A 57,671-nucleotide genomic window follows, 5' to 3' on the forward strand; every position below is an offset into this window, starting at 1 on the left:
TTCGGTCGCTGATGCGCTGTCTTGACCCAAACACATGCGGAGGGAACCTCCGCGTGATTTGGGTCGCTAAACCCTCGGCAAAGCCTACGTATCGCGCATCGCTACGCGGACTGAGATCTAGAGTGTCTTAACCGATGTGGCGACTGCCATACACCATCATCGTCTAGTCAGTTCAGGATTGCACCGTTAGTATTGCCTCAACGTCAGAGCATTGATGTTTTATGACCGATCTTGCCGCCAGTCAGTCGTCAATACCAGCCAAGAGCGATCTCCCGATCGCCGCTTTACACCGCGAGGGTCACACCCACGCAGGTAAAATTCTAGGCGATCGGTATTTGCTCCGATCGGTATTGGGTCGTGGTGGTTTTGGGATCGTCTTTTTGGCACGCAATATTGCTTTACCAGGACAGCCACTGTGTGTGATCAAACAGCTAGCACCGCCATCTACCGATCCACAACTGGTAGCGATCGCCCGTCACCAATTCGAGCTAGAAGCACTAAGCTTGAGTCGCTTGAGTAGTCACGCTCAAATCCCCTCACTCCTCGATTATTTGCAGATTGGCACAGATCTATATCTGGTCGAAGAATACATCCCCGGCATCGATCTGCGGCAGATTGTCAGCAACCAGCGCAGATTTACCGAACTGGAAGTCGAAAACTTTTTGACCCAGATGCTGCGGGTAGTAAAGTACATTCACAGTCACCACCTGATTCACCGCGATCTCAAGCCTCAAAATATTATCCTCTGTCGTACCGATCGCCGCTTTGTATTAGTGGATTTTGGAAGTGTGAAGGATATCGCTCCGACGACACAACCGTCGCAGCGGATGGAAACGATCGCGATCGGGACGCCAGGATTTACACCACCAGAGCAATTAGCCGATCGCACCGTCGATGCTAGTGATATTTATGCTTTGGGGATGACTTGTATTTACCTATTAACAGGAAAAGAACCAAGTCAATTTCCCACCGACGATCGCACTTGCGAATTGCTATGGGCAGATACAGTGGAAATAAGTACAGGCTTGAGTGACATCATCGCCAAAACGATCCAAATCCCGCTATCCGAACGCTATCACTCAGCAGCAGCAGTTCTAACCGCCTTGGAAAATCGTTCGATCCGCGCGAAATTACGTACGTATCTCGATCGCAAACACGCCATCGCCACTAGTGACAGCAGTGGCAAGCCCAGCAGCCATTACCCAGCAGTCGTAGAGTGGGCATTGGGGATCGATCGAGCATCAGAGTCAGCAACTGGCGATCGTGTCGAGCGCAAAATGTAGGAGTGGCTGCATCCGACTAACTCAACTAAATCCTCACAAAAATCGACAGCAGCGGGTGCGTTCGATGATAAACTAGGCAACAGCATTGCAAAATATTAAAAGTAGCTAACAATACTGAATCGAACTAGTAAACAGCCAACAGCGATCCTCTGGGGGAATCGATCTACTCGATCGAAGATTGTGGTCATTGCCAAGGGTCACAACCTAGCAATGAAGCCAATTGCTGCCAACTGAAAACTCACAACCGAGATCCGATCTGGTTGGTTGTCTCGATTCGCCACAGTCGTTGGTGTAGCTCCTGCTCAAATAGTAGGCACGACACCAACGCTATAGACAAAATCACACCATAATTAAGTAACGCGCACATGGCTACCACCGCAGAAAAAACAAACGTGGGGAAACTCACTCAAGTTATTGGTCCAGTTGTGGACGTAGAATTTACTGGCGGCAAGATGCCCCAGATTTATAGTGCCCTCAAAGTTGAAGGCAAAAACGAAGCCGGACAAGATGTCTCCGTAACTTGTGAAGTCCAACAACTACTCGGTGACAATCAAGTTCGGGCTGTTGCCATGAGTAGCACCGATGGTTTGGTGCGGGGAATGGATGTCATCGATTTGGGCGCACCGATTAGCGTACCCGTTGGGACAGCGACGCTCGGTCGGATTTTTAATGTCTTGGGTGAAACTGTAGATAACCGTGGTCCAGTCGATACGGAAGATCGATCGCCCATCCACCGCGATGCACCCAAGCTGACTGAATTAGAAACTAAGCCGTCCGTATTTGAAACCGGAATCAAGGTGATCGATCTCCTCACTCCCTATCGTCGGGGCGGTAAAATCGGTTTATTTGGTGGTGCTGGTGTCGGCAAAACCGTAATTATGATGGAACTGATTAACAACATTGCAACCAATCATGGTGGTGTGTCTGTTTTCGGTGGTGTGGGCGAACGTACCCGTGAAGGGAACGATCTCTACAACGAAATGATGGAGTCGGGAGTAATCGACAAAGATAACCTCAATAACTCCAAAATCGCCCTCGTCTATGGTCAAATGAACGAGCCACCCGGAGCAAGGATGCGTGTCGGGCTAGTAGCATTGACGATGGCGGAATACTTCCGCGATGTCAACAAGCAAGACGTATTGCTATTTATCGACAATATCTTCCGGTTCGTGCAAGCTGGTTCCGAAGTATCGGCACTCCTCGGTCGGATGCCTTCTGCGGTGGGTTATCAGCCTACTTTGGGTACCGATATGGGTGACTTACAAGAGCGGATTACTTCAACCAAGGAAGGTTCGATCACTTCCATCCAAGCGGTATACGTACCTGCGGATGACTTCACCGATCCTGCGCCAGCAACTACCTTCGCTCACTTGGATGGTACTACCTCCCTATCGCGGGGTCTGGCGTCCAAAGGGATTTATCCGGCAGTAGATCCACTGACATCGACCTCGACGATGTTGCAACCATCGATCGTCGGTGCCGAGCATTATGATACCGCTCGTGCCGTCCAATCCACGCTCCAACGCTATAAAGAGCTGCAAGATATCATTGCAATTCTCGGTCTAGACGAGCTGGCTGAAGACGATCGCCTCATCGTTTCCCGCGCCCGTAAAGTCGAACGCTTCCTATCTCAACCCTTCTTCGTTGCCGAAGTATTTACTGGTTCTCCTGGCAAATACGTCAAGCTCGAAGATACCATCAAAGGTTTCCAAGCGATCCTCAATGGCGAATTAGACGATCTGCCAGAGCAAGCTTTTTACCTCGTAGGTGATATCGCTGAAGCCAAAGCTAAGGGCGAGAAATTGCTCAAAGGCTAAGATTAGTGAATAGTGAATGGTGGATAGTGAATAGAAACATAGCTGGTGGGCGATGCCCAACAAACAATGTAACTAATAGATGGCTGGTAATACCAGCCAAAAAGCTATTCACCATCCACCATCCACCATCCACCATCCACTATAAAAATAACTATGACACTAACTGTAAGAGTAATTGCCCCAGATAAGACGGTATGGGACGGTACGGCAGATGAAGTCATCTTGCCGAGTATCACCGGACAATTGGGGATTTTGAGCGGTCACGCGTCGCTGTTGACGGCTCTGGATACTGCGGTGATGCGGATCAAAGCAGGTAAAGATAAGTGGACGCCAATTGCGTTAATGGGTGGCTTTGCAGAAGTCGATAATAATGAAATTACCGTCCTGGTAAATGGTGCGGAATTAGGTGAAAATATCGATCGCGAGCAAGCCCAAAAAGAGTTTACCGAAGCCGAACAAAAATTGGCGACAGCACCAGCAGGTAATCGTCAAGACCAAATCCAAGCCGATCGCGCTTTCAAGCGTGCCAGAGCTAGACTTCAAGCTGCTACTAGTTAGATTTTTAAAAGCTAGTACTTAATTAGATCCTCTTAATCAATGAATTAGGAGGATTTATTGTTGTAAAATCAGTAATAGCGAATCAATTAGATAGGCAAGCTTGATGATAGGGATACTCCGCAGATTGAAAGCGATATTTGTACAAGATACAAAGTTTTTAGAAGCGATCGGATCGATCGAAAATATCGTTGCTAAAATCTTATCAATTGGGATGATTTTTGTCACCTTCTTTGCGATCGCTCAGTTGAGTTACGCCATCATTGACAAGTTTCTGCTCACTATCAACCGACCGACCAATGATAGTTTCAACACGATTTTATTTGAATTGTTTGGGTTATTTTTAAATGTCTTAATTGCTCTGGAAATTCTTGAGAATATCACTGCCTACCTGCGAAAATATGTGATCCAAATCGAGCTAGTACTGGTTACGTCACTAACTGCGGTTGCTCGAAAAATCATCATTCTGGACTTGGAAAAGAAAAGTAGTAGCGATCTCATCGCCCTGGCAGTGGCAGTGTTTTCGCTCTCCGTTGGTTATGCGATCGTCCGCCAAGCTAATAAGAAATAGGTTCTAATCAGCTAATAGCCATGCTCATTTGGCGGTGCAGATTGGCGAGTACCGCCAGGAACTAGTCGTTGTGGACTACCCAAACCGGACGGAATGCGATAGACGCGCGGACGCCGGAAGACGGGACTACTTTCATCGTTGACATTGGGAGTAGCTGCGGGTGGATTCGGTTGCTGGCGGCTCGGATCGCGCTGATTTTCGGATGCGGGGTTTGGTGAGGTTGGCGATGATGGGTTAACTCCTCTCACCCCGCTGAGATTGGCATCGGTAAGCGAAGCACTCGTGAGATTGGCACCTGTAAAATCTGCCAGTGCCAGATTTGCACCCGCTAGATCGGTATTGGCAAGGATCGCACTGCGAAAATTGGTATTGACAAGATTGGCATAAGATAGATCTGTCCGTGTCAAATTGGTACTCGTAAAATTGATATTGACGAGACTAGCTGCCTGTAATACCGCGCCAGTAAAGTTGGTGCTGGTGAGATTGGCTCCAGTGAGATTAGCTCCGCCGAGTTTGGCATTGGTGAGATCGGCTCCACTCAAGTTTGCACCAATGAGATTGGCGGCTTGGAGATCGGCATTGACTAGCTGTTTGCGGCTGAGATTGGCACCACTGAGATCGCAGCCGACGCATTTATTGGTGGTAGTGAGGATTTGGAGATCTGCTGGGTTGTAAGCCACAGCTACAGGTGCGATCCCCACTAGGATCGCAGCACAGCAAGGATATAAGCGGTGATTCATATTAGCGATCGCGAGAGAACTACAATCAATTATTTACTAACTGAAGCTATAAATCACTTGAAGTTCCAATTGGGCACTTAGTGTCGAGGGTAAGTGTGATTTGGAATAAGTCTGTCTATCCAGGTGCATTTGCAGCCCCGTCAGCGGATCTTGCCCATTGGCGACTAGAAATTCGAGGCGATTGACTTGGGGGAGAGTGGCGATCTCGTCCAAGATGTTGACGATCGCTTGGACGTAAGGATGACTACGTTCCTGATACCAGCCCTCGATTGCCAGGTTGGCTTGATCGAACCCCAGATGAAAAGTTAATGAAGGATTGCCAAATAAGGCAGTCCCCAGCGGTCTAGCTTCTTCTTTGAGCAGGACATTGTGCCCCTGGGCGATGTGACGCAGCTTATCTAAGCGATCGTACCTGGCGGTGACTGCTAGTGGCTCCTCGTTCCAGGTAATCCCGACTGTGACTAGATAGGTTTGGAGGAGCATGTGCCCGAGTTTTTCGGCTTTGGTCACTAAGTATTCATTGTTGTAGTCATTGGCTTCGATCAGTAGTGGTACGCGATCGACCATTTCCAAACCATAGCCTTTGAGTCCAGCAATTTTACGCGGGTTGTTGGTGATCAGCCGAATTTTGCTAATCCCCAGATCGTTTAACACCTGTGCGCCGACTCCGTAATTTCGCAGATCGGCGGGAAATCCCAGCCGATTATTGGCTTCGACGGTATCTAGTCCCAGATCTTGAAGCGAATAAGCTTTGAGCTTGTTGATCAAGCCGATCCCCCGCCCTTCCTGACGCAAGTAGACTACGACCCCAGCTCCAGCATTCTCGATCATCTTGAGCGCGGCTTGGAGCTGCATCCGGCAGTCGCAGCGGAGCGAACCGAGGGCATCGCCAGTCAAGCATTCGGAGTGCATTCGCACCATCACGGGTTTGCCGACAAAATCAGCCGGATCGCCCTTGACAATGGCGACAGTCTCGGTGGCATCCAAAAGATTGCGATAACCATAGATCTGAAACTGCCCAAACTGGCTGGGCAGCTTGGTAATAGCTTCACGATGGACGAACCTGTCGTGTTTGAGTCGATAAGCGATCAGATCGGCAATGCTGATGATTTTGAGATCGTGGGTACGCGCGTAATCAACCAGATCTGCCAGTCTCGCCATCGAACCATCGGGATTCTGGATCTCGCAGATGACTCCAGCAGGATACAAACCTGCCAACCGAGCCAAGTCTACTGCTGCTTCTGTGTGTCCCGCGCGCTTGAGGACACCGCCCTCTTGAGCGCGGAGGGGAAAAATATGACCCGGACGGCGGAGATCTTCGGGTCTAGTCTGCGGATCGATCGCGCGATGAATCGTGCGGGTGCGATCGTCTGCGGAGATCCCCGTAGTGACACCGAGCTTCTGACTGGCATCGATACTGACAGTGAAAGCTGTTTGATTGGGATCGGTATTATTGGTCACCATCAAGGGTAGATCCAACCGATCCAACTGATCGCCCATCATCGCTAGGCAGATCAAGCCACGGGCATGGACAGCCATAAAGTTGATACTAGCGGCAGTTACTGACTCGGCAGCGCAGATCAGATCGCCCTCATTTTCCCGATTTTCATCATCTACCACCACGACCATTTTGCCCGCTGCGAAGTCAAATAGGGCGGTAGAGATCGGGTCAAACTCAAAATTGGACAGGTCAGTAGAAGAAGTTGCTATCACAGATCGGTAAAATGTTGCTAAACTATATAGTCCATCAAAGCAAGTCAAGACTCCAGCTCGATCGCCAATGCAGGGCAAAATCTACATTGTCAGATCTGCAAGTTCACAATTAGGTGTGAATTTGGAGTGGAACTAGTTGGTATTTCCCACCATGAATATGGTAATCACTTCTCATTATATAGGTCATAACATTCATGGGTGAGCAGAATAACCGTCTTCAAGTTGGGATCGTCGGTGCGTCGGGTTATGGCGGTGTCCAGTTGGTGCGCTTATTGCAAGATCACCCCGCGATCGAGATTGCCTATCTCGGTGGCGATAGTAGCGCGGGCAAAAAGTTTGGCGATCTCTATCCCCATCTGGCTCATGCTGTCCAGTTGACGATCGAACCGATCGATGTTGATATCATCGCTACCCGTTGTCAGGCGGTGTTTCTCGCTCTCCCCAATGGTTTGGCTTGCGAATTAGCACCGCAATTATTGGCTAAAGGTTGTAGTGTGCTGGATTTATCAGCAGATTATCGGTTTACCGATCTCGATATCTATACCCAATGGTATAAGATTCCCCGTGTCGATCGCGATACCGCCGCGACAGCCGTCTATGGCTTACCCGAACTCTATCGATCGAAACTTCGTACTGCCAAGCTCGTCGGCTGTCCTGGTTGCTATCCTACCGCCAGTCTCCTCGCGCTCTCGCCGTTACTCAAGCAAGGTTTGATCGATGCCGACACCGCGATTGTCGATGCCAAATCCGGCACCTCTGGCGGCGGGAGGCAAGCCAAAACTCACCTCCTGCTTGCGGAGGCTGACAACAATATTTCCGCCTATAGTGTTGCCGGACACCGCCATACACCTGAGATCGAGCAAGTATGCAGCGATCTTGCTAGTCATGAGGTCAAAGTGCAATTTACGCCCCATCTGATGCCGATGGTACGCGGGATTTTGGCGACTGTCTATGCCAATATTCGCGATCCAGGTCTAGTCACTGAGGACTTGATTACGATTTACAAGGCTTTTTATCGGTCTTCACCTTTTGTCAAAGTATTGGAGGGGGGAATGTACCCACAAACAAAATGGGCAGCAGGTACCAACCTTTGCTACATCGGGGTGGAAGTTGATGTCCGCACGGGGCGAGTAATTGTGATTTCAGCGATCGACAACCTGATCAAAGGTCAAGCCGGACAAGCGATCCAGTGTCTCAATGCGATGATGGGTTGGGATGAAACGCTCGGACTCCCCCAAATGAGTTTCTATCCTTAGAATCTTCACTGGTGCGTTACGCTGCGGTAACACATCCTACGGTAAGCGAACATGGCGGGGTATTTTAGAATAAATCTAATTGCACCGCTGAATCGGCGATGGGTGGTGGTAACGGATCGATCGCGATCCCTGCATTGGTAAAAATCTGATGCAGATACCGCGCATTGATGGGCGATCGCGCTTCGATCGGACAATGGACGAACATGTAAATATGAGCGTCCTGTGCCAGCCATGCCTGAATCTGGCTCGTCCAGCCTTCCAACCACACCTGATTTGCCGACTGGACGGGGTGCGACACGTATCGAATCAGACTAAAAGGTGCTCTCAGACTCAGCTCGGTGCTGCCAGTGGGGGAAGTTGCCAACGGTACGTGCGGTTTTTTGCACTCGACGATCGCGCCTAGCTCGGGATCTGCCTCGTAAATCGGGCGAGAATCAAGGATAACCCGCCCGATACCCAGATGTGTCAATAACTCCGTTAACTGCTCTTGGTGGGGAGATTTGAACCAATCTAGCTGCCGAACTTCTACCGCCAATGAGCTACCCTGACCTGCTAGTGCTGTCAGAAATGCAGTCAAATCCGCCAATCTGGTAGCATCGGGCGCGTAATGCGGCGGTAACTGGATAAACATCACGCCCAACCGATCTCCCAATGCCTGCATCTGAGTGATAAATGCCAGCGCGGGGACAATCTGCGGCGCAAGTAGTCCGCTGTGAGTAATAGCGCGCGGAAACTTGAGACAAAACTTAAATCCTGCTGGAGTTTGAGCGCTCCAGCGATCGATTGTCGCCCGATCGGGGATCGCATAAAAAGTCGTATTCCCCTCTACTGCTGGAAAATAATTACTATATATCCGCAAAAATTCCCGTGATGGTGTTTTGGGTGGATATATTTCGCCCACCCAACCTGGATAAGACCACACCGCACAACCGATCGACATAGGCATCCGATTAACCTCCCTTCACCATCCACTATCCACCATCCACCAACTGCAACCACAGCATAAACTCCGTCCCCCGAACGGCACCTGGGGGCGGGCTAGTGACTGATATTTTACCGTGCATGTGCGTGACGAGTTCTTTGGCGATCGCTAGTCCCAAGCCAGTACCAGCAATGCTGCCTTGAGCTTGGACGCCACGATAATGACGCGTAAATAAGCGATCCAAATCTTGGGGAGGTATTCCCATTCCGGTATCCCGAATACAGATCTGGAGCTGGAACTCACCCCTTTCGCCTGATGGCGGCATCGGAGTATCGATCGGTTCGACATCGATATCTATTTCCCCTGCTGCGGGTGTATATTTCAAGGCATTGTCGATCAGATTACTCAGGACTTCGCGCAAGGCGGCTGGATGTGCTTGCACTAATGGTAAATCGCGGGGAATATGAGTGTGCAACTTTAAATTTCGGTCCTGAGCGATCGCTTCAGCCGACATAATTAATGGATCGAGTACGTCTGTCAATTGACAAGACTCGCTCCGAAATGTGGCATCGGGAAGTAATAAGTTAGCACTATAAGTCTGCGCCGCATCCTGACTGGCTGGCAAGAATTTCGCCAGTGCAGATTTAGCTTCAGTCATGGCTGGTAGATCGATCGCGCTTTCGAGGTGTGTGAGTAGCTCCTGCAACCTGTCGCTTTCGCGGACGATACTGTTGGCAAAACCGCGATTGGGATCTGCTAAATTCAGACGTTTGATCAATAATTTGCCAAATGTCCGAATCGCTGTCAACGGATTGCGGAGTTGGTGCAAGAGATTGTGCAATAGATCTCGTTGCTGGAGTTGCAATTGCTGTTGCTGTCGATATTCGCGTGCTAGCCAATTGTGGCGGCGATCGACGATCCCCGCCAGCGCGATCGTTTGGGCGACTTGTTGAATTTGCATCTGTTCGGTTGCATTCCACGGCTGAGCCTCCCGTGTCGTCACCAGCAGTCCCAAGATCGTCCCGTCTGATACTAACGGGAGCAGGAGCTGATTGCGTTTGGACTGGGACTCCTCTGCACCCCGATCTGCTGATTTTGGTACTAGGGTTGTCACCTGACGCTCGTCGTTGCCAGCTAGTTGTCTCGCAAACCGTTCGGCAGCTAAACTCGACGATCGATCGATACTTTGGTTCATCACCTCTGACCAAGCGATGCCTGTTTCTGGATAGACTATCAGTGGCAATAATTTTGACTCTCCGCCGCCGGCGATGTCCTCAGTCAGATAGACAATACTCAAATTCGCACCTAAGCCATCCGCCAACAGTCGTAACTGTGCGCGACACAAAGCCATGAATTCAGAACTCGTAGCAGTAGACACGATCTTGGTTATTTGTTCTTGGTTGATGGTCAAGTTACCTCCGCTACTGACTTACCTGGATCGAATGAGGCATCTAGAGTAGTGCGTGGGAAGGGAGAATGTGCGCGTCGCCGCTATTCACCTATTTTGGCACGATTGCTGCCTGGAGATGGCGATCTGCTCGATCTAGATGGGCATCGTCACCAAATTTGTCAGACCGATCGCCTAGATTACTTATTAAGATTTATTACGAATCTTATAATTTATTATCGCTAAATCACCAGGATAACTTCGTTTTTTCTTTATATTAGTGGATTTGGGCGGATGAGGAGGTGATTTACATGGGGCTTGAGTTTTTAGACTGAAGCGGATAGAATAGCGACGGCTTTTGTAACAGACATTACATCTGTCTGCACCAAAGAGGAGGTAAGGCGGTTGGCTAGAAGACGCAAACGGAAAAGTCGGAGACGTCAAGAAGGGCGGAGAATTTTGGAGCAGGTGCCACAGTTCAGCATTGAAAGTGGCGAAGATAAACCTGTTACTGCTGCGCGCAAATACATCTTGTCAGAAGGGATCTCCCCGCCAGCTTTATTGCTGGTGAAACGCAACGAACATACAACAGATCGCTATTTTTGGGCAGAGAAGGGTCTATTCGGCGCACAATATGTCGAAGAAAACCATTTTCTATTTCCCAGTCTGCGATCGCTGGAGCCAGAAACAGAAAGTCAACAACTACTTACTGTTGGCAGCAGTACTTACTAGTTAAGCTGACTTTCTGGTACAAAATCTCTATTTTGATAGCAAGCACCCAAATGCGATTACATTTGAGTGCTTTTTTTATTCTATATCTTCACGGACACTTAATTGCAGCGCGGACTGAAATACTGCCAATTCATCCCGATGTCCGCTAATCTTGACGATGGTGGCGGATGCGTCATCTGGCACTTCTACTTTGAGTCGCACTTGTTCGGTTCGCGATGATCCTTCCCAATAAAACCAGCCAGCCAAGGGGGCGACCAATATGAGTAACCAAAATAAATCACCGAGATCGGGTAATAACATCCTGAGCACCAACGCCAGACACATCGCACCGATCGCCGCCAGACCAGTCAGCAGCACAGCCAAGAATACACTCGGACGCACTAAACCCTCAAAGGTAACAATATCGGTATCGCGATCGACCGCAGCAATCTTGTAAGCACGCTCTGTAAAATAAGCTTGCAGTCGCGGTAATAAGTCTACTTCTGATTCGCTAGTTTCTAGTACCATTTGCTCGATTCGCGGTTTTGTAGAAGCACGAATAAAGAAAAATAACCCGATGGCTAGCAGGATGGTAAGGATAAATGTGGATGTGAGGACGTTTGTGTTCATGGCTAATAGCAGTTGACAGTTGACAGTTGCGGCGCGCGCTCTTGGTTGGGTTGGCAACCCAACCAGGTTCCCTCCAGGTATAGCGCGACAAGACAGACAGCGATTGAGTATGGGTAATGTGTGCCTACTTACTGAGCCTAAAACCTACCCCCTAGACTCGATCCTCGATGGCAATGTAATCCTGTTGATGCAAGCCTGTATAGATCTGAGTAGGACGGAAGATCCGATTTTCTTGGAGTTGCTCATTCCAATGCGCCAACCAGCCAGCTACCCGCGCAATGGCAAACACTGGGGTAAATAAATCAGTGGGGATGCCCATTTTGCGATAGACCAAACCGGAATAGTAATCGACATTGGGATAGATGCCGCGCGGCCCCAAATACTCTTCGAGCACCCGCTCCAGCTCTAGCGCGATATCGTAGTAAGGATCGTCGCCGAATTTGTCAAAGAGTTGTTGGGCTAAATCTTGCAAAATAATCGCGCGCGGATCTTTGACGCCCTTATAAACACGATGTCCAAACCCCATAAATTTGTACTTGGGATCTAACTTGAGGCACTGCTCGACATAGGGACGGACATTGGCGACACTACCAATCTTCTCAAACATGGCGATCGCTTCTTCATTGGCACCACCGTGGAGGGGGCCAGCCAGGGTACCGACAGATGAAGCAATGACTGTATATGGATCTGCCAACGTCGAGGCGGTCACCCGTGCTGAGAAGGTAGAGGCATTCATCGTATGTTCGGCATGGAGGATCAGACAGATATCCATGACTTTTGCGACGATCGGATCTGGTTCTTTTTCGGTCAACATGTAAAGGAAGTTGGCAGCATAATCGAGATCGTCGCGCGGTAAAACAGCATCATTACCCTTTCGCATCAGTTGAAATGCGGCGACCATTGTCGGAATTTTGGCAAGCAACCTAATCACGGCTTGACGCACATAGTCGGGAGTGGGCAGAGTATGCCGTGAGTAAAATAGCCCCAACGCAGCTGCAGAAGCTTGGAGTGCATCCATCGGATGTCCGGTTTCGGGAAAACACTTCATCATGTCTTTGATCCGATATTTGATCCGCCGATGAGAGTAAATATCTGCCGAAAACTCTTGCAGTTCGGTATGTGTGGGTAATCTACCCCAAATTAGTAAGAATGCTGTTTCGAGAAAGTTACTATGCTGGGCGAGTAATTGGATCGGAATACTGCGGTATTCTAAAACACCTTCTCGATCGCCTAGATCCGTTGTTTGGATGCCTACATAGCTGATGCTGGATTTGGCAGCAGGCACTCCTTCTAATCCAGCTCTATATTCAGGTTTGCGATCGCTTTCAGTCATAACAATTATGATTTAGCTAGTATGACTAATAATACCTTGTTGAGGTAGAGGGTAATCAGGCTTTAGGCTTTAGCGGATGCGCGCTCCGTCTGTGCCTACGGCAGGCTTACGCCAACGACACGCCTCGCTTCGCTCGTCTACGGGTTCCCCGAGGGTTTAGCGACCCAAATCACGCGGAGGTTCCCTCCGCATGTGTTTGGGTCAAGACAGCGCACCAAGAAGGCTTTAGGCTTTAGGGGTAGAGGGTAATCAGGCTCTGGGCTTTGGGCTTTAGGGATAGAGGGGAGCCGATGTAATAGCAAAGTTCGCCTTCTCCCCTCTTTGCTCTCCTCAGATGTACTTCGTTGCGTGAAAATTGTGGTAAATAATTTAACCATCTTTAAGAATTTTACTACTCTCTACCCCTAAAGCCTAAAGCCTAATTGCCCTCTAATCGCAAATAAGCAGTTGCTAGTGCATCCGCATCCCCGACATTACCAGGAAATAAGACGACAGGGAGATTGGGAAATTGGGGATGTGTGGGTGAGGTGACGATCGCCGAGCAACCAGGGAGGATCTGACCGATCGATCTGGCTACAGATAGAGCTAGACCCTTACTGAGGGTGTCATTGGAGGTAATTCCACCTTTACTTATCAAAAAGCCGATATCGTCAGGTAGAGCGCGAACGATGTCCATCAATAAGGCGGAGACGGCTTCGCCAAATTTTAGTCGAGTTTGGACACTATTGAAGGTGAGTTCTTGGCGACTGGTATAGATGGCGGGGGTATCGCCAGCGGTGTGGATCGTCGCGATCCGATCGATCGTGGTGGCAAGTAATGCCGCTCTCATCTCTGGATTGTCATCGACTAGTTGCGAGACATCGATCTCGACGCCGACAATGCCTGGAGCTTGGAGTAACTGGTTTAATTGCTCGGTGGTTTTTTGGACATGGGAGCCGATAATGACTGCGCCTGGTTTGCCATCGCGGACGTATTTGGACATCTCTGTCGCGGGGATGGGTTGAGTGCCGAGATTGGCGAGAGAAGTCAGGATACTGGCACCACTGCGGAACAGGAACCGTTTGCCTTGACTGACTGCTACCAAAATATCAGCCGCAAATTTATCAAAATCTGATTGCTGTTCGCCATCGACGACACAACAGCGATTGCGCTCTAGCTGGAGCAGTCGTTCTAGACTACCACTGCGTACTTCTGCTAGCAAAAATTGCACCACGCGATCGGCAGGGATTTGACCTTGGGTTTTTTCGGCGACATAATCAGGTAAATAACTATGACTGTAGGCAAATACCGAATCACGGGCAAATTCTGTTTTGTGGACTGGGGTTTCGACACCATTGACGAGCAGATAATGAATGCTATCGCGAGTGATCCTACCACCTTCAAAGAACGCTGGCATCAAAAAATGAGCATCAAAACCACCTAGCTCGGCGGCAATGACATCAGTCTCGATCGGGTAATGTCCGCGCAAGGTAGAATCCGATCGACTTACTACCAAGAAGTCCTGAGTACCGACTTGAGCGATGGCTGTCTTCAAATTGCGACAAACTTCCCGCGTTACTGCTGCTGCGCGATCGGGTGTCAGGGCGCGAGTGTTGGTTAAGATAAAGAAGATGGGTACGGCATCTGTCAACCCTAGTTTCAAAGTCTCGATATCCCACTGAGTCAGTAGCAAGCAACTATGTACTGTCTGCGAACCAGTTGGATCGTCATCTAGCACAATAATTTTAGGTTGATTTGTCATAGTTATTTAGCGATCGCCGGAATTAAACCCAATTATATGTTGAAAAATCTGTGGTACGCCGTCGAGTTTAGTGATGCAGTTACGACCCACCCTACGTTACTAAAAATATTCGATCGCGAGTTGGTACTATATCGCACAAGCGACGGACATATTCAGGCGATGGCTAATGCTTGTGTGCATCGGGGAGCTGCACTTGCCAATGGCTGGATCGATCGCGACTGTATCGTCTGTCCATATCACGGCTGGCATTATCAACCTGATGGTAGCTGTGTCAAAATCCCGTCAATAACTACAGGTAATATCCCCAAATCTGCTCGCATGACTACCGATCCAGTCCAGGAAAAATATGGCTGGATTTGGTTATTTCTCGGCGATGGCAGTCCTGGAGAAATACCATCTCTACCTAACTTTCCCCAAGTTGAAGCGAGTAACTTGCGATCGATTCAAGGCGAATTTGATTGGAATGCTAATTACGAGCGGGTACTCGAAAATGGGCTAGATTTTGCTCATGCACCCTTCGTACATGCGGGAGCTTTTGGTAATCCCGATCTCCCCCAAATTGCCGACTTGGAAATTGAAAACTTTGCTGAAGGAGCCAGTGCCACAGTCCATTTAGCAGCCACACCACCTCAAGGTTTATGGAAGTTATTAGTTAGAGGCGAACGCGCCCCAATTAAAACTCGCACGGGTTTTTGCTTACCCAACATCACATTCTTAGAAGTTTATCTACCGTTTGGACAGTTAACAATTTGGACGGCACACGTACCGATCGATCTGCATACAACTGTAAGTAAATGGATTAATTTTCGGACCTTCTTTACAGGCAAATGGGCAGATAAAGATGCTTACAATCGCACGATTAAGATCTTTGAGCAAGACAAACCGATTGTCGAATCCCAACGTCCTCAGCTCATCCCTGACGATCTAAAAACAGAACTTTATGTTCCCGCAGATGCGCTTCAGTTGCAATATCGAAAACTTCGGCAATATCTGTTGTCATAGCGGACTGGCATGCGATCGCATTGTTACTTTTACTACCAAAATGGGCAGAGCAGCTCAAATTTTGATTGAGTTTCTAAAATTTTTATAAAGTTGTGAGATTTTAACGATCGACAACCTATAGTTTCGTGACATAGGTTACAGTTTGTTCTTATCTCCGTGCCATAATTGGGGGGTAGGGTGCAAGCAAGTAAGCACCAAGATTTAGAGCAAGGAGGATGTGTGAGTATGATTGAGAAAATTATTTTGGCGATCGCCATCACTTGCTCACTAGCTTGGAGTATGGAAGTCAAACCACCGCAAAGAGTGGTCGCGATCGAAGTATCAACTCCCATCGAAATAGCTAGCGAATATCGGGTAGCAGTGATTGTTACGGTATAGACCGATCGCTATTGCTTGGACGTGAATTTTTCGGTTGATGGTGAGCAAGTTGTTCTTTGGTAGGAATAAGAAATCATCCCTACCAAAGGTTGAGGCGATCTTCAATCAGAGATCGCCGATGCTAATCTAGAGGTTTCCATCGCCAATTGGTGACGTCAGGTAAATCGATACCATTAGTGTAGGCGTATTGACGACATTCGATTTGACGGTTCTTGAGTTGCTCTTTGGTATGCGCCCCCGCAACGCGCAATTTAGCCACGCGATCGATCGCATCGATGGCGATACTAAAGCGATCGATTTGATTGTTTATCGCCAATTCTAGCGGCGTATTAATATTTCCCTTTTCTTTATATCCCCGAACGTGGAGATTATCATGATTTTTGCGCCGATACGTCAAGCGGTGAATCAACCAGGGATAACCGTGAAAATTGAAAATAATCGGTTTGTTAGTGGTAAATAAACCATCAAAATCTCGATCGCTCAAACCATCAACATATTCGCTCGGTTGTTGCAGAGCCAGCAGATCGACGACATTGATAAACCGCATCTTGAGATCGGGAAACTCAGCATGTAAAATGGTCGTAGCCGCCAGAGCTTCCTGAGTTGGAATATCTCCCGCACACGCGATGATTAGATCTGGCTCGACACCGCGATCTGTACTCGCCCATTCCCAGATCCCGATCCCTTTTTGACAATGCGCGATCGCGGCATCCATCGTCAGGTATTGGAGATGGGCTTGCTTATCCGAAACGATCGTATTAATCTGATTGGTACTCTTAAAACAAGTATTGGCGATCGCCAGTAAACAATTGACATCAGGTGGTAAGAAAATCCGCACCACCTCCGCGCTCTTATTAGCAACCACATCGAGAAAGCCTGGATCTTGATGGCTAAAACCATTGTGATCCTGCCGCCACACCGTTGAAGTGATCAATAAATTGAGCGAAGAAACATCCGCCCGCCATGACAATTTACGCGAAATTTCCAACCATTTGGCATGTTGGTTGAACATCGAATCAATGATGTGGACAAATGCCTCATAAGTCGAGAACAAACCATGTCTGCCCGTCAACAAATAGCCCTCTAGCCAGCCCTCTAAAGTGTGTTCGCTCAACATTTCCATCACCCGACCATCTGGAGCCAGCTCCGCCCCGTCAGCGTCTTCTGGGAGGTACTCACCCCACCAGACCTTTTTGGTCGCTTCATAGACCATTTGGAGCTGATTGGAAGCCGTCTCATCCGGTCCAAATAACCGGAAATTGTGAGGATTGGCGGTGATGATATCCCGCATAAATACACCTAAAGGATAGGTATTGGAGACTTCGAGCTGTCCAGGTACAGATACATCTACACCGTAGTGACGGAAATCTGGGAGCCGCAACACCTGCCGAATTAACCCGCCATTGGCGTGAGGATTGCTACCCATCCGCTGCTTGCCTTGAGGTGCCAGCATCCGAAATTCCGATCGCAAGGTACCATTGTCATCGAATAACTCCTCTGGATGATAGCTATGGAGCCACTCAGACAGCATTTGCAGTTGTTCGGGACGCTGTTTGACTTCCTTGAGCGGGACTTGATGCGATCGCCAGGAACCCTCTAATTTGTGCCCATCTAGCTCCTGGGGACATGTCCAGCCTTTGGGAGAGCGGAGGACGATCGCCGGATACAGGGGGCGAGTGGTATCGCCATCATCACGGGCGCGAGATTGGATCGTCTTAATCTGCTCGATACAGCGATCGAGTGTCGCCGCCATCGCCTGGTGCATCAGTTCGGGATCTTCCCCTTCGACAAAGTAAGGAGTATAACCATAACCGCGCAAGAGGCTGTCTAATTCCTCGTGGCTGATGCGGGCTAAAACAGTTGGATTGTTGATTTTGTAACCATTAAGATGCAGGATCGGCAATACCGCCCCGTCTCGACGCGGATCGAGGAACTTGTTTGAGTGCCAAGCTGTAGCCAGCGGCCCAGTCTCGGCTTCACCATCGCCGATGACGACGACGCTAATCAAGTCGGGATTGTCAAATACCGAACCGTAAGCGTGGGAAATACAATAACCGAGTTCTCCTCCCTCATTGATCGAACCAGGGGTTTCAGGGGTACAGTGGCTGCCAATCCCACCAGGAAACGAAAACTGCCGGAAAAAAGCCAGCATTCCCGCCGTGTCTTGAGTTTTATCGGTATATATGTCTGTATAACTGCCTTCCAAATACACAGGAGCCAGGACTCCAGGCGCACCATGTCCGGGACCAGCGAGGTAGATCGCGTTGAGGTCATATTTGTTGATGATGCGGTTGACGTGGGTATAGATGAAGCTCAATCCAGGGCTAGTGCCCCAATGTCCCAACAGGCGATTTTTGATATGCTCGACTTGTAGAGGTTCGCGCAAGAGTGGATTGTCTCGGAGATAGATCATCCCCACCGCGAGGTAGTTACAAGCACGCCAAAAACCGTGAAGCTGATGTAATTCGGAAGGCGTAAGCGTAGGTGATAAAGCTGTAGAATCTGAGTGCAGATTGGGATTTATAGTTGAAAGACTAGTCATCACAATAATATTCTGATTTATCACCCCAACCCTATCATAATTAGGACTTGCGGCATACTGCCTTTGGAGAGATATTGCGATCGGTCAAAGGAGAGATAGAAATCAAGAATATCTATGCGTGGAGTCGAGCTGGTAACACAACGATTGAAATCGTTGTTAGTGATGCAAAGTCCGCCTTCGCGGACTGGGATCTCAACAAAAACTTAGTAAATTGTAGGGTGGGCACTTCCCACCAGATAGGTTTCAGGCATTGTTACTAGTGAACTGTAGGGTAGGCAGTTTGTAGCTGTAGCTGTAGGGTAGGCACTGCCCACCAGCTAGGTTTCAGGCATTACTAAGATTATAAACATCTGTACTTCTGGATTTATTTCTAAACCATTTTGGCAGGATGAAAGCGATCGGGATGAGATTGTGGGAATACTGAGATGAAGATCGAGCGTCGTCGCACCAGCAACAGCTAAATTGATATGTCACTTTTCAGTCGGCTCCTCAAACTTCATGCTGGTAATATCCCATTAGAAGACTTTTTCACCGAACTAGTTGCCCACCTCTTTAGTACAAATAAAGAAATTCTGTACGCTTGGCTCAAATATCTAGATTTACCAGATCTGGATGCTGACTTTGATGCTGCTTCCGTTTCAACGCAGCGGACATTCAAGGGTCTTCCGCACCACGGCTCAGATAGTCGCCCCGATCTTACTATCGAACTAGTGAACGGTAACAATCAAAATATCATTTTTATTGAAAGTAAGATTGGCTCTCAAGAGGGTGAAAGACAACTTTCCAGGTATGCAGAAATTTTAGAGGCACATCCAAGTTTTCAAAATAAGCTGCTGATATACATTACGCGCGATTTCGATCCGAAAGATCGAGAATGTATTTTCAAGGAAATTCCTCATTCTAGTGTTCGGTTCAAGCAAGTTCGATGGCATCAGTTTTATCAATTCCTGAGAGGAAGACCAAGTAGCGGCGATCCAAAAATTCTTTTTGAAAGCACTCGAAGAATTGAGTAAGATTAAGAGTCAGTATCCATCCCTACCTTGGACAACGGTTGGTACTGTTCACATCGATTCGACGATCGCGATCGTGGATGATGATAATGAAATTCTCAGTTCGGATTGCGAGAGTGACAATCTTGTTACAGTGGTCTAAATATGATTAGTCATTAGACAGATTACGTTTGAAACCTAGCTGGTGGGCAGTTCTAGCTGTGATGGTGCGTTACGCTCCGCGATAACACACCCTACACATGTTGACACTGATTCTGAACCGAGCAAAGATAGATTACAGACCAGTTGCTTCATCGTGGGGGCTAGATGCTGGATCTACGCCCATGTTGGCGACTAGATCGCGCAAGACGGTAATTTGTTCGGAGTGTTCGAGTTGTTGAAGTTGGCTCATACATTGCTTGGCTCCATCTTCTAGCTCATAATCTGCTGGCATTGGGATGATTGTAGTCGCGTCCATGCCTTGAGCCAGTAGATACCAAAATAGTAATTTGGTGGTGTCACTTAGTGCGCCGTATTCGCGACTGATGAGGCTATTCTTGCCTTCTACCAAGTCGCGCTGGACTTGGAGCTGCTCATCGTGAGACATCTCTGCCACTTGCTTAAATAACCCTTCGGCGATCGTGGGTGCTGCTGTGCTGGCTCCAGGTGCCGCAGGGGTGATGGATTTGCCAACTTCTTTGTAAATAAACCAGAGTAATGCCAGTTGCTGGTCTGTGGACAGAGCCGCAACAGCAGAGAGTAGATCGGGATTTACGTTTGAAACAGGAGCTGCCATATTACTTTTCTTAATTGGTCATTATTACAATACCGATCATTCAGTTTTGGCGATATTTCCTTTGGAAAGAGGTGGCGATCTGTCAAAGGATAGATTTCAAGAAATTCTATTTGTGCTTTCATAGTAGTCTAATTGTCATTATTAATTATGAAAACCGTTGACGTCGCTGTACCGCATAAATTTTTGACGATCGATCTAGATCCAACAATAAGTATCGATGGTATTGATGAAGCTAATATTTGTGAATATTTCGTGAGACTAAATCGCGGTGAATTTGTAGACACTGCCAATCTTTTTGCCGATCGCGGCTGTCTCAATCCACCATTTGAGAAATCGATCGAGGGGAGAGAAGCGATCGCGGGATACTTATCTACAGAGGCGATCGGGATGAGTTTTTGTCCCCAATCTGGTCAGCTCATCACGCTCGATCGCGAACAATCACGATATCAGATTCAGGGTACAGTAGTTACTAATTACTTTACTATAAGTGTCGGCTGGTCGATGGAGCTAAATGCTGCGAAAGAGATTACGATCGTAGAAATAAAGTTACTCGCTTCTATGGGTGAATTGTTGAAACTGCGTAGCTAACAACTGGTCAGACCGATCTCTTAAAACTAAATTGTTATGGATGTACAGTAAGGCTTAGTTTTCATCTAAAGTATATGAATATATTAGTATTGAATGCTGGGTCGAGTAGTTTTAAATCAAGCTTTTATCGATTAGATGAACCAGAACTAGCTTCAGATCCAGTCGTACCACTATGGACGGGAGCAATTAACTGGGACTCATCGGGTAAGGCAGTATTAAAGGCAAAAACTGCTAATGATGAAGTTAAGGAAGAGCGATCTCAAGCAAATCGTGTTGTAGACATCCACGACCTCTTAAATTGGTTATGGAGTGGTAAAACTCAAGTTATTAAAGATATTGGCGAGATCGACATCGTTGGTAATCGAGTCGTACATGGTGGTGATAAGTATCGGCAACCAACAATCATCGATAGCGAAGTAAAAGCAGAGATCGATCGCTTGTCGATCTATGCACCACTGCACAATCCAGCGAATCTGATGGGGATTGAAGCAATTGGCTCGATATCCGCTAATACGCCCCAAATGGCAGTATTTGATACTACTTTCTATCGTGACTTACCGGAAGTGGCTTATGTCTATCCGTTACCTTATCAATGGTTGGAGCGGGGAATCAGAAAGTATGGTTTTCATGGCATCAGTCATCAATATTGTACCCGCCGTGCGGCAGAATTATTGGGTCGAGATGTGCAGGAATTACGGTTTATTAGTTGTCATTTGGGTAATGGTTGCTCTTTAGCAGCGACTAAATTTGGACGGTGTATAGAGACGACGATGGGATTTACACCGCTCGATGGTTTGATGATGGGTACGCGCTGCGGATCGATCGATCCTGGGATCATTTTACATCTGTTGCGAGAACAGGAATATACAGTTGTAGAATTAGATCGTATTTTAAATTTTGAGTCAGGATTATTGGGTATTTCTGGAGTATCAAATGATGTCCGCGAGATCGCTAAAGCGATCGATTTAGGTAACACTAGAGCCAAGCTAGCTCTGGATATGTATGTCGATCGGCTAGCCGCTCAAATCTCTTCCCTATTGCCAAGATTAGGCGGTGTAGATGCCGTGATTTTTACGGCAGGTGTGGGAGAACATCATGCTGGTATTCGCGCTGCTGTGGTAGATAAATTGGCGTTCTTGGGAGTAGAAATAGATCCAAATTTAAATAATTTAGCAATCCTGCCCGATCGCGATCTGGCAACAGAGCGATCTTCAGTGAGATTATTAGCAATTCATACTCAAGAAGAATGGGAAATTGCGCGAACTTGTTGGGAATATCTTAGAAGACAGCGTTCCTAGACCTTACCTAGCATATATTTTGGTGCGTTACGTTTCACTAACACACCCTACGGGACGCAGCACCAATATTTTATAGTCTCAATAGGGAAAAATATGATGACTGAAAAGCAAAAAATGTTGGCTGGCGAACTCTATCTAGCTGCTGACCTCGAACTAAAAAATGCCCGCATCCAGTCAACTGGTTTAGCACATCTCTACAATCAGACCCTAGCGACAGCACCCATCCAAAGACAGGAAATCTTAGAGCGATGGCTGGGCAACATCGGGTCGGACATCGAGATCGAACCGCCATTTTATTGTGATTATGGAACTAATATTGCGGTGGGTAATAAATTTTATGCCAACTGTGGTTGCATTATATTGGACTGCAATCTGGTTAACATCGGGGATAATGTACTGTTTGGCCCCTATGTGCAAGTTTATACTGCTTACCATCCTGTCGATCCAGTCGTGCGGCTGACAGGTCGAGAATTTGCCGCCCCAGTCACGATCGGTAATAATGTGTGGATCGGTGGTGGGGCGATTGTTTGCCCAGGAGTAAGCATCGGGGACAACACCACGATCGGAGCTGGTAGCGTGGTTGTCAAGAATATACCGAGCAACTCGCTAGCTGTTGGTAATCCCTGTCAGGTCATCCGCGCAGTTTAGGCGATCGTTATTAGTGTATCCAGCAGTTGGTGCAGATCGCCAAAAAGGGGCAACCCTTCGATTGCCCCTCCCGATATCAAACTAATCTTCGAGCACCTTAGCAATCCGATCTTCTAATCGATCGAGATCCAAACCACCTTCATCGCGGCTAATGCGCCGGACAGTGGCATTGACTGTATCGAGGGTTTGGAGTAAGTCGCGCAAGATTTCTTGTTGCTGACGCGAACGTGTAACTTCTAGTGGTTCTTGCACCAAGTCACGCACGATCGTATCTTCCGATCGAGAAACAACCATTGGCTCGTTTTGTCCTTGGAGATACACTACCGTACGCCGTCCTGGCCCACGATCTTCCTCTAGTGGAATCAGCGCAACCACGTTGTCGGAACGAACGTATTTACCAAATCCCAGGTGAACCAGTACAGAGGGTTGAATTTTCACTCAGTCTTATCCTTTTCGATCTCTATACATCTATTTTAGACCGGATCTGAATACTCTACAACGTTGATTGGCGGCGGTTTTCACGCTATTTTAGTAGTAATTTACAGTTGCTTTCTACGGGCGATCGACTAGCCGAATTATGTGTCCATCTGGGTCTTTGACGAGGAATTGGCGATCGAATTCTAGAGCGGATGTATTCGATAGTGACACCTCAGTAGCGGCGAGTGGAAATTGCGCTGCGGTGAGTTGTTGGACTGTTGCCATCGCATCAGCGACGACGATCTTGGTTTGCAGACACCAGAGATCGTTGGACTCGGTATCGGTAGGAATGGCTCGTCCATCGGTTGGCTGTAGATACTCCAATAACTCGATGCCGATGCCTGCGGGTGCGGTGAGACTACTAATCCGCACTTTGACAGCAGCAATACCGCAGAGTAGCTCTTGTTCAGAGCCAAAATTCTCACTTTCTTGTTTCAATTCTAGCCCTAACAAATCACAGTAGAACGCACGACTAGCACCTGTATCGGCAACGACGATCGCGGTATGGTCGATCCCTAAAAATAGATCGGTGGTTGGTTGTTGCCATTTAGGGGCGGCTTGAGTAGCTGGAAAGTGGAGCAGTTCCAGATTGTGACCGTCAGGATCTTGAAAGTAAACAGCTTGGATACCGCCAGCGACGGGATTCCAGTCGGGTAAGGTTTGGGGATGAGGAGAGACTTGCACGATGGAATGCTGGCGGACATGCTCATCGGCGCGCTCCATATCGCTGACGACGATCGCCAGATGCTGAAACCAGCGATCGTTGCTGCGGGAATCTGAGGGGATCGCTCGACCTGGATACGTCAAAAATTCCGTCAGTTCGATCGTCTCATTACCAAGTTGGAGGGCGACTACCCGTAGTTGGAGATTGGCGGCGGCGGGGATCGGATCTGTTTGCAATGAGGATATATCCGCAGATGCCACGCCTGTAAGTTGCCGATCGCTAGTCTTGGTAAATGCTAAAACGGTGGTATAGAAATCGATCGATCGATCCATGTCCCCCACCGTCATCCCAATCGATTTGACTTCACTAATCGACATCTGGCTCCTTATGTACTAGAAACTTGACCGCCTGTAACTTCCAGGATCGCCCCTGTCACAAAGCTGCTATCTGCGGAGGCAAAATAGACATAAGTGGGTGCGAGTTCTTCCGGTTGTCCAGCACGTTGCATCGCATTATCCTGGTCGAAATTGTCTACTTGTTCTTTGGTCATCGTGCCAGGGATTCCAGGCGTCCAGACGGGGCCAGGAGCGACGGCATTGACCCGAATTTTGCGTTTGGCTAGATTTTGGGCTACAGCTTTGGTGAAGGCGTTCACAGCCCCTTTACTGGCAGAATAATCAACCAAAAATTCTTTGCCAATCAGACCGAGAATGCTACTAGTATTGATGATGGCATCGCCTGCTTTGAGGTGGGGTAATGCAGCTTTGAGCATATAGAAGTAGCCAAAAATATTGGTTTCCATCGTGCGCCGAAACTGTTCGTCGGAGATCTCTTCAATCTCGAACTGCACCGCCTGATAGCCAGCATTATTGACCAAGATCTCTAAATGTCCGAACTTTTCGACAGTTTGGGCGACTGCTTGCTGACACTGTGCAGCATCGCGGACATCGGCTTTAATGGTCAGACAATGTTGACCTTTTTCTTCGACAAGTGCTTTGGTAATCTGGGCATCATCATCGTTGACATTGTACACGATCGCGACATCGGCACCTTCCATCGCATAGGCGATCGCGACCGCCCGCCCGATCCCCGAATCACCACCAGTAATAATCGCTACTTTGCCTTGGAGCTTGCCCGCAGGCTGATAGTTGGACATGTCACTATCTGGCTGCGGGATCATGTCAGCCTGACTCGCTGGATAGGGCAATGTTTGAGCGGGAATATCTTCGGCTGTCGGACGAAATTCAGTGGTCATAATAGTTAGGGGAGTAAAGATCTGTTGCGAATACTCTTTACCTGAGTCGATCGAGTAAGATATCACCAACTCTAAGAGCATTGGCAACAATGGTCAGCGTCGGGTTCAAGCCGAGATTCGAGGGAAAGAAGCTACCATCGACGACATAGAGATTGTCAACATCGTGGGTACGGCAATTGATATCTAAAACAGACATATTTGGATCGGTACCAAAGCGACAGGTACCACACTGGTGAGCGACCCAACGCAACGGAAAAGTGCTACTGTAGTAGCGAGAATTTGGATCGGAATCGATCGATTTCAAGACACCGATCCAGCGATGAACCAGTCGATCGAATGACTCAGTATTATTGTCGGTATATTCCAGGGAAATTCTATCCCCCTTTAGACGGACTCTATTATTGAGGTCGGGTAAATCCTCAGCCATCAACCACCAGTCAACTGAATGCCGTGCTGCGTATTCAGCAGACATACCTGCATCTATCTTTAGAGGTACTTCATTGGTCAACATTTCTTGATTGACTTTGCCAGAGAGTTGGATCTGTCCCATTGGATAGGGGAAGTCTGGTTCACCCCAATAGAAATCATTGATGCCCAGCGTTTTGGCGAAGACTGTGGGGTTTGCTGTTGCCATCACTCCGACGACCACGCCGCAATTATGCTTCATAAAATTACGCCCTACTTGGTCGGAACTGTTAGCCAATCCATTGGGGTGCTGGTCGTTGCTAGATTTTAGTAACAATGCTGCTGAATTAATCGCTCCACCAGCTACCACAACTATATCCCCATAAAATAGCTGCACTTCGCCATCTACCCCAGTTTCCACCGCCGTAATTTCTCGACCGGAAGCACTAGTATGAAGACGTAGGACTGTGGCTGAGGTCAGGAGTGTGACATTTGAGTGTGCTATGGCTGGGCGCACCGTCATCACCTCAGCGTCGGCTTTGGCATGAAGTAGACATGGATGCCCATCGCAGGTTTCGCAGCGAATACATTCACTCAAAAACCGTTGCGCTTCGTTGAGTTTGATGGACATCGGCAGATAAAACGGGTGCAAGCCTTGAGCTGCTAGATCGTCGCTGACTGCTTGAATGCGCGGTTCGTGACTGATGGCAGGATCGGCATATTCTTCAGTCGTCCACGGCTCAGTGGGATCTAGACCTCTCTTGCCATGCACGTTGTAGAGTTTTTCGGCTTGAGTATAGTAGGGTTCAAAATCTGCGTACTTGAGGCACCATGCGGGAGAGATGCCGCCTTTGTGAACGATTTCCTCAAATTCTCGCTCTCGCGCCCTAAACAGGGCACCACCGTAGAATTTGGTGTTACCACCTACCCAATAACCTGCGGCGGGTTTGAGGTCTTGTGCGTCTTTGTCTAGCCAAGTTTCAGCATTGAAGTAACGATCTTTGGCAGTGACTGCTATTGGATTCCAGTTATCTTTTTCTCTAGGGAGGAAGGTACCACGCTCTAGAATCAGGATATTTTTACCGCTGGGGGCGAGACGATGGGCGAGAGTACCACCACCTGCGCCAGTGCCAATGATGATGATGTCGTAATGTCGATCGGTCTTGTCACTCATCGATCTAATTTGCTCCGAGTAAGATGGTTGTTGGTAGCTGTAGATCGCATCCCAGTAGCGGATGCCTCCATCTCGTTCAGGCTTCAGAATTTAGCTGTGCCCGCTTCCGGTATTGATGCCGCTGCGCTGCAAGGTCTGCTGTCGCGCGGCGGGCAAGCGGTACCAAGGCAAAAAGGGATACTCGTGATGCTCCCAGTGGTAACCAAAATGGTAGCAAGTCAGAAACGACAACATCGGGGGATGGTTGCGACTGGTGGCATGATGGGGATTGTGGGGGTCGTTCCACTCGGTGGAGCCATCGGGGACGCGATGTGGTAGATAAGTGCCGAACAAAAATAGCTGCATCGAGCTAAAGACGATCGGTAATACCCAAAATAGAAACAAATTGGGGATATGAACGTGAAACCCTAAAAACAGGGTAAAGAAAATCGCCTTCATCCCAAAAAATAGCACCACCTGCTGTCGGCGATCGAGGTACTCCGTCATAAATTTGCGGTACCACGCAAAAATACTATTATGTACTCCATCGTGAAAATCCGGATCGCCGCTGCGTGCGGGCTGGAGATGATGCTGGGTGTGATGGAATGCCAGCTTTTCGTAGGGGAGGAGGGCGTAGAGTGTCAGTGCCAACTGTCCGATCGCGCGGTTGAGGCGATGCGCGCCTGGGACGATCGAACCGTGAATTGCGTCATGAGCGACGATAAATAATCCCGTCTGGATAAATGTCCGCCAGACGATCGCCACCAAAATTAGTACCAGTGGCAGTTGACTGATATCTGTAGCCAAGAGTAGCATCCAGGTACCGAGCCAGAGAGTGACGATAACTGCTGCAACGCTCGCCGAGATCCATTGTCGTTCATGCTGCACGCAATTCTATCTCACTCAACAACACCATTGTTTCTGCACCAATTCTACCAAAATCTGGCTCTGTGCCTAGTGGCATCTCGATCGTATATTTCCAAGCTCCCGCTTCAAATTTAAAGTTGCGGACGATCCCTTCGCCGCCGACAAATCTCACTCGCTGGGCGGGTTTAAATCTCTGTATCTCGATCGATGTTGCACCCATAGATAAAGATTCTCAAATCTACTGTTGATATCTTTAATTAAAGCAGAAAAAGTGATAAGTATTATGTATCTTTCTATGTAAAAGGCTAAAATATAATCTCTAACTTTTGATAGAGACTAGCTCGAATATTGTCAACTACTACTTTGACTCAACCCAGATCGATCCCGCTCTGCTCGAACTTTCGGTCAATTTTTCTAGTTAAGTGGATTGAAACTTACCCGATCGATCTTTGCCCTCAGACGATGTTGAGCTAAATTTTCGAGCAGAGACTACATTATTAAAAAATCTCGATCGCTGTGCTGATGGTAGCGGCTAGCGATCGAGTAACTATGGATATATCGACTAAAAACGCGGCTGGCTTACTGCTATCTTGGCTACCGAACTCGATTTAAATATTGTCAAAAACCAACCAATCTTGAATATTGGCACTCTTCAAAATCGACTCAGCTTGACTGATTTGGAGATCGGTTCCTTTGACGATCGCTAAATAACTGCCTTGCGTTACCAGACCGCGATAGTGTTGAATTTTTTCTTCGGTTATTTTACTACCGATCCCGCCACCGAGGACACCGCCAGAAACAGCTCCATAGAAAGCTCCAGCAGCCATCCCAGCCAGGACTACTGCCCCACTAAAGGCAGGAAATGCCAATGTGGTCAACCCCGCAATGACGCCACCAACGGCACTACCTACGGCTCCAGCACCTGCGACACCGCGTCCGATATGCTCGGCTGTCTCTTGGCGATCGAACTGTTGTTCGGATTCGACGACAGGGGCTGCCAAGTCCGGTGCAGATTCGGCACCGTCTGGGGCAACTACCGAAACATTGTCCATCGGAAAGTCCGCCGCTTTAAGTCGCTCTAGTGCTGATTCGATCTGTTCGCGATTGGGAAATATGCCGACTGCGTTTTTTTGTGCTAATGCCATGATGTGAGAGGGTAGGGGGTAGGGGGTAGAGGGTAGGGAGGCTTTAGGCTTTAGGCTTTAGCGGATGCGCGATACGTAGGGTTCCCCGAGGGTTTAGCGACCCAAATCACGCGGAGGTTCCCTCCGCATGTGTTTGGGTCAAGACAGCGCACCAAGCAGGCTTTAGGGGTAGGAGGTGGATGGTGGATGAGTTATCTGTTGTCTATTTTTTTAGTGGGAGGGGAGTATTTCGTTCCTCAATCCTGCGCTGGAGCCTGGTTATTAGCTGGCGTCGATCGAGATCGCTTGTCGCCACTGGGGATTGGAAGATCGCCTCCAACTGAGCGGGAGTGAGCGATCGCAAGATACTCACCTGATTTGGAGCCTGACTGATGGTGAGCGCGTAGTCAGCCTGCAAGTAGGCACGATAGCTGCTTTGACGCGCTACATGAGTTTGCACCAAAGCCAGCACAAAAGTGCGTCCATATTGACTCAGTGGCGGGATCTTGTTGTCAGCGATGACATTGCTCAGCGACGGCATAAATGCCGTCGTCAGCGATCGCGCATCGACGACATGACCGAGACCGCGTACCACAAACAAATACCGTTCGGGCGCAACCAACCAAGTAAACGGTTGAACTTGTTCGATCGCGGCTGGGGCGATCGTATCCTCATTGCCCGCCACAATTGCCACTGGGATTTGCACCTGTGCCATGCCTTGCGGCCCAAAGACGCTACTAGCGACTGGATTGATTGCCAGCGCAAAGCTGATGCGCGGATCGCGAAAATTGTCACTTTGACGCGGTAGCTTCAATGCCTCGCACTGCAACAGTAATGAAGCATTGGCAGCATCGATCCCCTGACGGCATTGTGTTTGCAAATAATCAAAATCGATCGTTGCTCCCGCTAGGGCGAGGGCGGTGTAACCACCAAAGGAATGCCCGACGACACCTGCTTGCTGGACATTTGCCAAGCCAGGGAAGCGTCGCTCTAGCTCGTCGAGGACATAACTGACATCTTGCGGACGATCGCCAAATTCGCGCGGATCGAATACTTCCTTTCTTCTTCCCTCCAGCAGGTTTTGCAACTGCTTGAGATCGCTCCCAGGATGCTCGATCGTGACTGCCACAAAGCCATGTGAGGCAATGTGTCTGGCGATCGCGGCAAAATGCTGGCGATCGGATGCCAACCCATGTGAGAAGACGACTGTTGGTCGCCGCTGGGGCACTCCTTGCGGGAGATAGAAATCGACAATAAATCTCCGGCTACGCCGCCGATCCCGTAAGGTTTCGGTTTGCCGTGTTACTGGATACTGTCCGGCAAGTGCCAAATTTGGCAGGACTTGAGGATTGATTTTTGGCTCCGAGCGGGCTAGTTGAGCTGAGAGTTGCTCTACACCTGCAACGATCTGCTTGGTATCCCGATCGAGCCTGTCGAGCCGATTTGCCACCTCAAATCCTTTTTCCAAATTCAGACGCACGCTTGGCGTTGGATATTTGCGAAAAAAATTGATAACAGACAAACCCTCGCGATCGGCTGCTGCAGAGATTAGTCCCGTCCGAATTGCCTTGGCTCCATTGACATCGCGCTCGACTTGGACCAAATCTCCTAGATAGACGAGCAACTTTTTCCCAAACGTAGAGTTAAGAAATTGCGCCACTTGTCGTTCGCTAAAATCCGCTCTCGTCCTCAAAAATTCACGAATATATTGGCGATCTCGCTGCGGAATCGCACCCAAAAACACATCTAACTCTTTACCAATTCGACCTTGCTTGGCATAAGTTTCGAGTTCTGTAACTGGCACTGCCCGTTCGATCGGCCCAAATCCCAGCTTGACACTATCTGCTGCTCGAACTGCACCTGTCGTCATCGCAATCGTTCCAGCTATCACCAAAGAATACCAACTAAGGTCGATCTTCTTTGGCATCAACGATCGCCATGACCCGAACTTAAATCTGGGTATGTTCATGGCTCGATATTTTGGCTTCAACACCCACTTTTAAGTTTATTTTTAGTACGTGTTTATTTACATTTTAATTGAGAAATCTTACTCGAATCAATCACTCGATCGGTAGATTTCGAGCTGGATATTTTGACTTACGCGCTCTTGCTAAACCGATCCACTCATCTCCACTTGCGGTTACCAACTGGGAATACTACACAGAACAGAGCCAAACTCTGACCATCTGGCGATCGCGAATCGTCACCAGTATGTCAGAATGCAATATAGTCGCAACAGGAGCAGCAGTTGAGTAACTCAGATCGGTCTAGACCAGCAAAGAACTCGGCTCTGGGTAAAGCCGAAGAAATCCCAGCAGCCCTGCGGGATGGCGGAAAAACTCGAACGAATCGCCCGTACAGTGAAACTGCCTCCAAACCATTCCCGATCGCCCAGATCGCACTTTTACTAGGCGTGTTAATCGCTGGTGGAGCTGCTACCATCCTCGTCCTCGCACCACAAAATCGTCTCCCGACAGCGATCGTTAGTACCGATCCTAGCGATGCTCCTACTTCCTCAGCCGCCAATCCTCAGCCGACAGCCGAGAACGTTTTAAATCATCTTTCCTACACCGAAGCTCCCGCCGCCGAACTAGTCTCCATTGGCGGTGGTTATCGCCTGAGAAAAGCTGCGGCAGCAAAATTTCAAGCGATGGTAGCAGCGGCTCGAGCGAGTGGCGTCAGCATCACCACCATTTCGGCATTTCGATCGGTTGAAGATCAAAAAAGACTTTTCTTTGGCGTCGGCGCAGCCCGCGGACAACGACCGACCAAACGTGCCGAAGTCAGCGCACCGCCAAAATATAGCGAACATCATACTGGCTACGCGATCGATGTCGGCGATGGCACAGTGCCAGCTACCAATCTCAATCAAAATTTTGACACGACACCTGCATTCAAGTGGCTCAAAGCTAATGCCGCCACCTATGGTTTCGAGCTGTCTTTTCCCAAAAATAATATCCAAAAAGTGAGCTATGAGCCTTGGCACTGGCGGTTTGTCGGTGACATCCACAGCCTCGAAACCTTTTATAAAGCTCACAATCTCCAGCCCAAATAAGCACACATTAGGCTTTAGGCTTTAGGCTTTAGGCTTTAGGCTTTAGGCTTTAGGCTTTAGGGGAAACTATCGATGAAAACAGCGGTGCGCTTCGCGGAGGTTTCCTCTGCATGAAGGCGCAACAAGACAATACTACAAAAGATTTTGCTTTTACTTTCGCAGGATGTCTATTCACCATCCACCGTCCAGCACCAAATTTATTTATATAATTACTAACTATTAAGTAGACTTTGATAGTACGACAGACCTATAGTAGTTATATATTAAATTTCGACTGCACGGATAATGGAATTAACTAAAGCCCAACAGCAACTCTACGATTGGTTAGTAGAATATATTCGCGAACACCAACACGCACCATCGATTCGCCAGATGATGCAAGCGATGGATCTCAAATCCCCCGCGCCGATCCAAAGTCGATTGGAACATTTACGCAATAAAGGTTTTATTGGCTGGGCGGAAGGCAAAGCACGGACAATCAAAATCCTTAAATATGCAGCTAGTGGCGTACCGATTTTTGGGACGATTGCAGCAGGGGGATTGGTCGAACCATTTACCGATGTCACAGACAAATTGGATCTCTCACCGATCTTTCATCAGTCCGACTATTTCGCGCTCAAAGTCATGGGCGACAGCATGATCGAAGATTCGATCGTCGAAGGCGATATGGCGATCATGCAGCCCGTCAAAGACTCCACTGATGTGAAGAATGGGACGATCGTCGCGGCGCGGATCGAAGGTCAAGGTACTACCCTCAAACGCTATCATCGTCAGGGCGAGAATATCACCCTCCAACCAGCTAATGCTAAGTACAAACCGATCGAGTCTGCGGCTCATCTCGTCCAGCTCCAAGGGATCTTAGTCGGTGTGTGGCGCGGATATCAGTCGGTGAAACACTAATTAAATAGTTGACAGTTGACAGTTGACAGTTGACAGTTGACAGTGTTGCTGTGACAAGTAGGAGGGGTAGTTCGTGAACTACCCCTCCTACTTGCTAAGATCGAGAGCTACAGAGTCTACCCTCTACCCTCTTCTACCCTCTACCCTCTACCCCCTAAAGCCTAAAGCTTAAAGCCTCTACTTGCATAGAACGATGACTAACACCTAAAATTCAAGCGAGAGCTATTTCGATCGATGACGATCCTAACCTGATGAAACTAACATTTATTATCGACCCGATCGCCAAACTAGATCCCACCCACGACACTAGTGTGGCATTGATGGAAGCGGCCGATCGACTGGGACATCAGGTGTGGATTACCCAAGCCGAAAAATTGAGTGTCGTCGGTGGGAGAGCGTGGGGATTTGTTTGGCCCATCAAGCTCACTCCCGTGCAGCTTCAGGATGACCGCTGGGTGGCGCAGGCAGACTGGTATCAGCTCGGGGATCTAGTCTTCCTCCCTTTGGATGAAATGGATGCCATCTTCATGCGGACAGACCCACCTGTGGATGTACCGTATCTGTATACCACTTATATTCTCGACTGTATCGATCCGGCGAAGACCCTAGTCTTGAATAGTCCAGCCGGATTGCGCGCCGCCAATGAGAAGATGTTCGCGCTCCAATTTGCCGCATGGATGACAGACACGATCGTCTCGCGCGACAAAGGAGTGATTCGGCAATTTGTCGAAACCCACGGCGCAGCAGTATTAAAACCGCTCGGCGGCAAAGGTGGGGAGGGGATTTTATTTCTCACGCCAGACGATCGCAATTTTAATTCACTGATCGAAGTTAGCACCAGACAGGATCGCGAACCACTGATGATTCAGAAGTTTCTCACTGCTGCCAAAGATGGCGATAAGCGGATAATCTTGCTCGATGGCAAGCCTATCGGTGCCGTCAATCGCATCCCGACTGGGAAGGAATTTCGGGGCAATATGGCAGTCGGCGGACGGAGCGCACAGGTAGATATTACCGATCGAGAGTACCAGATGTGTGCGGCGATCGCCCCAAAACTCCAAGCTGCTGGTCTATATTTCGTCGGTATTGATGTCATCGGTGGTTATTTGACTGAAGTCAACGTCACTAGTCCTACTGGCATTCGCGAGATCGATAGGTTGGATAACGTCAGTCTGGGTACCCAGGTCATTGAGTGGCTAGAATCTCGATTTTAGTCTATCTGCCAGCCCATTCTCCTCCAAGCCAAGACCTCCAGATTTTGATAAGATTCTTCCGGAATTTGGGCTACATCTTGTGTAGACAATTGAGAATAGATCTATCGTCCAGCTAGTAACTAATTATATTATGCGTAGCCATCATCACTTAGCAGCAATCTTGACTGGAACAGCGGTTGTAAGCGCGATCGTCATCACCATGCCCAGTGCTGCTCGTGCCCTCCCTGGCACTCAAGTCAACGATATTGCCCGTGAAGTGACTGTACTGATTCGTGGCGAACAAGGACAAGGTTCGGGGGTAATCATCCAAAAGAGTGGGAACACCTACTCTGTCTTGACTGCTTACCATGTCGTTAGACAAAAAGACAACTTTCGACTCGTCACGGCTGATAAGCAAGCACATAAAATCGATGCTGGCAAGATCAGACGGGTTGCTGGAGTCGATTTAGCAGTTGTTGAATTCACTAGTGACAAAAATTATTCAGTCGCTAAAATGAGCACTTCCAAGACGAATGAAGGACAAGATGTCTATGTCTCTGGTTGGCCCTCAAATGGAGCTGTCGGCACAGAAGCTGGTGGCGAATTAATCAGACAATTTACGACTGGGAGTATTTCTGGATTCTTGCCCAAACCGCTCAACGGCTACAGCATGATCTATACCAACGTGACTCGAGCAGGGATGAGTGGTTGTCCAGTACTGGATACTGCGGGACGAGTAGTCGGAATTCATGGGATGGGAGACAAGGAAGATGTCAACCAATTGCGAGAATCAGGTGCGAGTCGAGATGCCGTCACGATCGCCTCTAAACTCAAATCTGGTTTTAACTATGCCGTGCCCATTAGTGTATTTCTAAAGAAAGCTAACACAGTGGGCATCAACTCCACTGCCCTACAAATCGAACAATCTCCAGCTCCAGAAAAGGGTGCCGCTTATGTCGCCAGCAGCCAACCAGATCCCCGTGACAAAATTGACAACCTTCAAGCGACATTGAAGACATTGAGCGATGTCAAAAAGACAGCAGACGGTGTACGGGAAAGTGTCGATTCGGTTCAACAAGGAGTCAATAGTATCCGTAGTCTGTTTGGGAGATAATCTAGGGCGACCTTTCCGGCTCTAAGTCAAATACTTTCGATCTGAATAGCCGATCGCCAATAGTCATGGCGATCGGTTATTATTTTATCAATTTATCATCTAAAATATAGAGATAATCTATGAATTATCCCTATATTTTAGGATATGAAAAATTTAGTATTTTTAACACTTTTAGTTATTCCAGGATTGACAGGTGTCCTACTTTCTGGATATTGGGGATATGCTGATTTTCTGAGACTGACAGAAACGGAACGCAATTTTCAACAATTAGTTATTAATAAAGCCAATCAAAGAGAACTATTCATCGCCGCGCATCGCGAAAATGTCCATCGACTCAATGTTGCCGCTGAAGGTGTCTGGATGGGCTTGGGCTTAATCGCTGTAGGTGTAGGTATCATCGGGATCGCCCAGCGAGACTAACTAATTCTACATAGCTAGGAAATAGACGATTCACCATCCACCATTCACTCACTACCCTAGATAGCTAATTTGATACTAGGAAGAGAGCAATAATTATTCACTTACCAACATCTCGATCCAGTGCCTCAAGTTTCCTTAGATCGAGCGATCGCTGCCGCTCAAACTGGTCATTTAATTAGCTTTCCAACTGATACTGTGCCTGCCCTAGCGACACTACCCCACCATGCCCAATTAATCTTTGATGCCAAACAACGCAGTCAAGATAAACCGCTGATTTTGATGGTAGGTCAAATTGCCGATTTGTGGCAATTTGTCGAGGGAGGCGATCGCGAATTGGCAATTTGGCAAGCAGTTGCAGATCGCTATTTACCTGGTGCCCTAACATTAGTTTTACCTGCATCCGATCGCCTTCCAGCCGTTATGAATCCACGTCAAGATCGCACAATTGGTGTGCGCGTACCCGACTGTGAGATCGCCCGATCGATCTTACTCCAAACAGGTGCGCTGGCGACTACTAGTGCCAATTTATCTGGAGCACCACCACTTCTAACTATGGCAGCAATTAGCGATCTATTTCCCCAAGTTTTTGCCCTCGATTCTGAGCCAAATATCCCCACGCTGGGGGAACCCTCGACAGTCATTAAGTGGGACAATTCGGGCTGGCAACTACTCCGACAAGGTGCTGTCAAATTTGACGATCTTGACTAAACTCACATCTTGCACAAATACAGAAACACTAGTAAAAGCGGAGATCTCAGGGTACCCACAAGGGGCACCCTGGATCTATGCCGATCGATAGTATTTTCACACTGCTGGAAGATGTGAGTAAACAAAGATCCTCTGTCCACCGATTTAAGACAAATAGCTGATTGTGGTATCGCATTACACTGCGCTAGGATCGACATCAATAGACCTCCATCTGTAGTTTATTGCTCGATGCCCATAAATTCTCGGTTTTTGTAGATGCACAAAAATTAGCTACAATAGGAGGCTGGATCGTCACTTTACGAACAGCATTCAAGTAGGAGGTTATTATGTCTCGTGTATGTCAACTGACTGGTAAGAGAGCCAACAATGGGATGGCAGTTTCCCACGCTCACAACCGTAACAAAAAACTGCAACAAGTCAACTTGCAGTGGAAACGGGTGTGGTGGGCAGAAGGCAATCGGTTTGTCCGGTTGAAGCTCTCGACAAAAGCAATCAAAACCCTAGAAGTCAGAGGTTTGGTAGCAATGGCAAAGGATGCAGGGGTCAACCTCAACAAATTCTAACGGCTGCGATCCCCCGCTGGGGGTATCTGGCTGTCAATCTTAATGCCTACAACCCAGCCCCAGCGATTTCAAATATCTGCTCCAATTTCAGCCAGATGGCGACTGAATGACCGCTCGAAGGCTCATGAAGGCGGCTTCAGTCTCTCTGAAGTACTGGTTGCAATTTTAATAACTACCATCTTTGTAGCCGTTGCCTTGCAGGGGATGGTGGTAGCAATGTTGCTCAAATCTAAAGCACTATATCTAGCTGAAGCCAATCGGTGGGTACAAGCGGATGTAGAGCAGATGCGATCGCAAGTCACTCTCAGCAACCTACCACTAGATAGCAACAGTGCGCGGTGCCATCCGCTGAGTGCCGATGCCGGATTTGCCGATCTAGTGCGGGACAATTTGGCTGGCGGCAATGTCACTGGTACTGCTGACTATAGTCTTGCTGCTACGCTCCAAATCAGTCAAACGGGCAAAACGTTTCAAATTGCTCGGACTCTGAGTATTCCATCAGCTCCAGCAAATGCCGCCGCCAAAGTGCTCGGCATTGAGTACAAGATTACCCCGATGACTGGGGTAAACTTAGAGCAACCAATTCTGCATTTTTATACCGAGGTAATGCCTGATGCTGCACTTCAATGCCAGTAAGGATCTCGGTTTTACATTGACTGAATCATTAATTGTAGTAGCGATCGTCGGGATTTTAGCCGCGATGGGGATGCCAAGTCTAATTGCTGCCCAAAATCGTGCCCAGTTAGCCCAAGCAACAGATCTAGTAGTGGCAAGTCTCCAACAAGTCCAACAAGAAGCAATCCGCCGCAATCAAAGTTGTACCCTTACTCTCGATAAGAACGATCGCAAAATTGCTGGATCGCCGGGTTGTTTGGTGACTGGCGATCGCACTTTGCCAGAGACGATCGCGCTTGACTATACTGGTGCTGGCAGTATTGAGTATGGCATTAGAGGAAATACAACGGCAAATAAGTCGATCGTGTTAGCAATTGTCGGCAATCCCAATCTCAATCGCTGTTTGACAGTTTCTGCACCACTAGGGATTATTCGGTTGGGTAGTTACGATGCGATCGCTAATACTTGTCGCAAACTGATTATTTGAGTAGTAGATAAGAGTAAAACAGGCAGAATCTACAACTACTTCGATCGAGCTAGGTAATGATCAAGAAACTAAATTTAACTACCAACTATAAATACAACCAAGCTGGTTTTGCAATGCCTTTAGCTCTAGGGATGGGCTTGGTGATGATAATTGTGGCGGCAAGTACGATCGGTCGTTCTCAAAGCGATCGCGCTATTACCAGTACTCAACGCGAAACTAATCGGGCACTAAGTATATCTGAAACAGGGATAATTCGAGTCCAATCATTTCTCGATCGCCATAAAATATTGGCAACCAAAAACCTCAATCAATGGTCGAATACACTAAATACTTTGTCCACACCACAGGCAAGTTGTAGCTCGATCGATATTATTTCGGCTAAGGCTCAAGCTGGATTACTCAGCAGTCATACTTGGATCGCTCTGGATAATATCGATCCCAATAAAGGTAGATATCAAGTCATTGACTACAAGTATCAAAATGGAGTCGGTAAATTGACAGTAGCTGGCGAGATCGCTGCTCATAATACTACCCAAAATAGCTCTACAAGTACACTGACAGTAACGATCCCGATCGGTAGTGAGTCAGCTAAAATAGCTCCACCAGCCTTGTGGACAAATACATTTAAACTCAGTACCAATCAAAAAATTACTGGACAAATTCGAGGTAGCTCCTGCCCGCTGCCACCACTGACAGATCCCGACGGGATTATCGGCGTTGATGCCAATAATATTGCCCTGATTAGTGGCGTACCGAGCGGACAAATCATCGCCGATCCCTTTACACCGATTCCAGTACCAAAGATTGCCCCGAATACGGCGATTTTATTACCAGCGGTTACTACTTCTATTGTACTACCACGACCCAGTTCCGGCGATCTACCCGATGCCAAGGGTGAATATCATTATGTAGTAGAGCTAGACAATCCTAGTTCTGGGTATTCAATCAAATTACAGGATCTCGATTTCATTAAAGTTGATTTAGGCACCAACCAAAAAGTCAATCTCTATCTCAAAGGTAATATCGATCTAGCTGGTAGTAAAACGATCGATGTCAATGCTAATCATCCGAATTTACGGCTCTATGGTAGTACCCAAACTACCAAATTGATCGTCAAAGATACTGCATCTATTACGGCATTTATCCATGCGCCATCAGCCGATGCTCAAAGTATTAGTTCCAGCCCTCCCAATCCTAGTAATCAGATTATTGGAGCGGTGTGGGTAAATAGTTGGGATTCATTCACTAGTGCCAACGATCTGCCGATCGTGCAAGCAGGTAACTGGCTAGATTTTGGGATTACCAAGATCGAGCAACCACCTCAAATCAGCCCAATTAGCTACTGGCAAAGGGTAGGAAATTAGTTAATAATTAGATTATTGTGGTATAAATTACAACCTTTATTCTACGTCAATAGTTGCTCTGATTAACAAAATTAATGATATTTAAAAATACAGGTAAGACTCAGCTCTTAACTAGATATAATCTCAATAAAAGTAATCAATTAAGCCCATCAGGGTTTACCCTGGCTGAATTATTAGTTGCTTTAGTAATTACTGGGATTGTAATTAGTCTAACTGGTAGTGGACTATATGCCTTGATGAAAGCCAATTATCGCAGCCAAATCGAGACAGCAGATCGGCTAGAGCTAGAGCGATCGTTAGCTTTTATGACTGATGAGATCAAAATGTCTCAACAAGTGGTGACCACTATTCCAGCGACTATTACTGGCTTTAGCCCAGCATCAGGAAGCAGTCAAGTTCAACCAATTTTAGTGCTAAATCCAGCTTTAAATAGTGGCTTAAAAAAGCCGATCGTTTACTATCTAGCAGATCCACCTAATAGTAGTGTATGGCTAGGACCGAGGGTAATTTATCGCTGGGGACCTACTCTACTGCAAAACGGTAACTATAGTGATGGGAACGGTCACGATCTGACGCTACTGCCACTCGGTTCGCCTGTGGCATATTATAATGAAGTTGTCGTCGATCGGATTAGTAATTTAGTTGCAGCGCAAGCGAGTATTGGCTGTGAGAGTAGTTACAACTATGCGGTACCTAGTTTAGTTACTCGATTAGGATTTTATGCTTGTATTGCACCAGATGGAAAAGCGGTTAAACTGTGGATCTATAAGCTGCCCAATTCGTCTAGCAAGAGTCAATCAGTCAATGCACTTGTCGTAACGCGTAGTAATTAATAATTGATAATTGATAATCGATCGAGATTTGCCTGCGTGGCGATTCACCCGCCACGCACACAAACGTCGCTTGTTTACCCAAGGGGGCTAACTAAGATCGGAAGAGGAGATTTCATCTGAATGACTGGTCAAACTTTTGCTGTAAGCAATGACGGCAAATCCAGTGAGGTACATAAATAAGCTATAAATAGCCGCAGGAATCGCCATTTCTGCATCTTTTAATATTCCGGCTGTAATAGCGATCGCTAAAGTACCGTTTTGAATGCCGACTTCGATCGCAATACAGATTTGTTGGGCAATGTTGAGGTTGAACATTTTACTAATCGCATATCCGGCGACCATCCCCAAGATATTTAGTAACATTACACCCATGCCAGCCTGTACGATAAAACCAGGTAATTTACTCCATTCTTTGGCAACTAGGAGGATGATAATTAAGACTAAAAAGCCGACCGCCAACTTATTAGTAACTTTCTCTAACCGTCGAGAAATTTCGGGAAATTGATACTGGATGTACATCCCCAGGGCGATCGGAATAACTGTAATTAAAAATATCTGTCCCATTGTCATCCCAATCGGTAAGGAGACGATCGCACTCGTGCCGAGAAAAGAATTCACCGCCAGACTGGTAAATATGGGAATTGTAAAGATCGTAATAATACTGCTAAACACCGTGAGCGTGACAGCCAATGCTACGTCCCCACCAGCCAAATAGGTAATCATATTTGATGATGGACCGCACGGGCACAGCGCGAGGACGATCAGTCCAACGGCGATCGCTGGTGGCATGGGAATAATTTTGACGATTGCTAATGCAATAATTGGTAAGATGACAAGCTGACCGACCAATCCGATCGTCACAGCTTTTGGATATTTAAAAATCCGTAAAAAATCATCACTTTTGAGTGATAGTCCTAGCCCTAGCATAATTATTGCCAAGGCGATCGGTAAAACTAGCGTTGTGATAATACTATCTTGCATGTATGTATAGCCGTTTTATCTAAATAACACGATCGACTGAGTAAAAGAGAGCTAAATTCATTTTTAGCAACGGAATTCGAGCCAAAATTGTTATGCTTCCACAATCTACAGCAGTCTTAAATCAGAGCCTTGGATACCGATCCTGGTGCATTACGGCTTACGCCTAACACACCTTACATCAACATAGCTTTCCATTTAGGATCTATAGTAGTGCCGAGACGATTTGTCTTGAATATCGCGCTTATCAGAGTATTTCATCCGATCGCCGCTGTCGATGACAAACACTGGTAGCTAATATGCGGGAATCACTACAATCGACATGAGAATAATACCACTTAAATTCTCTCCTTTGATTCCTAATCCACTTTCACTTGACGAACTTCTTCCCAAAGTCGATCGAACTGTGTCTTACTTACTGCGGGTAGCGGAGCGATAAATTCGCTGCGATCCAGCGCACTTTTGGGCGGTAAAATCAGTAGCTTTTTGCGAATATCTACGGATAATAAATCCGGATTGAGACTGGTAAGTAGTGGCGCGGTACCAGATGTAAATAGTGATATTTGATTACTGGCTTTCGGTTGGAGACAATAATCGAGCCATTGCTGAGTTAACTTAGAGACATCGCTCGATCTGGGGTTGGGTGATGTTGGTTGTACCCACAAATCTGTGGAAATTGACGTCCCAGAGCTAGGCACGATCGCGCCAATATTTGGGTTCCTCTGCACCAAATCGATCGCATCTAGCGACCAGCCGACAGCTACCCAAGTATCACCCATAATTAATGGTTGGAGATAATTATCGGCACTATAAAAACTGACCTGCTGATGAAGTTTTGCTAGCTCGGATTTGAGGTTGATAACTTGGCTGAGATCGGGATGATTGTAGGAATAACCTAATTTTTTCAAAGTTAAACCAATGACTTCACGCGATCGATCCAAGACCGAGATCCGCTGTTTGAGTCGGAGATTCCAGAGATCTTGCCAATCGGTCGGGATCGGAATATTTGCAGCCGCCAAGCGATCGCGTCGATAGATAATTACCGTCGTGCCCCAGCGGTAGGGTACGCCCCAAATCTGCCCAGTAGAGCGATTATTTCCGCGCTCGTCGCGATTGGACAATTCGCGCCAGCGCGGCTCCAATTTAGACCAATTAGTCAGGTTTTGAGGATCGATCGGTTGGATTAATTTTTCCTGAATTACCATTGGTAGCCATGCGTCGCTCAGACTCACCAAATTTGGAATATATGCTGGCGATTTCGCGGCAGGTACGAACGGGATTTTCATCCCCTTGGCTTCGGCGGTGCCAGTTTTGCGCCATTCCTGAAGCTGACTGACAATTTCTGTAAATTGACTGACGGACGCTAACTCAACTACAGAGTTCGTGGGTTGAATCGACTTAGTAAACTCACCCACTAGTTGCGGTGGGAGCGAGTTTTTGAGTGCTACCAGCCTCAAAGTTGACTGATTTGGACTTTGACAACTAGTTAAGCTACTCCCCAGAGCTAGACTACCGATAGTGACTAGAAAGGATCGACGCTGCATAAGTAGGGGTTAGGCTTTAGGCTTTAGGCTTTAGGCTTTAGGGATTGGAAAGTAGGTGTTCGGTAGGGATCGGAGGGTAGGCTTTAGGCTTTAGGGAAGTAGAGTTTGCATATTAGGAACCATTGGGTTGTTATCGTGCGCTCCGTCTGCCCTAAAGCCTAACACCCAAAGCCTAAAGCCTAAGACAAAGCTCTCTGAGCGATATCCTGACGATAGTACATCCCATCAAAAGCGATCGCTCTGACGCCCTGATAGGCGCGATCGATCGCTGTCGCAAAATCTGGTGCGATACTTGTCACCCCCAGAACTCTGCCACCATCAGTAATGACGCTATTTTGCTTGAGCTGGGTTCCGGCGTGAAACACCATCGTCCCCTGATTATTCGCCGAATCAATCCCGCTAATAACTTTGCCGCGATCGTAATTGCCAGGGTAACCCTGAGCCGCAATTGTCACACAAGTTGATACTGCTGACTTCCATTCGATCGGCGGTAGCGCAGCTAGCCGTTGTTCGACACAAGCTAATAACAATTCTAACAGTGGGGTCTGCAATAACGGCAAGATTGCCTGAGTCTCTGGATCGCCCAATCGGCAGTTAAATTCCAATACTTTGGGTTCGCCATCTGGCGTAATCATCAACCCGGCAAAGATCGCCCCCCGATAGTCGATGCCGCGCCGCTTGAGAGTAGCCAGCGTTGGATTCAATACCTCAGCTTGAATCCGTTTCATCAGAGCTGGTGTGGCCAAGGGGGCAGGAGCGTATGCACCCATGCCACCTGTGTTTGCGCCTGTATCACCATCACCGATGCGTTTGTGATCTTGAGCGGGTAGCAATGGTCGAATCGTTTTTCCATCAGTCAGCGCGATGATCGATACCTCTTGACCTGTAATATATTCCTCGATCAGCAGTCTCCCATAATTTTGAGCGAATAGTAACTCCACAGCCGTCAGTGCGTCTTGCAAAGTTTCGGCAACTACCACCCCTTTACCTGAAGCCAAGCCATCGGCTTTGACGACAATCGGTGCCCCTTGCTGCTCGATATATGCCCGTGCAGTCGTCAAATCTGTAAAGGTTGCCGATTTTGGCGTCGGGATTCTCGCCTCCTCCATGAGGGCTTTTGCCCAGGTTTTGCTAGACTCAAGTTGGGCACCGATCCGAGTCGGACCAAACACTGGAATATTGCGATTTTGTAAGTAGTCAGTAATCCCTAGTGACAGTGGTAATTCTGGCCCGATCACTACCAATGACACTCCGTTAACTTCCGCAAACCGTGCGATCCCACCAAAATCATCTACTCGAAAAGAGAGATTTTGACAGCGATCCATCATCGCAGTACCGCCGTTACCAGGAACGCAGAGGACTTGGGTAACTTGAGGAGATTGCAATAATGCCCAAGCGATCGCGTGTTCTCGTCCACCATTACCAACTACTAAAATTTTCACCGACGTTAAACTCTCCCTCGACTTTGTTGGCAATCCCTCTGTACACTTTATCATCAGTAGGGGTCAGGGATTAGGCTTTAGGTTTTAGAGTAAAAGAAATATCATCCTTCGCCCAGTCCCCTCACTAGCTAACTCTCCCCGTACTCCCATCACTCTGCGTTCTCTGCGTCACCACACCCATGGAAAAAATCAACTTCTCCAACCCCAGCGGCTTTCCTGAATTTTTGCCCAGTGAAAAGCGACTGGAGCAACACCTGATGGATACGATTCGTCAGGTGTATGAAAGCTATGGCTTTACCCCGATCGAAACCCCTGCTGTAGAGCGGTTAGAAGTCCTTCAGGCAAAGGGAAACCAAGGCGACAATATCATTTATGGTTTGCAGCCCATCCTCCCCCCCAATCGCCAAGCAGAGCGAGATGAGGCGGGTAAAGGTGACACCGGATCGGAAGCACGAGCGTTGAAGTTCGACCAAACCGTACCGTTAGCTGCTTATATCGCCCGTCATCTCAATGATTTACAGTTTCCATTTGCTAGGTATCAGATGGATCTGGTTTTTCGGGGCGAACGGGCGAAAGATGGACGGTATCGGCAATTTCGACAGTGCGATATCGATGTCGTCGGGCGCAAGGAATTGAGCTTGCTCTATGATGCTCAGATGGCTGCGATCGTCTCTGAAATTTTTAGTCAAATTAACATCGGCGAGTTTCTAATTCGGATCAATAATCGCAAGGTATTAACTGGTTTTTTTAGTTCGCTAGGAGTTTCACCCGATCGAATCAAAATCTGTATCAATATTATTGATACTTTAGAAAAAGTTGGTGTCGCCAAAGTTTTATCAGGTTTAGCAACTCAAGGCTTATCGCCAGAGCAAGCCCAACAAGTGATTGATTTTATCAACATCAAAGGTGATGTGGATCGCGTTCTCAGTGCACTGAATGAATTTGCGGCTAAATTACCAGATGCCGACCAATTTAAGCTAGGGATTGAGGAACTAACTACCGTCATCAATGGCGTCCGAAATCTAGGTATCCCCAACCGACAGTATTGTATCGACCTATCGATCGCGCGGGGGCTAGATTACTATACAGGCACAGTTTATGAGACTACCCTGATCGGGCATGAAGCCCTTGGTAGTATCTGTTCTGGCGGTAGGTATGAAGAATTAGTCGGGACATTCATTGGCGAAAGTATGCCTGGAGTCGGTATGTCGATCGGACTCACACGGCTGATTTATCGCTTACTCAAAGCCAATATCTTGCAACCACTAGCCCCGACGCCCACCCAAGTCATGGTCTTAAATCTTCAGGAAGATTTGATGCCGATCTATCTCCAAATATCTCAACAACTTCGCCAAGCAGGTATCAAAGTTGTTACCGCTTTCGATCGCCGTCCACTCAAAAAACAATTTGCACTTGCAGATAAACAAGGTGTGACTTTTTGCGTAATTATTGGCGAACAGGAAGCAGCAAATCAACGGTGTCAGTTGAAGAATATGCTCAATGGCGAACAATTAGAAGTTGCAATTGCCGATCTAGCCACCGAAGTAAAACAGCGACTGATTTGATGATAAAGATCGATCGAACATCCAATCGAGCTTAAAAAATTCTATTGACTAAAACTAATTGTCACAGGAGGCGATTATGTCTAACTCCATCAGACAGAGTTGTTTAGAAGTAGTGCTCAAACATCAATCTGAAATACGCATAACGATCGTCACAGGTTTTCTAGGGAGTGGTAAAACAACACTACTAAATCACATTCTCGACAATCGGCAAGGTTTGAAAGTTGCGGTAATTGTGAACGAATTTGGGGACATCGATATCGACTCACAGTTATTAGTAGCTGTCGATGAAAATATGGTGCAGCTAGCCAATGGGTGTATTTGTTGCACGGTTAATCAAAGTTTAGTCGAGGCGATCGATCGAATTGTCAGTCAGGCGGTCAATTATATAGTAATTGAAACAACAGGAATTGCCGATCCATTACCGATTGTCCGAAGTTTTACAACTACATATTTATCCCAAGTGACTAGGGTTGATTCGGTGCTGACGATGGTAGATGCGTCATCATTAATCATATTCTGAGCGATGTTCAGGGTTTGAAAGTCGCCGTGTTAGTTAATGAATTTGGTGATATTAATATCGACAGTCAACTGTTGGTATCGATGGAAGAAGGGATGGTAGAACTTAGTAACGGTTGTATCTGGTGCACTATTAATGAAGATTTAGTTGATGCAGTGTTTCACGAAGACGCGAACGAAATGGTAAAGATTGGAAAATATATTAAGATCCATTAGACGAGTAATCATGATAACCTAGATCGATCGTTGCCAAATTCCTAATATTCTTTTTGGGTTCAATTGCTATGACCACACTAACACAGCCTAAATCATTGCTTAAATTTCGATTCGATCGCCAACTCTGGCAGCGTTTTGTCGAAATTGCTCAACCTTACTTCTATCCCCCAGGGGCAAGAAGTTCGCTACAGTTTTTATTCTTGATTCTAACACAATTAGTATTTATTGTTGCTTTTACCTTCTTCTTTGTAGTTGCTTTAGCCTTAATCGGTTTCCAATTCTCACCTAAATTTTTTGCGGGTTTGGTAAATGAGATTATTTATCTGAAGTTTCTCTCTAGCCTGGGTAAAAGCTCACTAGAAATATTCCAAAATCTGTTAACATTTCCACCTACTTATATATTTTTGGTGTTGCTTATAGCTAGCAGCGGTATTTTCTATGCTTATCGGCGCAAGCTCCAAGGACGAGAAAAACAATGGTTGATTTTAGGATTGTTACTATTCCTTGCCTTCATTGTCAGTAGCCTAAATGTGCTACTGAGCTATGTTTTTCGATTTATCGATAATGCCCTCAATAGCAGAGATCCTCAAGTATTTTGGGAGTTTATTTGGGTATATGGAATTACCCTAGTTGTGGCAATTCCGATTCTGATTAGCTATCGTTATACGCGCAATAAATTAACTCTATTTTGGCGAGAATGGCTGACCAATACTCTATTGAAGGATTATTTTAGTAACCGATCTTACTACGAGCTAGACTCCAATGCTGCGAATACAGATATTGACAATCCAGATCAGCGGATGACTGAAGATGTCAATTCTTTTACCACCACAATTTTGGGACTAATTCTAGATATTCTCGATTCAGTTTTAGATTTAGTCGCCTTTACCGGAATTCTCTATAGTATCTCCACCGAACTGACATTTGGCTTAGTAGGTTATGTATCGATCGCGAGTATTTTAGCACTGTGGATCGGCACTAAGCTGATTAAAATTAACTTTAATCAATTGCGGCTAGAAGGTGACTTTCGCTATGGGATGGTTCACGTCCGGGATAATGCTGAATCGATCGCTTTTTATCGAGGTGAAAACTTAGAACTCAGTCAAGTTGAAGGTCGTTTTAGTCGAGCAATTAGAAACTACGATCTATTGATAATTTGGTTCGCGCTACTGGATATCTTTCAATACGCCTACACGTATTTTGCCCGATTGGTGCCCTACCTAATTGTCGCTCCGCTATACTTTGCCAAAAAAGTGGACTTTGGGACGATCGGGCAAGGCATATTTGCCTTCCAAATGGTGCTACGTGCCCTCTCCATCATTCCCAGTCGCATTCAGGATATTTCGTCCTTCGCTGCAAGTATCGAGCGGTTGGGGACGCTGTATGAGCGATTCCGACAACGGGAGTCCAGAGCTGTCGTCGGTGGCGAGGGCATTATCAACTACCCTGCTACTCATTTTAAGGTCGATGGGCTGACGCTCAATACCCCCAATGCCGAGCAGACACTATTTGAGAATCTATCTTTCGAGCTAATGCCATCTGAATCATTGTTAGTGGTGGGTGCGAGTGGCTGCGGTAAAAGTTCGCTGCTGCGGGCGATTGCTGGACTCTGGCGCAATGGTACGGGCACGATCGAAAGTCCTGACTATACTCAAGCTCTCTTCCTACCCCAGAAGCCGTACATGCTCCTGGGCACATTGCGCGAACAGTTGAAATATCCCAACCTGCGCGCAAATATCACCGATTCCGAAATCCAATCGGCATTGGTGCAAGTCAACCTTGAAGACTTATCTGAGCGGATGGGCGGACTCGGTACCGAAAAAGATTGGGCGGCTGTCCTCTCCCAAGGTGAGCAACAGCGGTTGGCTTTTGCGCGGATTCTGCTCAGTCAGCCGAAATACGTCATCTTGGACGAAGCTACTAGTGCCCTGGATGTGACTAACGAGCGACGGTTGTATGAGCTGCTGCAAAGCCAAGACATCACTTACATTAGTGTCGGTCATCGACCCAGTTTAGTGGACTATCACCAAACTGTATTGGATCTGCGATCGGCACATGGCAGCGGTTGGCAATTGTTGGCGGCTGAAGACTATCAGTTTGCCAGCTAATCCGCCTAACTAGTCAAATTCAAACATTAGATAATTTAACCGATCCAACTACAACAGTATTATCGGAGTAGATCCGGTGGCAATACTTCTCGGTTAATCTAAAAACTAGTTAGTCCGCGTAGGCGGACTTTGCACCACTAGCGGCGACTTCAGTCGCTAGCAGTTCTTAAACGAGAAGTATTGATAGTTAGGTAGCTTGAGTTTCTAGTGGGGACAGCAAACCTGAAGGTTGTCTGTGAATGCTCCCGTTTAAGCTATCGCAGGGTTTCAGTAAAAGCTTTAATAGTTTGTTGTCCACGCTGGACGTTTCCCGTCATCAAAAAGTCCAGGATTGCCCCCTGAAATAAGTGAAATAAAGATAAAGCAGCAGTTTTATCATTCGTAAGATTAGATAGAGAATCTACCCATTGTTGACTCTCACGCTCTAAAAAACGTTGTGTTTCTGTATCCCCTTGTATGGCACGTTGATTTAGCTCCATCGTCAGCTTCAGCAAGCCGTGCATCTCTGGTGAAGTCAAATGCTCCCACATTTCAAGCAGGGGTTCTGCTAGACCAGCAGATCCTTTCATAAACACGTTTTGAAATGACCATAGTTTTTCGCGCATCCGAGTTTCTAAAAGACCGATGAGTTGCCGCTCGAATTCTTGCTTGGAGCCAAAGTGGTAAACGAGCATTCGTCCGCTAGTGCCGATTCTCTTAGCGATCGCGTTAATACTGGAGTCGAATGCTCCCACGGCGATCGCCGCAGCTAGACATTGTTCTAGAAGCTCTTGCTTCTTCTGAGGTTCAGCAGGTCGGCTCATGAGTTGACAGTTAACGTAATAGCTATTACACTAATTAATTAACGTAATGACTGTTACGTTAACACTATTTCAGGAAGGAAATCATGATGAACACAAAAGATAAGGCTGGCTTCGTCTTACTCGGCTTCGTCGTCTGGGCAGCAGCAACGTCAGTTTATCGCATGACTGGTTCGTATTTTTTTGAGGGTGCTGCTGCTGGATACTGGCTGAACGTGATTATTACAGGCATTGTATATGCTGCCGTGTCTTTGGGATTGATGAAGTGGCGGAAGATTAAGCAGCAAGATTGGTTACAGGGTGCAATCTGTATTGCTTTGCCTGGGATGCTAGGTGAGGTTCCTATTCTTGCTGACTTTTCAGGACTAATGAGCAATATGCAACCAGCAACAGCAGGGCGATATGCAGCCTTTCTATTTGGGGGATACTCATTACTAATCGGTGTTTCTTGGTTGATGTCTGCAAAAGCTAGTTCGCAGTCTGGCTCTGACGCACAGTTAATCAGCACAGAGCAATAAAGATCGCTCAGTAGTCAATACGGTTCGGTTAAGTCCATTTTCTTAGATATTGTCAGTCCGCGAAGGCGGACTTTGCATCACTAGCAGCGGTTTCAACCGCTACCTAACTAGCTAACCGAACCGTATTGGCTCAGTAGTGACGCAACCTAACAAGTCGATGAAGCGGATGGTCGAAATATCTCGGTAGGGTTGCTGAGGATATCTGCCGCCGCTTATCTTAGTCGTTGGTGATCTTTCTTCCTGTAGATTGGTTGAGCATCTAAACCCAACAATCCTAGTGTTTGAGGCTCGTTCGCGTAGCGTACCGGAGGTAATCGTTGGCGGAGCCTACCGTTAGGTAATCGCTGTTGAGAAACATCTTCATACCGCGTCAAAATTATCGGTCGATTAGCTTGGATTCGATCGTTGACAAAGCCGCGCCGAGAGCTAATTGTCATTAATTCGATCGTTACAAAAAACGTATTGGCAAATCCATCAATACCGCAGTTGCTGACTGATAACGATCGCGAAAATGGTAAGCCACCATCTTATCCAAAACCCGTGCGAGTGCGTCAGAGACGACGGCGCGATCGTGCCAGATGAGATTGCCCGTACTTTCATCTACAGGTAAATAACGGGGATGAGTATTGGTCACAGCCTCGATCGCGATCGCGCCCAAAGCATAGATATCGCTGGTATAGTTGGGCTGTCCGGCATACTGTTCGGGCGGTGTATAGCCACGAGTCCCGATCGAGACTGTCATGCTACCCTCATCAGCAATCTGTGGCTGAATTTCTTTAACAGCACCAAAGTCAATCAATACCAGCTTGGCACGATGGCGATCTCGAATGATATTACCTGGCTTGAGATCGCGATGGATTACATGCTGACTGTGGATAAAACCCAATACAGGTAGTAATTGGGATAATAAATCCCAGACGCGCTCTTCGCTCCACGGCACGATCGCTCCTTCCAACTCGCGATCGAGTGGTGTACCATCGATAAATTCCTGAACTAAGTAAAACTCCTGCTGATGCTCGAAATAAGCGAGTAGGTGGGGGATTTGGGCATGATGTCCCAATTTCGATAAGATTTCAGCTTCGGTATTAAACAACCGCCGTGCCAAGCTGACAAAATTGGGGTCGCGTCTAGCTGGAACTAATTGCTTGATGACGCACTGTGGTTGTCCTGGACGTTTGGTGTCTCGCGCCAGATACGTCACTCCAAAGCCACCAGCACCTAAAATGTGTTCGGCTTGATAGCGTCCATCTAGCAGATAGTTGGGTGGGAGTGCGCCCACTGTGGGGCTAGGCGCGGGTGTTTGCTCTTGCTTAATGGTGGCGTTGTCTCGCGCTGGAGTGGCAGGGGGTGGCTCTAATACGGTGCTGCCACCCATAGTCGTTTCTGGTAATTCGGTCTGTGGTAATGCGGCTGGCAGTGCGCGGCGGAGTGTCGTTGGTGGTGCTGTCTGACTCAGCAATAGTTTGAGATCGGCGATCGCCTGTTCGCGATCGATTACCAAACTTTCCATCTCCTGCTGTCGCTGCTGAGTGTGATAACTAGTCAATCCCAACACGCCGATACTACTAGCAATCAGCCCCACCAATGGACTCACTACTGGTAACCAGCCAGCAGCGGCGAAGGCGATCGCAAATCCCCCCACAAGTAGCACCACTGCACCACTCGCCGCCACAAACAATCGCGCTGGATGGCGAATATACCAAGCGAGTACGCTCCCCGTCAGGCACCACCCGCCGATCCAGATCCCTTCGAGCCAGTCAGGAATAAACCACCACAGCGGTTGTTTGTCGAGGACGGTACTGAGGATGTGGCTGGTGATTTGAGCGTGAACCATGACTCCAGGCATCGTGGCATCTTCAGCTTTACCCGCACTATATGGGGTGAGAAATTCATCCTTGAGGGAGCTAGCCGTAGAACCGATCAGGACGATCCGACCCGCAATCGCTTGTGGCGCAACGCGATCGTTCAACACATCGGCAACTGTGACGATCGGTGCGACCGCTGTCCGCGAACGGTAATCGAGCAAAATCTGGTAGCCGCCCTGCTCGGCATCTTGATAGCCACCATCTGTACCCAAGAGCTGGCGCAAATGAGTTGTGCCGAGCTGAAACTGTCGATTTGAGTCAAATCGACCTGCGATCTGATGCTGACGCAGCAGGTATTCTTGGGCGAGTTGGAGCGCGAAACTAGTTTCGCTCGTGCAAGGAGACTGGGGATCGCGAGACATAAATAACAGTGCGCGGCGGACGATGCTATCTCGATCGAGCAAGACATCGACAAATCCCAATTGCTCGGGCGGAATCCCTGGTGGCCCAGCAATGCCAGGATTCTTGAGATTGCGATGGTGACAGCCAGGGACGATCGTATCGTTGCGTTCCCAGATTTTGACCAACTCGGTGTGTCCTGGTTCGACTGGATTGGCGCGAAACACATCCAAGCCAATGATCGTCGCCTTGGCAGCGGTCAGTTTTTGGATGACTTTGGCGATGGTCCGATCGGGTAACGGCCAAGCTTGCTGGATATCGGCTTCACTAATCGCCACGATCAGCAGCCGAGGATCTGGTGGTGCGGGCGGTTGCCAGCGGATACTGCGATCGTATACGGCTAGCTCCCCCAGCTCCCACCACCCCAGGCTTTTGGTACCGACAACTAGTCCTGTCACCCCCAAACTGACACCCAAAATCGTCACTAGTTGCCACGGTAGTCTGCGTCTAGTCAAAGTTTTCCATAGAGCTGATAATTCGATCGCCACAAATATTGATGGGGGTGAGCGGGGATGGAGATCGCTACGATCTGGCAGTGAGATCGCAGCACAAGCAGGTCGAAACACCACTTAAATCCTTAACACCGCTATTATGCCCTGGAAATCTGGAGAGTGGGTAGTGCCCAACAGATTGCTGGCACTAGGATTTATCGCTGGTACCGATCGATCGTCCAGATAGTGGATGCTGCCCACCTGCTAGATGGTACGCTCGCGCTTGCGCTAACACACCCTAAAACTATTCACTACTCTTTAACCTCTAGCTCACGCCCTCAATTCAAAACCATTGAGATATTCCGTTGCTTTATTGGGATCGAACGCCACTCGATCGATAAACATCTCTGGCTGCTCGACTTTCAATTGTCCTTTAGGCATATTTAGCCAAAAAGCTTTGGCAACATCTGCGTAAGCTGCGGTCGGATACAACTGTTTGACGATCGCATCAGTATCTTGGGGATAACTGGTTAGATTCTGTTGTCGCCAGCGCACCATCTGAGTCACCACCCAAGCCGCATGAGAGTGCCACAGAAAGTTGGCATGATTGGGTTGTTGAAGATAGCTAGTGGGCTGAAAGTGAAATATCTGAAAATCAGGAACTTTGGCGATGACTGCTTGCCGATCGAAACCACCATAATTATAGTTTCCCGCCAGGACTTTTTGCCAGTTTTTGTTATTACCTGCATCTGTATAATCAGCTTTACCTAGGACTGGTGCCAGTGTAGCGATCTTTTCTTGATTTTCACAATACTGGCAAGCCTCTAATACTGCTGCCATCATTGCTTTGGCAGTAATTGGATTATCCTTGAGCCAGGTATCTAGAGTCGCGAGAATTTTTTCAGGATGTCCGCGCCAAACATCGCGATCGATCGAAGCCGTGAAGGCTTTTTTGTCTGCGAGTTGTTGTTGATTAAATAGTTCATCAGTTGCGTAACCAATAACTTTGCCACTATCCAACCCAGCCGTAACATTATCAGGAGCCATCACTTGAAACTTTAGATCCCGTTCGGCATCGATCCCCATTGTCCCCAGCCAATATCTGGTCGTATAATTTGCCATCGCAGCGGGGTGAGCGATCGCAAATACTGGTGGCTGCTTGAGTTCGCGAAAGAATTTATTATAACCTTCTTGTAACTCATAAAGATTATTATAAGCCGGACGCGATCGTAACCCAGCTTTCCACGCAGCTTCCCCGAGACTAATACTATTGCCATTGATATTTAGACCCATCAATGCAACTGTATTCGCGGCTTCTTTATTTTGGTCTTTATCGTTGTCTTTGTCTCCATCTCTTCTGCGGCGGCGAGATTTAGAGCCTGCTTCATCTTGCTCTCTAGATTTGCTACTTTTAGCACTAAAATACTCCCACAGAGGCATCGCAAACAAAGTCTGCACGGCATCCAATTTGCCACCATGCAACTCTGCCTGCACTCGCTCCCAAGTTGGTTGTTTCACCAGTGTGACATTCAAGCCATACTTTTTGAACATCCCTTTTTCTTTGGCAACTACCAACGGCAGACAGTCTAAACTAGAAACAATCCCAATCTGGAGATCGGTTTTTTCTAACTTCCCAAAGTTAGCTGCTGGCTGAGTAAAGTGACTACTCCCTTGATTGGTACAAGCGGCAAAGGTCAAACCTGCTGCGGTAAGAGTACTATATTGCAGAAATTGGCGACGCTTCATTGAGATAATTAATAATTAATAATTGATAATTGATAATTAACTTTCCCTAAGTTAATTTGGACATATAGCAATCCTAAATCAGATCCTTGGGTATCGATCGTGGTGTGTTAGGCGTCAGCCGTAACGCACCCTACATCAACATAGCTTTTCATTTAGGATCGCTATAGTAGTTAAACATAGGATGTTGTGTAGCACTTGACACCATCTATGGTTTAGGCAATTTCAATCTCATAAATGTTGGCATCTAGCTACTTGTGTTGGATTTTACATGATGGGGTGACTCAAATTTTATTGGCATTCCTGATTTCTGCCCCATCATCCCATATCTTCCCCATCATTGAACTTCAACACCCCCCTCACAATCGGCTCCCTCCAGCTCCATAGCCGCGTCTTTCAGTCGCCCTTGTCAGGTGTCACCGATCTAGTTTTTCGTCGCTTGGTGCGGCGATATGCGCCCGACTCGATGATGTATACCGAGATGGTGCAGGCATCGAGCTTGAGACATCTCAAAGAAATCCCGCGCATCATGGAAATCGACGCCGACGAGCGTCCGATTAGTATCCAGTTATTTGATTGTCGTCCTGACTTTCTGGGCGAAGCGGCTCAAATCGCTGTCGAGCAGGGCGCGCAGACGATCGATATTAATATGGGTTGTCCAGTGAATAAAATTACCAAAAATGGCGGTGGTTCGTCATTATTGCGCGATCCCGATACCGCAGTCGCGATCGTCAAAGCTGTCGTCAATGCCGTTAATATACCCGTGACGGTGAAAACACGCATCGGTTGGTCGGATGATGAAATTAATATCTTAGACTTCGCCCAGCGGATGCAGGATGCTGGCGCACAGATGCTCACAGTTCACGCCCGTACTCGCGCTCAAGGCTACAATGGTACCGCCAATTGGGATTGGATTCGGCGGGTGAAAGAGGTGATATCGATTCCCGTGATTGCCAATGGGGACGTTTTTTCCGTCGAATCTGCTGTCGCTTGTCTAGAGCAAACTGGCGCGGATGGTGTAATGTGTTCTCGTGGTACGCTCGGTTACCCATTTCTTGTTGGTGAAATCGACCATTTTCTCAGAACGGGCGAACTATTACCACCACCGAGTGCGATCGATAGATTGGAATGTGCCAAAGAACATTTACAAAACTTGTACCAATACAAAGGCGAACGCGGTATATTACAAGCCCGCAAGCACATGACTTGGTATGCCAAAGGATTTGGAGGTGCCTCAGAGCTACGCACACAGCTACAGGAAGTTAAGAATGTAGCTGAAGGTGTGAAATTACTCGATCGACAGATAGAATTATTAGCTCAGGCGACTCAGCGGCTAGGTACCTACATCACAAATAACTAGCCACTTCCCGATTATAAATTACCGCGCAGAGCTGCAAGTAAAAATACAACGACTGGCCCAGCAATCGCGATCATCGCCACCATTGACAGTTGGGCGATTACTTCCCAGTTAATACTCAGTACGCTATCAATAATACCGCTCAAAAAGTCCATATTTCCTCGCAAACAAACTTAAATTTATTATATAGCCAACAGGATTGGCGATCCAATTTTATCTGCGCTGGACAGGATTAAATTAATTTAGTTTACAAAACTACATGGGTCTGGGCTTTAGGCTTTAGGTTTTAGGCGTTAGAGGCTAGATGTAGGGTGGGCAGTGCCAGCCATCAAGGTTTGAGTGAATTATCGTATTGTAAAGTTTGCGATCGGCTACTCTATCTACACAAATACCTAATAGACTAGATGAGTAATAACTGACTGGCGCAAATATGTCTACATGGCGGTGTATCAAGCAGTGTGGGGCTTGCTGTAACCTCGATCCGAGCGATCGACCGGATTTGGAGGAGTACTTGCCACCGGAGCAGCTAGCCATCTATCTGAGTATGGTGGGTGAAGATGGCTGGTGTATCAATCTCGAGCGCGATACCCGCGCCTGTAATATTTATGCAGATCGTCCCTCCTTCTGTCGGGTACAGGAAGATACCTTCGTGGCGATGTTTGGGATCGAGCCGGAGGATTTGAATGATTTTGCGATCGCGTGTTGTCGGGAGCAGATCGAAGGTGTGTATGGAGATCGCAGCCTAGAGGCGATCCGCTTTGATACCGAACTGGGAATTTTGCTCTAAGTCTCGACCTTTGGCGATTGGTATGAGAAGATAATAGCGATATGAAAACCTAGTTAAGTTCAGATTGTCCAGTGACTAGCCCTTCCACTCCAGAAACCTCATCTGACGATATCGTCGTTCAAACCATCGTCACCGATACCACGAGTCTTCAAAAATCGAGTGCATGGAGTACGTTCTTTTCAACGTTTATCACGATTTTCCTCGCGGAGATGGGCGACAAAACTCAATTAGCAACATTGTTATTGAGTGCCGAATCTCAATCGCCGTGGATTGTATTTCTTGGTGCGGGGACAGCTTTGATTGCGACTAGTTTAGTCGGGGTATTATTAGGGCGTTATCTAGCGAAGGTATTGTCGCCCAGAACTTTAGATATTGCAGCGGGAATGTTATTGATGGTGATTTCGATTTTGTTACTGGGAGACGTCGTGCAATTGTGATAAGTAATTCAAAAGTATCAACTCTTAACTAAGAATTACTCGATCTATATAATTCTCCAAGTCGGTAACACTATATCCATTGATTCCGTTGTGAAATAAATAACTAAGGAACTGTCCTTGCACTGTTTGAAATAAAATTAGTGGCTTGATTTTTTTAATTTCTTTCGATCGTTGTCGCTGCTGGACTTTTGACAGAACTTTTTTATCAATAATTTCAAGAGTTGTTCGATACTCATATTCTGTTTCAGTACGGACAAGTTTATGATTATCTCTACGCAATATTTCCACCCAACTAGGGAATATATTGCCGCTTTGCTTAATATATTGGACGGCAGCCCAACGAGTCAGATAGCTGAAACTATTAGCCATCTGTTCTATACAATTTTCTGAATTTTCTACTCCTAACCATTGCATCTCATTCAAAAGTTTAGTTAGTAATAAAGGATCGGAGTCTCGAAATCTATCGAATGCCTGCCTCAGTTTATTTTTACTATTATAACTACAGGTTTTACCTAAAGTATAGATTGCCTCGTCTCGAATAAAATAGTTATGAGAGAAGACTAATTCTTCCAATGTTGTCACAATTGATGACTCTGGATATTTAGAGATAAACTGATAACAATCCTTGTTGCGATTTCCATATAAAATTACATCTCTTATAAATAATGCAGTTATACTGAAGGTTTCATAATTGGAAGATTTGAGCAAACTACAAATTAAAGCTGATGTATCAATGAAGGGAAGTGTATTGACGATCTGAGCCATATATACAGTATCTTCAAATCCATCATCTAAATATCGTGTAATTAATATCTGGACATTTTCAGGATTCATTTTGATTTAAGCTCTTTTAGCTTAGGATTTGAGA

Annotated in this window: 56 protein-coding genes and 2 pseudogenes; 32 read left to right on the top strand and 26 right to left on the bottom strand. The window is 47.3% G+C overall.

Annotated features, from left to right (window positions below; translation table 11 throughout):
- Positions 1-221 precede the first annotated feature (221 nt).
- From ACEW9I_RS16260 to ACEW9I_RS16275, 4 genes are all read left to right on the top strand, one after another.
- Entirely contained in the window at positions 222-1,283 is a 1,062-nt protein-coding gene (locus ACEW9I_RS16260; RefSeq protein ID WP_373541378.1) for a protein kinase, read from the top strand.
- A 365-nt stretch (positions 1,284-1,648) separates the two neighbouring features.
- Complete coding sequence (atpD, locus tag ACEW9I_RS16265) at positions 1,649-3,100, top strand: F0F1 ATP synthase subunit beta (RefSeq protein WP_373541379.1); 1,452 nt, start codon at positions 1,649-1,651, stop codon at positions 3,098-3,100.
- 153 nt (positions 3,101-3,253) lie between these two features.
- A complete protein-coding gene (gene atpC, locus ACEW9I_RS16270) occupies positions 3,254-3,658 on the top strand; it encodes an ATP synthase F1 subunit epsilon (RefSeq protein ID WP_373541380.1) in 405 nt (134 codons plus the stop codon).
- Between the two features lie 103 nt (positions 3,659-3,761).
- On the top strand, positions 3,762-4,226 hold the full coding sequence (locus ACEW9I_RS16275) for a phosphate-starvation-inducible PsiE family protein (RefSeq protein ID WP_373541381.1): 465 nt from the start codon (positions 3,762-3,764) through the stop codon (positions 4,224-4,226).
- 11 nt (positions 4,227-4,237) lie between these two features.
- Here the strand turns inward: ACEW9I_RS16275 and ACEW9I_RS16280 are convergent, their stop codons facing one another.
- Both ACEW9I_RS16280 and ribBA read right to left on the bottom strand, forming a co-directional pair.
- Positions 4,238-4,966 (bottom strand): pentapeptide repeat-containing protein, encoded by a 729-nt coding sequence (locus tag ACEW9I_RS16280; RefSeq protein WP_373541382.1) that lies wholly within the window; start codon positions 4,964-4,966, stop codon positions 4,238-4,240.
- Between the two features lie 36 nt (positions 4,967-5,002).
- Positions 5,003-6,679 (bottom strand): bifunctional 3,4-dihydroxy-2-butanone-4-phosphate synthase/GTP cyclohydrolase II, encoded by a 1,677-nt coding sequence (gene ribBA / locus ACEW9I_RS16285; RefSeq protein WP_373541383.1) that lies wholly within the window; start codon positions 6,677-6,679, stop codon positions 5,003-5,005.
- 194 nt (positions 6,680-6,873) lie between these two features.
- Here ribBA and argC point away from each other — a divergent pair, with 194 nt between their 5' ends.
- The gene (argC, locus tag ACEW9I_RS16290) at positions 6,874-7,935 is read left to right on the top strand and encodes an N-acetyl-gamma-glutamyl-phosphate reductase (RefSeq protein ID WP_373541384.1); all 1,062 of its coding nucleotides are present in this window, start codon (positions 6,874-6,876) and stop codon (positions 7,933-7,935) included.
- Between the two features lie 64 nt (positions 7,936-7,999).
- On the opposite strand, the gene ACEW9I_RS16295 is transcribed toward argC, so the two are convergent.
- Positions 8,000-8,881 (bottom strand): DUF72 domain-containing protein, encoded by an 882-nt coding sequence (locus tag ACEW9I_RS16295; protein ID WP_373541385.1) that lies wholly within the window; start codon positions 8,879-8,881, stop codon positions 8,000-8,002.
- Between the two features lie 25 nt (positions 8,882-8,906).
- Positions 8,907-10,235 (bottom strand): ATP-binding protein, encoded by a 1,329-nt coding sequence (locus ACEW9I_RS16300; protein WP_373541386.1) that lies wholly within the window; start codon positions 10,233-10,235, stop codon positions 8,907-8,909.
- Between the two features lie 12 nt (positions 10,236-10,247).
- Between ACEW9I_RS16300 and ACEW9I_RS16305 the strand changes: the two genes are divergently transcribed.
- Together ACEW9I_RS16305 and ACEW9I_RS16310 are read left to right on the top strand one after the other, a co-directional pair.
- Positions 10,248-10,490, top strand: a complete 243-nt coding sequence (locus ACEW9I_RS16305) for a hypothetical protein (RefSeq protein ID WP_373541387.1) — start codon at positions 10,248-10,250, stop codon at positions 10,488-10,490.
- 159 nt (positions 10,491-10,649) lie between these two features.
- Positions 10,650-10,976: a DUF3155 domain-containing protein gene (locus tag ACEW9I_RS16310; protein WP_373541388.1), complete on the top strand. Its 327-nt coding sequence runs from the start codon at positions 10,650-10,652 to the stop codon at positions 10,974-10,976.
- 75 nt (positions 10,977-11,051) lie between these two features.
- On the opposite strand, the gene ACEW9I_RS16315 is transcribed toward ACEW9I_RS16310, so the two are convergent.
- The 3 genes from ACEW9I_RS16315 to ACEW9I_RS16325 form a co-directional block, all read right to left on the bottom strand.
- Positions 11,052-11,585, bottom strand: coding sequence for a cofactor assembly of complex C subunit B (locus ACEW9I_RS16315; RefSeq protein ID WP_373541436.1), 534 nt, complete (start codon positions 11,583-11,585; stop codon positions 11,052-11,054).
- A gap of 151 nt (positions 11,586-11,736) precedes the next feature.
- Positions 11,737-12,918, bottom strand: a complete 1,182-nt coding sequence (locus ACEW9I_RS16320; protein ID WP_373541389.1) for a citrate synthase — start codon at positions 12,916-12,918, stop codon at positions 11,737-11,739.
- Between the two features lie 418 nt (positions 12,919-13,336).
- Entirely contained in the window at positions 13,337-14,659 is a 1,323-nt protein-coding gene (locus tag ACEW9I_RS16325; RefSeq protein WP_373541390.1) for a four-carbon acid sugar kinase family protein, read from the bottom strand.
- Between ACEW9I_RS16325 and ACEW9I_RS16330 the strand changes: the two genes are divergently transcribed.
- Both ACEW9I_RS16330 and ACEW9I_RS16335 read left to right on the top strand, forming a co-directional pair.
- Positions 14,648-15,661, top strand: coding sequence for a Rieske 2Fe-2S domain-containing protein (locus ACEW9I_RS16330; RefSeq protein WP_373541391.1), 1,014 nt, complete (start codon positions 14,648-14,650; stop codon positions 15,659-15,661). The genes ACEW9I_RS16325 and ACEW9I_RS16330 overlap by 12 nt on opposite strands.
- A 225-nt stretch (positions 15,662-15,886) precedes the next feature.
- Entirely contained in the window at positions 15,887-16,039 is a 153-nt protein-coding gene (locus ACEW9I_RS16335; RefSeq protein ID WP_373541392.1) for a hypothetical protein, read from the top strand.
- A gap of 121 nt (positions 16,040-16,160) precedes the next feature.
- Here ACEW9I_RS16335 and ACEW9I_RS16340 read toward each other — a convergent pair whose 3' ends face one another.
- Positions 16,161-18,581 (bottom strand): phosphoketolase, encoded by a 2,421-nt coding sequence (locus ACEW9I_RS16340; RefSeq protein ID WP_373541393.1) that lies wholly within the window; start codon positions 18,579-18,581, stop codon positions 16,161-16,163.
- Positions 18,582-19,048: 467 nt separating this feature from the next.
- Between ACEW9I_RS16340 and ACEW9I_RS16345 the strand changes: the two genes are divergently transcribed.
- Positions 19,049-19,594 (top strand): PD-(D/E)XK nuclease family protein, encoded by a 546-nt coding sequence (locus ACEW9I_RS16345; RefSeq protein ID WP_373541394.1) that lies wholly within the window; start codon positions 19,049-19,051, stop codon positions 19,592-19,594.
- A 271-nt stretch (positions 19,595-19,865) separates the two neighbouring features.
- Here ACEW9I_RS16345 and ACEW9I_RS16350 read toward each other — a convergent pair whose 3' ends face one another.
- Positions 19,866-20,366, bottom strand: a complete 501-nt coding sequence (locus ACEW9I_RS16350) for an orange carotenoid protein N-terminal domain-containing protein (RefSeq protein ID WP_373541395.1) — start codon at positions 20,364-20,366, stop codon at positions 19,866-19,868.
- A 147-nt stretch (positions 20,367-20,513) separates the two neighbouring features.
- On the opposite strand from ACEW9I_RS16350, the gene ACEW9I_RS16355 reads away from it, so the two are divergent.
- The 3 genes from ACEW9I_RS16355 (at position 20,514) to ACEW9I_RS16365 (ending at position 22,900) form a co-directional block, all read left to right on the top strand.
- Positions 20,514-20,954, top strand: a complete 441-nt coding sequence (locus ACEW9I_RS16355) for a nuclear transport factor 2 family protein (protein WP_373541396.1) — start codon at positions 20,514-20,516, stop codon at positions 20,952-20,954.
- Between the two features lie 74 nt (positions 20,955-21,028).
- On the top strand, positions 21,029-22,252 hold the full coding sequence (locus ACEW9I_RS16360; protein WP_373541397.1) for an acetate kinase: 1,224 nt from the start codon (positions 21,029-21,031) through the stop codon (positions 22,250-22,252).
- A gap of 96 nt (positions 22,253-22,348) precedes the next feature.
- Positions 22,349-22,900: a sugar O-acetyltransferase gene (locus ACEW9I_RS16365; protein ID WP_373541437.1), complete on the top strand. Its 552-nt coding sequence runs from the start codon at positions 22,349-22,351 to the stop codon at positions 22,898-22,900.
- Between the two features lie 81 nt (positions 22,901-22,981).
- Here the strand turns inward: ACEW9I_RS16365 and ACEW9I_RS16370 are convergent, their stop codons facing one another.
- The 8 genes from ACEW9I_RS16370 to ACEW9I_RS16405 all read right to left on the bottom strand — a co-directional run bounded on the left by ACEW9I_RS16370 (position 22,982) and on the right by ACEW9I_RS16405 (position 30,814).
- Entirely contained in the window at positions 22,982-23,338 is a 357-nt protein-coding gene (locus ACEW9I_RS16370) for a hypothetical protein (protein ID WP_373541398.1), read from the bottom strand.
- Between the two features lie 114 nt (positions 23,339-23,452).
- Positions 23,453-24,418, bottom strand: a complete 966-nt coding sequence (locus ACEW9I_RS16375) for a VOC family protein (protein ID WP_373541399.1) — start codon at positions 24,416-24,418, stop codon at positions 23,453-23,455.
- An 8-nt stretch (positions 24,419-24,426) separates the two neighbouring features.
- Positions 24,427-25,299: a glucose 1-dehydrogenase gene (locus ACEW9I_RS16380; protein ID WP_373541438.1), complete on the bottom strand. Its 873-nt coding sequence runs from the start codon at positions 25,297-25,299 to the stop codon at positions 24,427-24,429.
- 34 nt (positions 25,300-25,333) lie between these two features.
- The gene (locus ACEW9I_RS16385) at positions 25,334-26,875 is read right to left on the bottom strand and encodes a GMC oxidoreductase (RefSeq protein ID WP_373541400.1); all 1,542 of its coding nucleotides are present in this window, start codon (positions 26,873-26,875) and stop codon (positions 25,334-25,336) included.
- A gap of 90 nt (positions 26,876-26,965) precedes the next feature.
- Positions 26,966-27,742 carry a fatty acid desaturase gene (locus ACEW9I_RS16390; RefSeq protein ID WP_373541401.1) on the bottom strand — a complete coding sequence of 259 codons (777 nt, stop codon included), beginning with the start codon at positions 27,740-27,742 and terminating at the stop codon, positions 26,966-26,968.
- Entirely contained in the window at positions 27,732-27,941 is a 210-nt protein-coding gene (locus tag ACEW9I_RS16395; RefSeq protein ID WP_373541402.1) for a hypothetical protein, read from the bottom strand. Before ACEW9I_RS16395 ends, ACEW9I_RS16390 begins: the two co-directional genes overlap by 11 nt.
- Positions 27,942-28,329: 388 nt before the next feature.
- On the bottom strand, positions 28,330-28,866 hold the full coding sequence (locus ACEW9I_RS16400; protein WP_373541403.1) for a signal transduction histidine kinase (STHK), LytS: 537 nt from the start codon (positions 28,864-28,866) through the stop codon (positions 28,330-28,332).
- Between the two features lie 202 nt (positions 28,867-29,068).
- Positions 29,069-30,814: an alpha/beta hydrolase gene (locus ACEW9I_RS16405; RefSeq protein WP_373541404.1), complete on the bottom strand. Its 1,746-nt coding sequence runs from the start codon at positions 30,812-30,814 to the stop codon at positions 29,069-29,071.
- Between the two features lie 279 nt (positions 30,815-31,093).
- Here ACEW9I_RS16405 and ACEW9I_RS16410 point away from each other — a divergent pair, with 279 nt between their 5' ends.
- From ACEW9I_RS16410 to ACEW9I_RS16460, 11 genes are all read left to right on the top strand, one after another.
- Positions 31,094-31,900, top strand: coding sequence for a D-alanyl-D-alanine carboxypeptidase family protein (locus ACEW9I_RS16410; RefSeq protein ID WP_373541405.1), 807 nt, complete (start codon positions 31,094-31,096; stop codon positions 31,898-31,900).
- A 285-nt stretch (positions 31,901-32,185) separates the two neighbouring features.
- Positions 32,186-32,800 carry a transcriptional repressor LexA gene (gene lexA, locus ACEW9I_RS16415; protein WP_373541406.1) on the top strand — a complete coding sequence of 205 codons (615 nt, stop codon included), beginning with the start codon at positions 32,186-32,188 and terminating at the stop codon, positions 32,798-32,800.
- Positions 32,801-33,051: 251 nt separating this feature from the next.
- Entirely contained in the window at positions 33,052-34,014 is a 963-nt protein-coding gene (gshB, locus tag ACEW9I_RS16420; protein ID WP_373541407.1) for a glutathione synthase, read from the top strand.
- Between the two features lie 130 nt (positions 34,015-34,144).
- Complete coding sequence (locus ACEW9I_RS16425) at positions 34,145-35,107, top strand: trypsin-like peptidase domain-containing protein (protein WP_373541408.1); 963 nt, start codon at positions 34,145-34,147, stop codon at positions 35,105-35,107.
- Positions 35,108-35,251: 144 nt separating this feature from the next.
- On the top strand, positions 35,252-35,527 hold the full coding sequence (locus ACEW9I_RS16430) for a hypothetical protein (RefSeq protein WP_373541409.1): 276 nt from the start codon (positions 35,252-35,254) through the stop codon (positions 35,525-35,527).
- Between the two features lie 120 nt (positions 35,528-35,647).
- A complete protein-coding gene (locus tag ACEW9I_RS16435; RefSeq protein WP_373541410.1) occupies positions 35,648-36,235 on the top strand; it encodes an L-threonylcarbamoyladenylate synthase in 588 nt (195 codons plus the stop codon).
- 326 nt (positions 36,236-36,561) lie between these two features.
- On the top strand, positions 36,562-36,798 hold the full coding sequence (gene rpmB / locus ACEW9I_RS16440) for a 50S ribosomal protein L28 (RefSeq protein WP_373541411.1): 237 nt from the start codon (positions 36,562-36,564) through the stop codon (positions 36,796-36,798).
- A 42-nt stretch (positions 36,799-36,840) separates the two neighbouring features.
- The gene (locus ACEW9I_RS16445) at positions 36,841-37,434 is read left to right on the top strand and encodes a prepilin-type N-terminal cleavage/methylation domain-containing protein (RefSeq protein ID WP_373541412.1); all 594 of its coding nucleotides are present in this window, start codon (positions 36,841-36,843) and stop codon (positions 37,432-37,434) included.
- Positions 37,412-37,900: a Tfp pilus assembly protein FimT/FimU gene (locus tag ACEW9I_RS16450; RefSeq protein ID WP_373541413.1), complete on the top strand. Its 489-nt coding sequence runs from the start codon at positions 37,412-37,414 to the stop codon at positions 37,898-37,900. Before ACEW9I_RS16445 ends, ACEW9I_RS16450 begins: the two co-directional genes overlap by 23 nt.
- Positions 37,901-37,956: 56 nt before the next feature.
- Positions 37,957-39,264 carry a hypothetical protein gene (locus tag ACEW9I_RS16455; RefSeq protein WP_373541414.1) on the top strand — a complete coding sequence of 436 codons (1,308 nt, stop codon included), beginning with the start codon at positions 37,957-37,959 and terminating at the stop codon, positions 39,262-39,264.
- Positions 39,265-39,338: 74 nt separating this feature from the next.
- Complete coding sequence (locus tag ACEW9I_RS16460; RefSeq protein WP_373541415.1) at positions 39,339-40,097, top strand: type II secretion system protein J; 759 nt, start codon at positions 39,339-39,341, stop codon at positions 40,095-40,097.
- An 87-nt stretch (positions 40,098-40,184) separates the two neighbouring features.
- Here ACEW9I_RS16460 and ACEW9I_RS16465 read toward each other — a convergent pair whose 3' ends face one another.
- From ACEW9I_RS16465 to purD, 3 genes are all read right to left on the bottom strand, one after another.
- A complete protein-coding gene (locus ACEW9I_RS16465) occupies positions 40,185-41,078 on the bottom strand; it encodes a bile acid:sodium symporter family protein (protein ID WP_373541416.1) in 894 nt (297 codons plus the stop codon).
- 356 nt (positions 41,079-41,434) lie between these two features.
- Positions 41,435-42,619, bottom strand: a complete 1,185-nt coding sequence (locus ACEW9I_RS16470; RefSeq protein ID WP_373541417.1) for an extracellular solute-binding protein — start codon at positions 42,617-42,619, stop codon at positions 41,435-41,437.
- A gap of 179 nt (positions 42,620-42,798) precedes the next feature.
- Entirely contained in the window at positions 42,799-44,061 is a 1,263-nt protein-coding gene (purD, locus tag ACEW9I_RS16475; protein WP_373541418.1) for a phosphoribosylamine--glycine ligase, read from the bottom strand.
- A gap of 179 nt (positions 44,062-44,240) precedes the next feature.
- Here purD and hisS point away from each other — a divergent pair, with 179 nt between their 5' ends.
- The 4 genes and pseudogenes from hisS to ACEW9I_RS16495 all read left to right on the top strand — a co-directional run bounded on the left by hisS (position 44,241) and on the right by ACEW9I_RS16495 (position 48,466).
- Positions 44,241-45,626: a histidine--tRNA ligase gene (gene hisS, locus ACEW9I_RS16480; RefSeq protein ID WP_373541419.1), complete on the top strand. Its 1,386-nt coding sequence runs from the start codon at positions 44,241-44,243 to the stop codon at positions 45,624-45,626.
- A gap of 76 nt (positions 45,627-45,702) precedes the next feature.
- A pseudogene (locus tag ACEW9I_RS16485) lies at positions 45,703-46,131 on the top strand (GTP-binding protein); the annotation flags it as partial.
- A pseudogene (locus tag ACEW9I_RS16490) lies at positions 46,131-46,304 on the top strand (GTP-binding protein); the annotation flags it as partial. The pseudogenes ACEW9I_RS16485 and ACEW9I_RS16490, both read left to right, overlap by 1 nt.
- A gap of 122 nt (positions 46,305-46,426) precedes the next feature.
- Positions 46,427-48,466: an ABC transporter ATP-binding protein/permease gene (locus tag ACEW9I_RS16495; protein WP_373541420.1), complete on the top strand. Its 2,040-nt coding sequence runs from the start codon at positions 46,427-46,429 to the stop codon at positions 48,464-48,466.
- A gap of 254 nt (positions 48,467-48,720) precedes the next feature.
- Here ACEW9I_RS16495 and ACEW9I_RS16500 read toward each other — a convergent pair whose 3' ends face one another.
- Positions 48,721-49,269: a TetR/AcrR family transcriptional regulator gene (locus ACEW9I_RS16500; protein WP_373541421.1), complete on the bottom strand. Its 549-nt coding sequence runs from the start codon at positions 49,267-49,269 to the stop codon at positions 48,721-48,723.
- 83 nt (positions 49,270-49,352) lie between these two features.
- Between ACEW9I_RS16500 and ACEW9I_RS16505 the strand changes: the two genes are divergently transcribed.
- Positions 49,353-49,784 carry a DUF5367 domain-containing protein gene (locus tag ACEW9I_RS16505; protein ID WP_373541422.1) on the top strand — a complete coding sequence of 144 codons (432 nt, stop codon included), beginning with the start codon at positions 49,353-49,355 and terminating at the stop codon, positions 49,782-49,784.
- Between the two features lie 212 nt (positions 49,785-49,996).
- On the opposite strand, the gene ACEW9I_RS16510 is transcribed toward ACEW9I_RS16505, so the two are convergent.
- The 3 genes from ACEW9I_RS16510 to ACEW9I_RS16520 form a co-directional block, all read right to left on the bottom strand.
- Positions 49,997-50,221: a hypothetical protein gene (locus tag ACEW9I_RS16510; RefSeq protein WP_373541423.1), complete on the bottom strand. Its 225-nt coding sequence runs from the start codon at positions 50,219-50,221 to the stop codon at positions 49,997-49,999.
- 11 nt (positions 50,222-50,232) lie between these two features.
- Positions 50,233-52,614 carry a CHASE2 domain-containing protein gene (locus ACEW9I_RS16515; protein ID WP_373541424.1) on the bottom strand — a complete coding sequence of 794 codons (2,382 nt, stop codon included), beginning with the start codon at positions 52,612-52,614 and terminating at the stop codon, positions 50,233-50,235.
- A 195-nt stretch (positions 52,615-52,809) separates the two neighbouring features.
- Positions 52,810-54,225 (bottom strand): CmpA/NrtA family ABC transporter substrate-binding protein, encoded by a 1,416-nt coding sequence (locus ACEW9I_RS16520; RefSeq protein ID WP_373541425.1) that lies wholly within the window; start codon positions 54,223-54,225, stop codon positions 52,810-52,812.
- A 337-nt stretch (positions 54,226-54,562) separates the two neighbouring features.
- Here ACEW9I_RS16520 and dusB point away from each other — a divergent pair, with 337 nt between their 5' ends.
- On the top strand, positions 54,563-55,582 hold the full coding sequence (gene dusB / locus ACEW9I_RS16525) for a tRNA dihydrouridine synthase DusB (protein ID WP_373541426.1): 1,020 nt from the start codon (positions 54,563-54,565) through the stop codon (positions 55,580-55,582).
- 11 nt (positions 55,583-55,593) lie between these two features.
- Here the strand turns inward: dusB and psb30 are convergent, their stop codons facing one another.
- Positions 55,594-55,734: a photosystem II reaction center protein Ycf12/Psb30 gene (gene psb30, locus ACEW9I_RS16530; protein ID WP_373541427.1), complete on the bottom strand. Its 141-nt coding sequence runs from the start codon at positions 55,732-55,734 to the stop codon at positions 55,594-55,596.
- Positions 55,735-56,009: 275 nt separating this feature from the next.
- Here psb30 and ACEW9I_RS16535 point away from each other — a divergent pair, with 275 nt between their 5' ends.
- Together ACEW9I_RS16535 and ACEW9I_RS16540 are read left to right on the top strand one after the other, a co-directional pair.
- Complete coding sequence (locus ACEW9I_RS16535) at positions 56,010-56,366, top strand: YkgJ family cysteine cluster protein (protein WP_373541428.1); 357 nt, start codon at positions 56,010-56,012, stop codon at positions 56,364-56,366.
- A gap of 110 nt (positions 56,367-56,476) precedes the next feature.
- A complete protein-coding gene (locus ACEW9I_RS16540; protein ID WP_373541439.1) occupies positions 56,477-56,803 on the top strand; it encodes a TMEM165/GDT1 family protein in 327 nt (108 codons plus the stop codon).
- A gap of 24 nt (positions 56,804-56,827) precedes the next feature.
- Here ACEW9I_RS16540 and ACEW9I_RS16545 read toward each other — a convergent pair whose 3' ends face one another.
- Entirely contained in the window at positions 56,828-57,637 is an 810-nt protein-coding gene (locus ACEW9I_RS16545; protein WP_373541429.1) for a hypothetical protein, read from the bottom strand.
- Positions 57,638-57,671 lie beyond the last annotated feature (34 nt).

Source organism: Chamaesiphon sp. (assembly GCF_041738855.1).
In the GTDB taxonomy this organism is placed as follows: Bacteria; Cyanobacteriota; Cyanobacteriia; order Cyanobacteriales; family Chamaesiphonaceae; genus Chamaesiphon.

Excerpts from the sequence above, each read along its gene's own strand:
- ACEW9I_RS16260 (WP_373541378.1), top strand. The coding sequence starts at position 222 with ATGACCGATCTTGCCGCCAGTCAGTCGTCAATACCAGCCAAGAGCGAT.
- atpD (WP_373541379.1), top strand. The coding sequence starts at position 1,649 with ATGGCTACCACCGCAGAAAAAACAAACGTGGGGAAACTCACTCAAGTT.
- atpC (WP_373541380.1), top strand. The coding sequence starts at position 3,254 with ATGACACTAACTGTAAGAGTAATTGCCCCAGATAAGACGGTATGGGAC.
- ACEW9I_RS16275 (WP_373541381.1), top strand. The coding sequence starts at position 3,762 with ATGATAGGGATACTCCGCAGATTGAAAGCGATATTTGTACAAGATACA.
- ACEW9I_RS16280 (WP_373541382.1), bottom strand. The coding sequence starts at position 4,966 with ATGAATCACCGCTTATATCCTTGCTGTGCTGCGATCCTAGTGGGGATC.
- argC (WP_373541384.1), top strand. The coding sequence starts at position 6,874 with ATGGGTGAGCAGAATAACCGTCTTCAAGTTGGGATCGTCGGTGCGTCG.
- ACEW9I_RS16295 (WP_373541385.1), bottom strand. The coding sequence starts at position 8,881 with ATGCCTATGTCGATCGGTTGTGCGGTGTGGTCTTATCCAGGTTGGGTG.
- ACEW9I_RS16315 (WP_373541436.1), bottom strand. The coding sequence starts at position 11,585 with ATGAACACAAACGTCCTCACATCCACATTTATCCTTACCATCCTGCTA.
- ACEW9I_RS16320 (WP_373541389.1), bottom strand. The coding sequence starts at position 12,918 with ATGACTGAAAGCGATCGCAAACCTGAATATAGAGCTGGATTAGAAGGA.
- ACEW9I_RS16325 (WP_373541390.1), bottom strand. The coding sequence starts at position 14,659 with ATGACAAATCAACCTAAAATTATTGTGCTAGATGACGATCCAACTGGT.
- ACEW9I_RS16335 (WP_373541392.1), top strand. The coding sequence starts at position 15,887 with ATGATTGAGAAAATTATTTTGGCGATCGCCATCACTTGCTCACTAGCT.
- ACEW9I_RS16340 (WP_373541393.1), bottom strand. The coding sequence starts at position 18,581 with ATGACTAGTCTTTCAACTATAAATCCCAATCTGCACTCAGATTCTACA.
- ACEW9I_RS16345 (WP_373541394.1), top strand. The coding sequence starts at position 19,049 with ATGTCACTTTTCAGTCGGCTCCTCAAACTTCATGCTGGTAATATCCCA.
- ACEW9I_RS16350 (WP_373541395.1), bottom strand. The coding sequence starts at position 20,366 with ATGGCAGCTCCTGTTTCAAACGTAAATCCCGATCTACTCTCTGCTGTT.
- ACEW9I_RS16355 (WP_373541396.1), top strand. The coding sequence starts at position 20,514 with ATGAAAACCGTTGACGTCGCTGTACCGCATAAATTTTTGACGATCGAT.
- ACEW9I_RS16360 (WP_373541397.1), top strand. The coding sequence starts at position 21,029 with ATGAATATATTAGTATTGAATGCTGGGTCGAGTAGTTTTAAATCAAGC.
- ACEW9I_RS16365 (WP_373541437.1), top strand. The coding sequence starts at position 22,349 with ATGACTGAAAAGCAAAAAATGTTGGCTGGCGAACTCTATCTAGCTGCT.
- ACEW9I_RS16375 (WP_373541399.1), bottom strand. The coding sequence starts at position 24,418 with ATGTCGATTAGTGAAGTCAAATCGATTGGGATGACGGTGGGGGACATG.
- ACEW9I_RS16385 (WP_373541400.1), bottom strand. The coding sequence starts at position 26,875 with ATGAGTGACAAGACCGATCGACATTACGACATCATCATCATTGGCACT.
- ACEW9I_RS16395 (WP_373541402.1), bottom strand. The coding sequence starts at position 27,941 with ATGGGTGCAACATCGATCGAGATACAGAGATTTAAACCCGCCCAGCGA.
- ACEW9I_RS16400 (WP_373541403.1), bottom strand. The coding sequence starts at position 28,866 with ATGGCATTAGCACAAAAAAACGCAGTCGGCATATTTCCCAATCGCGAA.
- ACEW9I_RS16405 (WP_373541404.1), bottom strand. The coding sequence starts at position 30,814 with ATGAACATACCCAGATTTAAGTTCGGGTCATGGCGATCGTTGATGCCA.
- lexA (WP_373541406.1), top strand. The coding sequence starts at position 32,186 with ATGGAATTAACTAAAGCCCAACAGCAACTCTACGATTGGTTAGTAGAA.
- gshB (WP_373541407.1), top strand. The coding sequence starts at position 33,052 with ATGAAACTAACATTTATTATCGACCCGATCGCCAAACTAGATCCCACC.
- ACEW9I_RS16425 (WP_373541408.1), top strand. The coding sequence starts at position 34,145 with ATGCGTAGCCATCATCACTTAGCAGCAATCTTGACTGGAACAGCGGTT.
- ACEW9I_RS16430 (WP_373541409.1), top strand. The coding sequence starts at position 35,252 with ATGAAAAATTTAGTATTTTTAACACTTTTAGTTATTCCAGGATTGACA.
- rpmB (WP_373541411.1), top strand. The coding sequence starts at position 36,562 with ATGTCTCGTGTATGTCAACTGACTGGTAAGAGAGCCAACAATGGGATG.
- ACEW9I_RS16445 (WP_373541412.1), top strand. The coding sequence starts at position 36,841 with ATGCCTACAACCCAGCCCCAGCGATTTCAAATATCTGCTCCAATTTCA.
- ACEW9I_RS16450 (WP_373541413.1), top strand. The coding sequence starts at position 37,412 with ATGCTGCACTTCAATGCCAGTAAGGATCTCGGTTTTACATTGACTGAA.
- ACEW9I_RS16455 (WP_373541414.1), top strand. The coding sequence starts at position 37,957 with ATGATCAAGAAACTAAATTTAACTACCAACTATAAATACAACCAAGCT.
- ACEW9I_RS16460 (WP_373541415.1), top strand. The coding sequence starts at position 39,339 with ATGATATTTAAAAATACAGGTAAGACTCAGCTCTTAACTAGATATAAT.
- ACEW9I_RS16465 (WP_373541416.1), bottom strand. The coding sequence starts at position 41,078 with ATGCAAGATAGTATTATCACAACGCTAGTTTTACCGATCGCCTTGGCA.
- ACEW9I_RS16470 (WP_373541417.1), bottom strand. The coding sequence starts at position 42,619 with ATGCAGCGTCGATCCTTTCTAGTCACTATCGGTAGTCTAGCTCTGGGG.
- hisS (WP_373541419.1), top strand. The coding sequence starts at position 44,241 with ATGGAAAAAATCAACTTCTCCAACCCCAGCGGCTTTCCTGAATTTTTG.
- ACEW9I_RS16495 (WP_373541420.1), top strand. The coding sequence starts at position 46,427 with ATGACCACACTAACACAGCCTAAATCATTGCTTAAATTTCGATTCGAT.
- ACEW9I_RS16500 (WP_373541421.1), bottom strand. The coding sequence starts at position 49,269 with ATGAGCCGACCTGCTGAACCTCAGAAGAAGCAAGAGCTTCTAGAACAA.
- ACEW9I_RS16505 (WP_373541422.1), top strand. The coding sequence starts at position 49,353 with ATGATGAACACAAAAGATAAGGCTGGCTTCGTCTTACTCGGCTTCGTC.
- ACEW9I_RS16510 (WP_373541423.1), bottom strand. The coding sequence starts at position 50,221 with ATGACAATTAGCTCTCGGCGCGGCTTTGTCAACGATCGAATCCAAGCT.
- ACEW9I_RS16520 (WP_373541425.1), bottom strand. The coding sequence starts at position 54,225 with ATGAAGCGTCGCCAATTTCTGCAATATAGTACTCTTACCGCAGCAGGT.
- psb30 (WP_373541427.1), bottom strand. The coding sequence starts at position 55,734 with ATGGACTTTTTGAGCGGTATTATTGATAGCGTACTGAGTATTAACTGG.
- ACEW9I_RS16535 (WP_373541428.1), top strand. The coding sequence starts at position 56,010 with ATGTCTACATGGCGGTGTATCAAGCAGTGTGGGGCTTGCTGTAACCTC.
- ACEW9I_RS16545 (WP_373541429.1), bottom strand. The coding sequence starts at position 57,637 with ATGAATCCTGAAAATGTCCAGATATTAATTACACGATATTTAGATGAT.